We start from the raw sequence: 57671 nt of genomic DNA on the forward strand, positions 1-57671 counted from the left end.
TTCACTCCCATACTCTACAAACACATTCATATATTCAGGAAAAATTCGATATTGCTTCTCCCACTGATTTAATAATGAAATATCATCCACACAGTAAATCAAAATACCTTTTTCATATTCTGTTCTTAACTTCTTTATATGTCGTCCATATAAAGAAGTAATACAGCTCGTTTCTTTAAAAAAAGATATCTCTTCATCGTAGTTGCTGGAGGATGTTAATTTTAATACCTCTAGACTACTTATATTCTCTTTTCTTTTTAGAAAACTTACTCGGATATCTCTTATAATTGGCATTTACTCTCTCCTTTTTAACACTACGACTATATAATTGATTCTCTAGCTTCAACTAATCAATTTCAACCCATCCCATTCCCATAGAGAGAAATAAAAGCCCCACTACAAAAAAGAGCGCACCAATTAAAAAGTAGAACGGCGCTCCGTGCAGCGGATCGCTAAATAGCTCTAGAAAATCCCGCGCCACTATTATCCATTTGTCTTTCTTTGAATCTGTTTCTTTTATTTCTTTTACAAACCTATAAATACTTAGACCAATAAAAATGATGCCTGTTAATAGGCATCCTACTACGATGAGAATTCCCAAATATAACACTCCACTTAAAATATCCTTGTTATGTACACCCCATTTTAACTAAAAGGGCGAAAGAGAACATCATTTTCTCTTTCATTTTTCTGAAATCGTGCTGTGATTTTTCAACATAAAAAATCCAAAACCATACAAAGTGATTTTGGACTTAATATAGTTAAAATGTTACATTGCATTTCGAACAAAAAGGAGCGGAATTACCTCTCCTAATTTTCGCATTACATTTTGGACAATATACATATCGCTCTTCTATCTTTTCTCGTTCTATCATATGTAAGGATACTATTCTCATACTACACATAAATCCAATTAAAATAAGACTAACAATGAGTAGCATCATTCTTGCCCCCTCCTACTACATTTTACCATAAAATAGCAAAACCGATTCCTTTATTAAGAATCGGTTTTATACTTACAGTCCTAACTTAGCCCTCGCCCCATCAGGAATTTTGTCTATCGTTACTTGCACTTTATCATGTAAGAACTTGCCACTCGTGAGCACATGCCAGTATGAACCTTTTGGCAATTCATCTACTCCGTTAATTGTAACTTCTTTTTCCTTCCCATCCTGATCGTAAGCTTTCACCGTATATTCACGACTTTTATTTCCGCCTAACTCTTTTCCATCTGTATCAATAATTGCATAATGATTCTCTATATCAAGAAAGGGATTCATTTGATCTAACAGCTTACTCCCATTTAATAAATATGCGGCTCCTGCCACAATAACAAGTAACGATCCAAAAATAAATCTTTTCATCTATACTCCGCCTTTCATTATATTTTTCTGTAAGACGTTTCTCAGTATATAGCGTATTTCTTAATAAAAACTCATATAGCTTCTTAACATTTTCTTAAACTAAAAGTGAAATAGTAATTAGCAATATCAAAATAAACAAAAGTAACCCTTTACACTATCATTGACAAAATTATACCTTTAGTGTAATTTTACACCATATTAAAAAAGGAGCTGTATTATGAATAAACAAGAATTTATTGAACTCGTTAATTCAAAATTAAAACTCATCCGTGTTGAAAGTGATTTATCACAAGATAAAATGTCAGAAATTATTGGTCTATCGAAGAAAACATTAGTGGAAATTGAAAAAGGAAGACGCACGCTAACATGGACAGGAGCAGTTTGTGTCGTAACACTCTTTGAACAGAGCGATACAGTCCAGATGACATTCGGAGATGATGTGAATGAAATTATAAAAACGATTGCTTTTACACATTACAATACGAACTTCCCGAAGACTTTAGGAGGAAAAGTATGGTGGCGACAAATAAAAGAATTAAACGGTTATAAAATACAACAAAATATGCTATCTCAACACTATAGAATTTTAGATACAGAAGACCGCAGAATATGCCATTCATTCGAATTGGATGAAATTGAACAAAGATTTATGGAAATGGCAAAAACATCTCAATAAAATAAATTTCGGAGTTTAATTCAAATGAAGGAACAGACAAATATCACGATTTTAAATACGCTAATCATTAGCACGTTAGTATTCAATTTATTTATTTTCACATCGAGAATGAGCTTTTTACCTTGGTATATTGAATATGGATGGAGATATTTAGGATTATTATTTACATCCTTTATTTTCTTACTTTGCTTCTTTAAATCTTCGAAGCTTCATAAAGATGGAAAGTTAACTACGCTACAAAAGTTCATTCCACTTGCTTCTGCCGCACTTTCAATCTTTGTTCCTGTCACTCCATCAAGTGATTTTATGACTATATTAGCTAATCTAATCAATACAATCATATTAACAATTTATATAATTGTATTTCAAACAACACCTAATGTAAGTAATGAGAAGCTATTACAGTAAAAGGGAGAGTTATTCTACAAAATAACTCTCCCTTTTATACTACTCTCAATAAGCATAAACCTTTATTCTATTTATTTACTCATCACCGTACTTCTTCTTTGCTTATACAAATAAACACCACTCGCAACAACAAAAACAATCCCGCCAAAATACACGCCATACTCTATAGCAATTGCTACAATCCTGTTAATATGTTGTCCAAATAAAGAACCGAGCACAAAGTAAACGAGTATCCAAACAAATCCTGTCGTATAGGAATATAAAGCATACGTCTTAAATGACATGTTATTCATCCCAACTAAATACGGCACGATATGTCTTACAACTGGTATGAAGTAACTTGTAACTAACGCATAATGACCATATTTCTCTACCATCTCTTGCGATTTCATAACATATTTTGCTTTTTTCTTTTTCATCAACTTGTTTAGTACTTTTACACCAAAGATTTTCCCTAGTATATAACCTAAAGAAAGCCCGGATACAACACCTAAATATGTTAATAAAAACGCAGGAATAACACTTAATACGCCTAGTGAAGATACAAAACCACCGCTCATCACAATCATTTCATCTGGAATCGGCATACCGATAATGCCTAACCATAAACAGAAAAATAACGCCCAATAACCGTACTGCTCAATATATGATAATAATTCATGTAATTCCATTATGCATACGCTCTCCTTAGCTCTTTTTTACAGCTAAAGACGTAAGCTGGCGGGAAATTGAGCCACACTTTTTCTAGTGTAATTTCCGGAAAGAAATGCTGTATAAATCCTTTTTTCACAAGTGAATATTGAAATGTAATGAATTCCCCATTCTCATGTATCGCTTCCATTACATTGTTTAAAATGCGTTTTGAAACTTCTTCTGGTAAAGAAGTAAAAGGCAATCCTGATAAGACGTAATCAATGCATTCTATATTGAACTCTTCCATATACTTCTTTATATTTTCAGCTGAACCGTGCACAACAATGACGTTCTTCTCATCTTTAAACTTTCTCTTTAGCTCTTTGCAAAACACTTCATTAATTTCAATAAGAAGAAATATTGTTTCCTTCTTCTTTCTCTTCATAATTTCTTTCGTAAAGACTCCTGTACCAGGACCTAACTCTACGATGCACTTTGCTTTATTAAAATCAATTACATTTACCATTTTCTTTGCTAATATTTTTGAACTGGGCGCAATTGCACCAGTATGTTTCGGATGTTTAATAAATTCGTGTAAGAATGTTATGAGCTGCATATAAACCTCCCTCCATTCGTTCAATAGTTTTTAACTTGTTTCTAAGTATAACTATCGTTTCTTAACAAAAATTGAGGAGATTTCTTAAGATTTTATGAAGAATTAAAAAGCAGTATCTAGCATTCATTCTTATACATGAAACATTTCGTATTCCATATATAAATACCTCTTTTACATTTATTAATTTGGTATAATGGATATAAAAAGAAATTTTATGGAAGGTACCATCACTACGTCTATTTTCATACAACATGTGCGGAAATGAATCTGTAACTCACCTTTCATCATTATCCAATATATGTAATCCTTTTCGTGTAAGCGAAAAAATTCAAATAACAAGAAATTTATATCTTATAGAAATGCATGTAGATTTAAGTATACATATTTAGTACTTCAAAACTATTTAAAAGGAGAAGACAATGAATAATTCCATCGACCTACAGCACTTATGCGACCTTGTACACAGCACTTTTCATGTACCTGTTCAATTTTTATCTACTGATAGAAAAATTGTGTATGAATCTACTTCTCATACGATTGGCAGTCCGTTTTATTCTTCTAAAGAAGAACATCTGAATGAACTTTATCAAGAAAATACTCCTTGTAATTTTCCAATTTTCAAAGGGAATAAGTATCTTGAGAATTTCATTAGCATCCATATAACTGATCATGAACAGATAAAAGGAACGATTATAATCGGCCCTACTACCTATCCAAAAGTATCAGATGAAATGGCTATTAAACTTATGAAATATTTCAACTGTAATAATAAAATGCAACAAGGAGTAGACTACTATCAATTTCTACCCGAGATAAAAAAAAGTACGCTAATTGATATAAGTATTTGGTTACATTACGTAATTTTCAATAAAAAATTAGATCGCGATATTGTTTGGGAAAAAAATAAATTGCTCGAGGATGTTTCTTATAAAATCGTAAATCCTGATCTATATATTTCAAAACGTCGCCGGCATGATCCGCAAAATTATGACATATCATTGGAACGTAAATTTTTTTCAGCAATTAAAGAAGGCAATAAAGAAAAGGTCATACAATATGCGTATTCCTTCCCTCAAGAAGATGCGGCAATTTCATCCAAAGGAGATCAACTGAGAAATCAAAAAAATAACGGTATTATCGCAATTACACTAGCTATTCGATATGCGATAGATGGTAATCTTCCGTCAGATATTGCTTTTTCACTCGGTACTTTATATATCCAGACCATTGAAAAGCTAGATAACATGTATTCCGTAAATAGGTTAATTGAAGATGCATTATGTACTTTTGCAGAACGTGTGAAAGAATATAGTAATCAAGCATATTCTAATTCCATTACTACGTGCCTAAATCATATTCACAAACATATTTACGATGAAATAACTCTCAATGACCTTGCTAACCTTTTACATATTTCCCCTACTTATTTATCAAAATTGTTAAAAAAAGAAGTGGGGATTCCTTTAATTGAATGCATCCAGAGAGAACGGGTAGAAGAAGCTAAAAAGTTATTAACATTAACGACCTATCCATTATCAGATATTTGTGCCTGGCTTAATTTTAATGATCAAAGTTATTTCACAAGAGTCTTCAAAAAAATCACTAGTATGACTCCTAGACAATATCGTGAAAATCATACAGTTATATAAAAACGCTTTCTTGATAGAAGGTGAGATAGTTGTCATACTAGCTCGCCTTCCTCAAGCCGATTTATTCTCCTTCATCCAAACTCAACTTAATAAAGTTTTAATCCTCTTCAAAAAAGTACAAGAATGACAAATAAATTACTATAAATAAGTTAATAACTTTGGTAATTTTTTATTACTAAGCAAATTAGTCTTTCAATCATCCATAATTTCTTCGTTCTATACATAATAAAACTAACATAAGTTGCTTACGCAATTATAAGTAACAGCTACTTCCATAGTGATTAACCTTTCTATATAGAAAATATATTATTAGGAGCATAGAAAGCATGAGTAGTACAAATATATCAAAATCGGCTCAAATAACTATTATGTCTAAACAATCTGCTGACATGAAAGAATCGCGAAAAGCATCACCATATGATGATAGAGAAAAAATTGAAGACAATTTATTACGCTCATTCATTTCAGAAAAAGAAATATTGATCACTTATTATAAAGATGGTTATTTCCCTACACGTTATATGACTGTAATTGAATTAAACCCATTGAAACGTTCTTTAATATGCATAGATACCTTTGACCGGAAACATACTTTTAGTTTCATCGACATAATCGATGCGCGTTAATTATTTCTATAAAACTAAAAGTAGCCATTCACCTCATAAAAAATGAGGTGAATGGCTACTTTATTTTCTTACAGCTTCACTTATTATTTCGCACTCACAATCTTATAATAAGAACGAACTGTTAAGAAGTAATATCCAATATAAATGACACCGTATACTCCAATACTAATTAGAAGCGGGATCATAATTTCAAATGGTAATATATTTGCTAATCCTTTTAGTGCAAATAAGCTGTGTAAAATACCGATTACTAACGGAATAGCGAAGATAAAGCTCACTTGTTTTGCGATAGCTTTCTTCATCTCTTGCTTCGTTACACCAACTTTATGAAGGACAACGTAACGATCACGATCAGCACTAGCTTCTGTTAACTGCTTGAAGTAAATAATTGAGCCTGTCGCTAATAGGAAGACTAATCCTAAAAATAGTCCGATGAACATCATTAAACCTGTCGTTTCCAGTCCCATTTGGAATCCTGTATAGAAATCGTTAAATGGTTTTAAAACTTCTGATTCACCAGCTGGCATAATGCTTGTTAATTTCGCTGTTAACTCTTTACTATTTCGCTCACCTTTTACATCAATATTTTTTACAATGCGCGTTTCGTTTACTTGTTTCGCTTGCTCATATGTTTGATCCGGAACGATTACAAATAGTTCATTTAAGTTTGTAACACTTCTACTATTTACGCCTTTAATCTTTAACTCTTTTGATTCATTTCCAACAGGGAATACAGCTGTATTTCCTGTGTAAAGAGGACCAAAATCAAGCTTTTCAATATATAAGCTATCGTATACAAAAGCTTCATTCGTACTTAAATTTACAGGTTCTACATCTAAATGTTTCGCAAGTGCATTGAAGTTTGATTGAGAAATAAGCTCGTACTGATTCGTAATATTATAGTGTGTGTTCAGAACTTGATCCGCTCTTTCACCTTTAAATGTTCCTTTCACAGGAATCATTTCAACTTCTGCTTCATATGTCACTGGATGATTATTCTTCTCTCCAGCAAGTATTTCATTTACTTTTTTATCTAATGATTCATCTTTTTTCTCATAAGAATAACTATATGGTGCAGCTACTTTTGATTGCGTGAATGTATTGTAATACATCGTAACTGACGTACCAACCGCCGTTAATGTTACTGCACTTAAAATAGCAATTGTCGCAAGTGATTTCGCGTTTCCTTTAATACGATATAGTAACTGTGATGTCGTTACCATATTCATACCGTTATAAAACGCTGACTTATTATTTCTTGCACGTTTCAATACAAATACTGTGAAGAACATGAATAATAAATAAGTCCCTGCTACTGTCGCCAATAAAATGTATAATGCAACGACCATAAAGTCTGCATACATAACTGCTTTCATGTACATTAACGCTAAGAAATAACCTGAACCGATTAAGAACACTGAAATTAATGCCATAATAACTGAGCCTTTTGGCATTGCTTCTCCTTCGCGCTCTGCACGGAAAAGTTCAATTAACTTAAAGCGATAAATTAAACGATATCCTTGAAGTGATGTATATAAAATAATCACAAAGAAAATAATTGCTGTATCAATAATCGCAGCCATCGGTACTTCAAAATGAACATTTAAGTTTAGTCCCATCATACTTACTAATAACTCAAGGAATAATTTTGAAAGAACGCTACCGATTGCAATCCCGATAATTAAAGACATTAATCCCATTAACATATTTTCATAAAAGAGCATTTTACCAATTTGTCTTTTACGAATACCTAGTAAAGAATATAATCCAACTTCTTTTTTACGTTTACGTGTAAAGAATCCGTTCGAATATATAATAAACACTGCCACGAAAATGATAAGCATCACACTAGAAACTTGGAATGCTCCACTAATTTTTTTAGAAGCTTCCGCTGCTTTTTCCATTTGTGAATTATATTGCAGTGCTTTAAATGTAAAGTAAATAACGATACTAAAAATCATAGATGCAAAATATACAAAGTAGTCTTTAAAGTTCCGCTGTATGTTGCGGAGGGCAATGCTAGATAAGGTCATCAGCCATACCTCCAGAAATGGAAGACATTACGTCAACGACTTGTTGGAAGAACTGTTTACGTGTTAATTCACCACGATGTAATTCTTTATATAACTCACCATCTTTAATGAAAACAACTCGTTTACAATAACTTGCCGCAAATGCATCGTGCGTTACCATTAAAATTGTTGAGTTATCATATTCATTTAACGACTTCATACTTTCAAGTAAATCTGTTGCAGATTTAGAATCAAGCGCTCCAGTTGGCTCGTCCCCGAAAATCATACTCGGATTTGTAACAATTGCACGTGATGCCGCACAGCGCTGCTTCTGTCCACCAGATACTTGATATGGGAACTGACTTAAAATATGATCAATACCAAACTTCTTTGAGATTTCAAGAACGCGTCGATCAATTTCACTTGCCTTCACTTTTGATAACGCAAGAGGTAACGCGATATTCTCTTTCACCGTTAACGTATCTAATAAGTTATAATCTTGGAAGATGAAACCTAAATGATCGCGGCGGAATAAAGCCAACTTATCATCATTCATCTTCACAATGTCTTTTCCATCAATTAAAATTTCACCGTTCGTCGCATTATCAATTGTAGAAAGAACATTTAAAAGCGTCGTCTTACCAGAACCAGAAGGTCCCATAATTCCAACGAACTCACCTTCTTTTACTTGTAAGTTAATACCTTTTAACGCTTCAAATTTATTTCCACCCGTGTCATACACTTTTGTAATATTTTTTGCTTCTAACACTGTTTTCATCTCGACATCCCTCATTTCTTCTATTCTCTATTTTCAACTATATACATTCCCTACTCTTGCCACTATCGATGTTTCTTACACAAACATGACAGTTATGTAAGGCATATGAGTAAAGACACCATAATTTAACCTAATGAACGAAAGTACTTTGTTACTATAACATTGGGATATCATACCATCCATTCATTCTCCTTACAGGAACATTACATTTTTGTAAGGTGAAAAAGCTACCTACAAAGTTGTGCACGAAATGTCGGATGGAGCTATTTCGTTCCTGCTATTCTATGTACAGAGGAGGTCATAATATGGATTCACTTAAAAATATGAATGCAGCAATGCACTATATTGAAGATAACCTTACTAATGAAATTGATTTTAAAGAAGTTGTGAGGCTAGCACTCTGCTCCGAGTATCACTTTAAAAGGATGTTTTCATTTCTAGCTGGCATATCACTGTCAGATTATATTCGCTGTAGACGTCTTACTCTCGCTGCCTTTGAACTAAAAAACAGCAATATAAAAGTCATTGATGTTGCTATAAAATATGGCTACAATTCACCAGATTCATTTGCACGTGCATTTCAAAATTTGCATGGCATAACGCCTTCAGAAGCTCGAAGTACTAGTCATTTTTTGAAAGCTTATTCACCAATGACCTTCCAATTATCTATTCAAGGAGGAAATGAAATGCACTATCGAATTGAAGAAAAAGACTCATTTCGAATTATAGGTATTACAAAACGAGTACCAATCGTTTTCAATGGTGTAAATGAAGAAATTGCTTCTATGTGGAAAAGTTTAAACCCACAGTCCATTCAAACATTAAAGATGCTTTCAAATGTGGAACCCGATGGAATCATTAGTGCATCTACTAACTTTTCTGAAGGAAGAATGGAGGAAAAAGGCGAACTCGATTATTATATTGGAGTAGCCACAACGAAAGATTGTCCAGAGCAATTCGCGCAACTTGAAGTCACAGCTTCAACATGGGCTATATTTGAAGCTGTCGGTCCATTTCCTGATGCATTACAAAATGTATGGGGACGTATTTATTCTGAATGGTTCCCCTCTTCAAACTACGAACTAGCGGAAGGACCGGAAATATTGTGGAATGAAAGTAAAGAGGTGTCCTCACCGAATTTCAGAAGCGAAATATGGATACCTGTTTTAAAAAGTAATATAAAGGTCTAAACTTTTTGAAAATAAAGAAGCTGCTCTTCCTCTTTAAAGGAAAAGCAGCTTTTTATTTTATCCCGCTATTTGCGGGCAGTAAAACTCCCACCTCAAAATTCAGATGGAGCAAAGAAGTTAGGTGGGAGTCGGGCTGATAATCAGTGGAGGATGAACCCCCCCCACTGATTAAAGTTTCACTTTATACTTCTTCTCGACTCGTTCTTATACAAGAAAATAGTAATAATCGCAAGCACTATAATAACTCCCAAAGTAAATACTCTGTAGTTCGAGATAGTAGCAGTACCGATTAAAAAGGCAGGTATAACAGCCGTAATTAAGCCACCAAACATACCGACAAACGATCCTACACTTTGTTTTACTATTTGAGTTTCTGATACCCAATCATAATAACCAAATCGATTATTAATAAAAATCCCCCATACTGCCGAAAAGAATGAATATGTTATTGGTGTTAGTACGATTAAAAGAGAACTCCAAACATCTAGTTTTAACCCTATTATCAGTAATACAGCACTAATAAGTGATGCAGGTATACTTAATGAAAGATTCATAAGAATTTTACTGTCATAAATCATCTTTGGCGCTATAGGCAACGACTTAATAATCCATATATTTTTTCCTTCTAATGACAATGACACACTTGTTGTACACGTCATCGAAATCGCTGCTGCAATAGCAAATGGCGCAAACTTTTGCAAAATCTCCTCAATTCCAGGATACGCTATCAATTGACTTGGCCCTACTACAACTATAGCCAGCGAGAAAGCTATCGCCATCACGACTCCCATTCCACTATTTATGACATACACTGTAGAAGAAAAGAAACGCTTCCTCTCTTTTTTATACAATGCAACCAATACACTTTCTTTTCTCATACTATTAATCTCATAATTTGAAAGCATGTGATAAGTGGAGATCCTTGTGTTTATTTGCTTATATTTTAGCGAAAGTATTTTTACAAAAAGATAATACCAAATAACTGATATCCCAACAAACAGGATAAAAGCTACAATATCAGCATGAACAATTGCCTTTTGAAACATGTTAGCTAATGGATACACTTTCGTTAATTGCTCTGAAACAATTGCACCAATCCCGTTCATATCATTAAGGCTATATTGAGCATTTCCGTTTTTTATCATAAAGAAACCGAATGTAATAATTACTATAAAACTTAAAATCGTAGTTATTTTATTCGTATTTTTAAATTTAGAAGCGATTGCCGTAATCCCAGCTCCAAAAATCGCTGCTATTGTTGTTGGGATTAAAGATGCTACAAACATACTGATGAACCACATAAAGTAAAAAGAAACTGATGGATTCTCATGTATGCAATACACAACTCCCATTGGTAGCATGATTATGATTGAAAAAATCGTATTCAGCAAGTATAAATACAAAAATCTACTTGCAATAACAGTACTTACACGAATCGGTAATGACATTAAAAAATCATAGTCCTTAAAAGCAAAAATTTCTCCATTTGCCTTAAATATAGTGAAAAACAACGTTAATATACTGCTAATAACTAGTGCATAAACTGGAATAATTTCGCTCATTCCTAGTTTCACCAATCCATATGCCGAGGTTCCGCAATATAACATTAGCATGACACCAACTAGGGCAATAGATGCTGTCAGCAAAATCTTATTCTGCCTCTTTTTCTTATCTTTTTCGTATTTAAAAGTGTTTAAACCGAGCTGCGTTATCAAACGGATTTTCAAAAGACCTAAACTATTAGTATTCATTAGCAAGCTCCTTCATAAAGAGCTCTTCCAATGAGCCTTCCTTTATTAAAGAATTCACTTCCCCTGAAAGTGCTAATTTCCCTCTATTAATCATCGCTATTTTATTACATAACTTCTCCGCCACATCTAAAACGTGCGTAGAAAAGAAAATCGCACTTCCCTTTTCACAAAGCTCCTTCATAATACCTTTCAATACTACAGCAGCCTTTGGATCAAGACCAACGAAAGGTTCATCTAAAACTAATAATTTCGGTTTATGCAAAACCGCTGATATAATCGCCACTTTTTGTTTCATACCATGTGAATACGAAGATATTAAATCTCCCAAGTGCGGTGTAATCTCAAAAGCATCTCCGTACTTTTGTATCTGCTTTTCCCGATCTTTTGCAGACACCTTAAAAACATCCGCAACAAAGTTTAAATATTGAATTCCTGTTAATTGCTCATATAAGTCTGGATTATCAGGAATATACGCCATTACTCTCTTACATGCAATCGGATCCTTTTTTACTGAATGTCCATCAACAAAAATTTCACCCTCTTCAAAATCTATAACTCCTACTAACGACTTAATTGTTGTACTTTTCCCCGCACCGTTATGTCCAATAAATCCAAAGATATCTCCTGCTTGAACAGTAATATTTAAATGATCTACTGCTTTCTTGCCACCTTTGTATGTCTTGCTAAAATTCACAATTTCTAACATGCGACTTCCCCCAAACTGTCTTTTTAACTGAATTTTCAGACTCGAAAACGAAAAATTTACTCAGGGAGCCTTTGTTATCTCCACTGAGTATTAAAATAATTTCTTAACATATAAAAACTAGAACTATAAAATTTGATTAGTGTAATTCAATCGCTTATTACTCACAATTGCATTTCTTTTTTATATAAAACGTAAGAATATAAATTCGTTATGATAACAGCGACTACTATAATCCCGAGCATCATATAAGATCTCCAATCAGCCGGAGCAAAAACACTTATAATCATAATAATTCCTAGCGCCACAAATACTTTTCCGCTAAATCGATGTGTCTTTCTCCATACTTCTTCATTACTTAATGTCCAAGGATTACGCATCCCAACGAAAAAGTTAGGCTTACACTGTGGTAAATAATTACCCATCACTAAAAATAAAACACCAACTAATAATTCAGGAACCCGATTAATGAATAAGTTATATCCTAATCCACTTGTAATAATATCCATATTCCCTACAAATAGTAGCAATAGTATTCCGTTATTCATCATCATAAAAGCTTTAGAAAATTTCTCATAATTTGCTTTCCTTGGATCAATCTTTGGTATCACATTTAGAAATACATATAACGCAATCATAATTCCAACCATAGAAATCATTCCGTAAAGTTTAGAAGAATAGCCATCTACCTTACCACCACTCCAATGTGTCGCGATTGTATCCGGCAAATGAGGCCAAGCAAATGCCCACGCTACACAAGTTGTAAAAATTAATATAATTGCAAAAAGATGCTTCTTCATCTTTCCTGCACTCCCCTGTTTTTAATTCACTCGTTCTATGCTAGTTCTTTGTTATAAATAACATATGCTTTTATTGCTGATATGAAGGTATATATTAATATCACTCCACCCACCATAAATTTTATATTTTTCTATTAAGCGCCTATCTCTTTCTTATAAGCAACATAAGAATACCCCATCGTTAGTCCTACTGCCCCAATAATAATTCCAATCACCAAGAAAGATTTCCATGCTGCCGGTGCAAAAATACTTAAAATCATAATAACCCCTAATACAACAAACACCTTTCCGCTAAAACGGTGCGTCTTTCTCCACACTTCTTCGTTACTTAACGTCCACGGTGTTTTTATACCTACAAAGTAATTTGGTTTACATTGTGGTAAATAGTTGCCGATGACTATAAATAAAAGGCCAACAAGAATATACGGTGTACTATTCATCGGAATTTCGTAACCTACTCCTACCCCAATTACGAGCATGTTTACTAAAAATAATACTACTAATACGCTATAATTCATTATCGTATAACTTCTAGAAAATTTATCGTAATTCTTTTTCTTAGGATCAATTTTAGGAGTAACTGTTAATAAAACATAGGTGAAAATCATAATTCCAAGTAGCAACAGCATTGCATGAAACTTGGAAGCAAAACCATTCACACCTTCAGTGCCCCAATGAACTGCCATTGTATCTGGTAAATTTGGCCATGCATAAGCCCAAGCTAGACCAGTTATAAAAATTAAAATAATTGCGACAAGATGCTTCCTCATTTCCCCTCTCCTCCTTTATTCGTAAACGTAAACACCCAGGTCAATAAATCTTGAAAGACAGTTGTGTTTAAAGAGTACACAACAAATTGCCCTTTCTTTTCATCTTGAATAAGTTCAGCATTTTTAAGTGCATTTAAGTGATGTGAAATACTTGGCTTTGTCATATTGAAATGTTCAGCAATCTCCCCAGCGGTTAAATCGCCTTCTTTTAATAAATCTAAAATTTTTCGCCTTGTTGGATCTGCTAATGCTTTGAATGCTTGATTCAATGTCTTTCTTCCTTTCGATAATTAGACATTTAGATATTTATCTAAATGTTAAAATGATTTTAGTTAATTGTCAATTATATATGCAGCCCTTTTTACTTTTTCCACTTTTGACCTATACTGTTTACTAGCTTATATTTCAACATAATGAAAAGACTTGAAACACATGATACACTATAGCTACAATTGTTTTTTTAGGAGGAATATACATATGTATAAAATTTTAATCGTTGAAGACGATCCAAATATTTCATCATTACTGCAATCTCACATTCAAAAGTACGGTTACGACGCTGTTGTTACTGAAAACTTTGATGATATTATGGAATCGTTTAACGCAGTGAAACCACATCTTGTTTTACTTGATGTAAACTTACCGAAATTCGATGGTTTCTACTGGTGCCGCCAAATTCGTCATGAATCTACTTGTCCGATTATTTTCATTTCGGCACGTGCTGGTGAAATGGAACAAATTATGGCGATTGAAAGTGGCGCGGATGATTACATTACGAAACCGTTCCACTATGACGTTGTTATGGCGAAAATTAAAGGTCAATTACGCCGTATTTATGGTGATTATGCACCAAATATTTCTGAACGTATCGTTGAAGTAGAAGGGCTAAAATTATTCCCTGAGCGTCCAGAAATTCATTTTGGATCTGAGCAAGTTCTTTTAACAAAGAAAGAGGCAATTTTAGCGGAAATGTTATTATCTAAATTCCCTCGTACCGCAAGTCGTGAAGATTTACTAGCGGCTCTTTGGGACGATGAAAGCTTCGTTGAGGAAAATACATTAAACGTAAACATCACGCGTCTTCGTAAAAAGTTCAATGAGCTTGGTATTGAAAATGCTATTGAAACAGTACGTGGACTTGGGTATCGTTTTAACGCAACTTGGAGTGAATAAGCATGAAGCTATTTTTACGTGATCATTTTGCATTTTTTCTACTGTACATACTAAACTTCGGTATTATTTTCGTTCTCTATGATGCAGTAGATGGATTTCAAAATAATAAATTTTATTTCGTCGTTTTAAGCTTATACTTATTCATTTGTTTCCTCGCTTACCGTTACGTTCGTAACCGTAGAATGTATCATAGATTAAGTGAGCAACCAGAGAAAATGGAAGATGCGTTTATTGAAAGAGCGACCGCTCCGATGCCTCACGGTGTCAATGAACTCGTGCGTACGCAATACCGTCTCTTCCAAAAAGAACTACAATCATATGAAGTAAAACAACAGGAACATCAATTGTTCATTAATCACTGGGTGCATCAAATGAAAACACCCGTTTCTGTTATGCAACTTATGGTGCTGGAAATGGAAGATGAGCATTTAATTCCTAAGTTTAAAAAAGAATTAGAACGACTCAATCAAGGACTTGATATGGCTTTATACATGGCAAGATTAAATAACTTCCATGAAGATTTCCACGTTGAGACGATTTCATTAAAAGATACTGTAACAAAAAATATTAACGGATTAAAAGAACTATTCATTCGTAATGGTGTCTTCCCTGTTTTAGAAGTTCATTCTGATTTAAAAGTTGCTTCTGATGCAAAATGGCTAAAATTCATTATCTATCAGTTAATGACAAATGCTGTTCGTTATTCGGGTGAACGCGGAAAGAAAGTATTTCTATCAGCTTATCGAAACGGAAAAGATATTATTTTAGAAGTTCGTGATGAAGGCGTTGGTATTCCGCAAGAAGATGTTCGAAGAGTATTTGAACCGTTTTACACTGGAAAAAATGGTCGTATATTCGGAGAGTCTACTGGTATGGGACTTTATATTGTAAGTAAAATTTGTGATTATTTAGGTCACTCTGTCAAACTAGATTCTGAAGTTGGAAAAGGAACGACGATTAAAATCATCTTCCATAATGCTGCAAATAATCAAGCAGAAAATACGGAGAAGGTGACCGAAGCATGATCGTAACATATGCTAGCAGAATGTATGAGAACTTACTCTCATACATTTTTTGCAATAAAACTACATATTGGCCTTCTATCGGGAGGTACTTATTATGACATTTTGGCAATTCGCATTCAAAAATGTAACGCGCAACTCAAGGGCTTATTTTGCCTACTTTTTAAGCAGTGCCTTTTCAATTGCTGTTTTCTTTTCGTTTGCCGTTTATTTATTCCATCCGAAATTACAAAATTTCAGTATGATCTCTGAAATTTCAGGATTAATGATTTTTTCAGAAGTTGTCATTGTATTGTTCTCTTTCTTCTTTTTACTATATTCAATCGGATCATTTTTAAAAGTTCGAAAAAAACAATTTGGGATTTTAACCATTTTAGGTATATCGAAAAAGCAATTACATCGTCTCGTTTTTACAGAAAATATGTTAATTGGTATTTTATCTATCTTTTTCGGCATGCAGTTTGGATTTGTTTTTTCGCAATTTTTCTTATTAGTGACAGCGAAAATTTCGCACGTACCAGGGATATATTTATATATCCCTACGAATGCTTTCATTTTAACAACGATTGTGTTTCTTGGTCTCTTTATCGCTGTATCTGCATTCACACCAATGCTTATTCGAACAAAAAAAGCAGTGCACCTTTTAAATACAAACAATGTAAAACAAAAAGAAAGAAAACCATCCATATCCATTTCTCTATTTGGTGCTATCTGTTTATTAGGTGGTTATATTTTAGCTGCAAACCCTAAATATTTCTTCTCAATAAACCCGCAAGTAGGCGTTATATATATGGTTTCAAGTATTTTTGTGATTCCAGCACTTGTTACAATTGGGACATATTTTTTCTTTTCTCAAATTAGTTTCTTACTTATTTATATTTTAAAGAAAAGAAGAAATTTTTATATGAAACGGATTAATATGCTTTGGATTTCGGATTTAGCAAGTCGTATTCGAACGAATATCAATATGCTTTTTATTGTAGCAATGCTATCTACTGTAGCTTTTACAATGATTACGTTTTTATATAGTTTTGGAAAGTTTACAAAGCTAGATGTTACGAGAAGTTCACCTTTTCCATTTTCTTATTTTTCATATGACGCAAATCCTTTTGCTAACAAGCATTTAACTTGGCTTGAACAGCAGTTACAAAAAGAAAATTTCTCTTATAAAAAGATAGAAGCTGATTTATATGAAACACCACTGAAAGAAGATGAAGGTATAACGACTTACAATGACATCTATGCAATAAAACAAAGTGACTATAATAAACTTGCAGCTTCCCTGCGAATGAAACAACTATTCATGAGCGATAACGAAGCATATGTCTTAAGCGATAGCGCTTATTTCACCTTATTCAGCCAATTTGAGCCAAGCTTCAATAGAAAATCCATTACACTTTCTAGCACAAATACGATATTACAAGTAAAGGGCTATGAACAAGCAGGGGCCATTCCATCTAACTTTTCATATCAAACTTTAATTTTACCCGATGTTGTTGTAAACAACTTACCAAGTACAACAAAGCATGTATCAGCGTACAATTATAACGTACAAAACTGGGAAAAGACGTATGAAATTGCTAGTGATTTTATGAAAAAAATACAAAAAGATCGACAGGAATTCCAATACGAAGGCCCTCTTATACGCTCCTATGAATCAGCAGACTCATTATATAGAATAACATCAGGTAGTGCTTCATACTTCCTGATTGGGACATTCTTAGGAATCATTTTCTTTATTGGAGCAGGCAGCGTTCTTTACTTCAGAATGTATACCGATTTAACGAACGAACAAGAAAAATATGTAGCGATTTCAAAAATTGGCGTAACGGATGCTGAAATGAAACGCTCTGCAACAATTCAACTTAGTATTTTATTTTTCGTTCCGTATATTATGGCATCCATTCATACAATATTCGCAACAAAAATGCTTCAAGATGTAATTGCTTTATCGCTTTTCAAAGAAATTTCAGCCGTCCTTATTATTTTTGGCGTAGTTGAAATCATCTTTTTCTTATTCATTCGTTCCTTTTACATGCGAAAGTTATCAGAGTATACGAATGGTTAGACTATAAAAGTTATTACAGGAAAAGGGTATCTCTTGTATCCTTTTCCTCTTCACGCTACTAGGAGGCTTAGAATGACATTTTGGCAGTTTGCATTTAAAAACGTGACGCGGAACGCCAGAGCTTATTTCGCCTATTTTGTAAGCAGCGCGTTTTCTATCGCCATCTTTTTCTCATTTGCAGTTTACTTATTCCATCCTAAATTGCATATGACAAACGTTAATTTTTTTCTAAACATATTAATGACAATTTCAGAAGTTGTCATCGCGTTCTTTTCATTTTTCTTTTTACTATATTCGATTGGGACGTTTTTAAAAGTACGAAAAAAACAGTTTGGAATTTTAACAGTACTTGGCATATCCCAACAACAATTAAAAAGACTCGTCTTTTTAGAAAATATGTTAATCGGTGTTCTTTCCATATTTTTTGGCATTCAACTCGGACTTGTCTTTTCACAGTTCTTTTTATTAGTTACCGCCAAAATTACACATGTACCTGGTTTATATTTATATTGGCCGACAGCTGCTATTATTTTAACAACGGTAATCTTTCTCGGACTCTTTATTCTCGTATCGTCCTTTACGCCGATGCTGATCCGTACGAGAAAAGCTGTACGACTTTTAAAAGAAGGAAAACAGCAAAAAGAAAGAAAAGCATCCGTGCTTATTTCTTTATTTGGTGCGCTATGTTTAATATCCGGATACGTATTAGCAGCAAATCCGCTATATTTTATGTCGCTAGGTGACATCATTGGGCCTTTATATATCATCTCTAGCATACTTGTCATTCCGTCTCTCATTGCAGCCGGAACATACTTCTTCTTCTCACAAATTAGCTTCTTGCTCATTCGTATATTGAAAACACGAAGAAAGTTTTATATGAAACGGATTAATATGCTTTGGATTTCTGATTTAGCAACTCGTATTCGAACGAATATTAACATGCTCTTTATTGTAGCGATGCTATCGACGCTCGCTTTTACAATGATTACATTCTTATATGGATTCGGGAAATTTACAAAGTTTGATGAAATTAGGCAAAATCCTTTCCCGTTTACTTATTTATCACATACTGAAAATACGTTAGCTGATGAGCATTTAAACTGGTTAGAGCAAAAATTTAATAAAGAGCACTTTACTTATAAAAAATATAAAACAGATATATATGAAGTATCTTCAGCTGAAGATAACACGCAGCTCTATTATGCCATTAAACAAAGTGACTATAATATACTGGCTAAGGCGTTAAATTGGGAAACTCTCACAGTGAATAAAGACGAGTCTTATATATTAATTAAAGATTTAGATGCTCAAGTCATTGGAACGCTTCATAATAAGGAAAAGAAAAACACTCTTACACTTACTCAAAACTCTTTACCATTGCAGGTGAAAGACTATACAAGTTATAGCCCGTTCCCAATTGGTTTAGTACCTCAATTAATCGTACTATCTGATGAAAATGTAGAAGCATTATCATCTATTTCGAAACAAATGAGTGTATATAGCTTCAAAGTTCCAGATTGGGAAAAAGCATATAGTATTGGTTCAGCATTTATAACAAAAATCGCTAGCGACAATGCGGCGATTCAAGCAGAACATCCACCGTTCCACGCAAGTGAAGCAAGTCGCTCTTTATACAACAAGAAACTAAATGTTGCTTCCGTTTTCTTAATCGGAACTTTCCTTGGCGTTATTTTCTTTATTGGTGCTGGCAGTGTTCTTTACTTCCGAATGTATACAGATTTAACAAATGAGCAAGAAAAGTATATAACGATTACGAAAATCGGCTTAACAGAAGCCGAGATGAAGCGTTCAGCGACAATTCAGCTCGCTATTTTATTCTTCGTCCCTTACATTATGGCATCCATCCATACGATGTTTGCGACAAAGATGCTACAAGATATATTAAATCTCTCGTTCTTCGCTGAAATTACAGTCGTACTTATGATTTTCGGAACTGTTGAAATTCTATTTTTCCTTTTAATTCGTTCCTTTTATATGCAAAAATTATCACAACATATTAAGTTTTAAAGAATAGAAAGGTGATTATTATGGAAGAAGTATTACACATTAAAAACGTCTCAAAAGTGTATGAGGGAAAAGTCCCTCATACTGCTTTAAAAAATATAAATTTACACGTAGATAAAGGTGAGTTCGTTGCGATTATGGGGCCGTCTGGGAGCGGGAAATCTACGTTTTTAAACGTTATTTCCACAATTGATTCTCCTACTTCTGGTGATGTCGTTATTAGCGGAAAAAAACCGCATACATTTCGTAGAGAGAAGTTAGCTATTTTCCGCCGACAAGAGTTAGGATTTGTTTTCCAAAACTTTAACCTACTAGATACACTAACAATCGGTGAAAATATCGTACTACCTTTAACATTAGATAATGTTCCATTAAAAGAAATGGATGAAAAGCTTGATAACATTTCAAAAAAGCTTGGAATTGATCATATTTTGGATAAACGTATTTTTGAAGTTTCTGGCGGACAAGCACAGCGTACCGCAGTAGCACGTGCCGTTATTCATCACCCGTCTCTTTTACTAGCTGATGAACCGACAGGAAACCTGGACTCAAAAGCAGCTATCGATGTAATGGAACTATTTACGAAGTTAAATAAAGAAGAAGATGCAACGATTTTAATGGTTACGCACGATCCGTTTGCAGCTAGTTATTGTAACCGCGTCATTTTCATTAAAGACGGCGAGCTTTACAATGAACTACACCGCGGATTGTACCGTGAAAAATTCTATCAAGAAATATTAGATGTTTTAGCATTATTAGGAGGAAGACGTGGATGACATTTTGGCAATTTGCATTTAAAAATGTCTCGCGTAATTCGAAAGCATATTTCGCTTACTTTGTAAGTAGTGCATTTTCTATTATGGTTTTCTTTTCATTTACTGTATACGCGTATCATCCGCGGTTACAAATTATGAATACATTGCAGGAACGAGATCCACTCATGAACTTAGCTGGCATGGCACAGTTTGTTATCGTTTTGTTCTCGTTCTTCTTTCTCTTATATTCTATCGGAACATTTTTAAATGTACGGAAACAACAATTTGGCATTTTAACTGTTCTCGGTATATCTCAAAAACAATTAAAGCGGCTTTTGTTTACTGAAAACATGATAATTGGAATGCTCGCTATCTTTGCAGGTATTCAAGGCGGTCTTGTATTTTCTAACTTTTTCTTACTCGTTACTTCTAAATTAACAAGTGCAAAAGGCCTCTATTTATATTGGCCAACAGAAGCAATTATCGTTACAACAGTAACTTTTATTATTTTATTTTTCATCGTTTCTACATTTACACCGATGTTCATTCGTACTCGGAAAACAACTCGATTAATTAAAAATAATAAAAATGAAAAAGACGAAAAAAGGCCGTCTATACTCATTTCATTATTTGCCTTAATTTGTTTAGGGCTATGCTATTATATTGCCGGTTACCCGCAAAGCTATATAACAGAAAAAAATTTACAAAACGGCTCTGTATACCTTATTATATTATCTATTTTACCGCTCGTAATAGTCGGAACATATTTATTCTTTTCACAGACGTTTCTCCTCTTTATCTTTATCTTTATCTTAAAAAAGTGGAGAAAGTTTTATATGAAACAAATAAACATGTTATGGATTTCAGATTTAGCTAGCCGTACGCGTAGTAATATTAATGTGCTCTTTATCGTTTCTATGTTGTCAGCACTTGCATTCACAATTATTACCGGGTTATTCGCTGCTAATAATAATACGAAAGCATCGATATTAGAACGATATCCTTTCCCCTTCACATATACGTCCAAAGGTGAAAATTCATTTGAACAAAAGCACATTGCTACAATTGAAACAGAGCTTACAAACGCTAATTTTCAATACGATAAGCATAAGTTTACAGTGTTAAAAGACACAGCTTTAAAAGAAGACATTACGCTTATGAAAATGAGTGACTATAACACACTTGCGAAACAGTTAAAACGGCCGGAAATAATCCTTGATTCTACACAAGTTTATATTATTTCTCGGTACTCGCCAGAACTCTTAAATCTTGTATCAAATCCATTTGCAAAACAAAATACAATTACACTCGGATCCAATAAAAAGGAATTTCATATTAAAGGATTTATTAATAAAGGGATTGAACCATCCTTTCTCTTCCCACATTTAATTGTTGTACAAGATTATGTATTTGATAATATGATTCCTCATATTGAAACGACTATAGTTTATAACTACTTCGTTGAGAACTGGGAAGATGCAATTGTTCCGACGAAAAATATGTTAAAACATATTAGGAATGATACGGATAGCTTCTATAAGGCATATAAAGATCCAGAATCGGCTCCTAACGCCCCATTTGATATTTATACAGCTGCTGATGATCTAAACTACAGTAAAGGAAATTCAATTGCTACTTTCTTTATTTGGACATTTCTCGGCTTTATTTTCTTTATCGGGGCAGCCAGTGTTTTATACTTCCGTATGTATAATGACTTAACGACTGAAAAACAAAAGTACATTACAATTACAAAACTCGGCTTAACAGAATCAGAAATGTTTCGTTCTGCAACGATTCAATTAGGGATTTTATTTTTCATTCCTTATATCGTTGCTGGTATTCATACAATATTTGCGATTAAGTTTTTACAAAGCATGTTTTCTTTCTCTTTATTAAAAGAATTAGTGATTATACTTACTTTGTTCGGGATTATCGAGATTATTTTCTTCTTCTTAATCCGTTCTCTTTACACCAATAAATTATCACAGCATATTAAAACATGAATAAAATGGCCTTGTGCAATACGCACAAGGCCATTTTCAATAGTTTTTAATAATTAGCAGCAATATCCACCATAGCCGCCGCCATAACCGCCGTAACCACAAGAACCGCCGTAGCCACCATAACCGCCTCCGCCGAAGCAGCTAGCACCGATGATAATTAATAAAATAAACAATACGATTAGAAGCGCAAAACCGCCTCCGCAACCACGTCTGCGGTCGCAATCATCATGTCTGTGTTCACAATGTTCGCCCATTATTCTATTCCTCCTTTAGTATCATTCATAACAAGTTCTTCTTGTTCTAAATGAGGGGATTCCATTTATATTATGTTTTCAGGGCGAATAGGAAGCTTGGCTTTCCTAAAAACGGGCTTGTTTCGTGAAAAGGGCTGCAAAAAAAGATACCTGTTAAGGTATCTTTTAAAGAAGCATATTTAATAAAAGAGCAAAGCCGAATGCAATAAATGATAATAATGTCTCAAGTACAGTCCACGTTTTAAACGTTTCCTTCACTGTTAATCCTAAATACTCTTTTACAAGCCAAAAGCCTGCATCATTTACATGAGAAAACATTAATGATCCTGCCCCTGTTGCTATAACGAGCAATTCTAAATTCACACCAGACATGTGCTGAATAACCGGTGAAACAATTCCTGCTGCTGTCGTTAATGCTACTGTAGCTGAACCTGTTGCAATTCGGATTAATCCCGCTACCATGAACGCTAAGACGATTGGTGATAATGAAATATGTTCTGCCATTTGAGCGATGGCTGTTCCAACACCACTTTCAATTAATATTTGCTTAAATCCACCACCTGCACCGATAATTAAAATAATTGAACCGACTGGTAATAAACTTTCATCTGTTAATTTTTTTATCATCTTTTTATTGATTCCTTGTTTTATGCCAAGCAAATAAAATGCTGCGAAACATGAAATTAGTAAAGCGATTACTGGGCTTCCAATAAAGATTAAAAATTCCGTCATTTCTTTCGGTAATGAAATATATGGTGCGACTACCGATAAAATCATTAAAACTACTGGTAATAAAATGATAAAGAATGAAACTTTACGACTTGGCAAATCAGTAGATACTGTTGTAACACGAACAAGTTCTGGTTCATTTTCAGGTATAACTCGCTTATGTACCCACTTTGCAAATACAGGCCCTGCGATAATGGCTGTTGGTAATGCGATAATTAATGAATACAATAGTACCTTTCCTAAGTTCGCATTATAAATACCAATTGCTGTCATCGCACCTGGATGCGGAGGCACTAAGCCATGTACAATCGATAATCCGGCAATAACAGGTAACGCAATTAACAATATATTTTGTTTCGTTGTTTTTCGAATTGAAATAACAAGTGGTAATAAAATGACGATTCCCACTTCAAAAAAAACTGGAATCCCTATAACAAATCCGGCGAATAACATTGCCCAAGGTAATTTTTTCACCCCGAAGAATCGAATGAAGAAATCTGCTACTTGCATGCCAGCTCCTGAATCAGACATCATTTTCCCTAAAATTGTTCCGAGAGCCAAAATACCAACTAAATGCCCTAGTACACTACCAACACCAGTTTCATAGGCAGTAACAATTTTGGTCAAGTTCAACCCAGACATAATAGCTAAAAATAGACTAGCAACTGTTAAACTAATAAACGCATGCCATTTCCACCATGATACCCCTAAAATAACAATTGCGATCGCAATTAACGTGACGATTAATAAGTATATATCCATATCCCATTCCCCTTCGATATGAAATTTTTTTACAAAAAAAGAGGGAATTGGTCCCTCTTCACTTTTTACACATCATAATTTACAACGTAATGCTGCATTTCCGTATTATAGTAGCCTTCGCTATATTCAATTACTTCGCCAACTTCATCGTAAGAATAGCGCATACGTTTTAATAACGCTGTCCCTTCTGTTTCATCTAACGCTTCTGCAACGAAATTAGGCGCAAGTCCAACAGCGAATTCATCTCTAAAGTTTTCTAAATGTATACCTCGGTCCTCGACTAAATCGTAAAGCGATTGTAGGTCGAAGTCCGATAAATCTGTACTTGCCATTCGTGCTGAGAAATAGTGCGTATAATGAATGTACGGCGCATCATTTAACGTATATAAGCGCTCAATACGAAAACTCTCCTTACCGAATAATCGAAATGGCACTGTTCCTTCTTCATTATGAACTACCTCTGCCTTTAGCAATTTCTTTTGTACTTTATATCCTTCTTCCACTAACACTTCAGTAAATTTCTTACCCTTTGACAGTTTTGTCGCAGAAGTATTACGGATGACTTTCGTTCCTTTACCGCTTTTCTTCTCTAAATACCCTTCTTGAACGAGCTCTTTAATTGCATTTCGCACTGTAATTTTACTCACTTTGAACTCTTCTTCTAACTGCGGTTCAGAAGGGATATTCGTATGAATCGCATATACACCATGCAATATTCGATCACGAATAATATTTTTTATTTGTAAATATAATGGTCCTCTTCTTCTCGTTACGTTCACCGTTACACCCACTACCTTTCTACATCACCTACTGATGCCGTCATTGCTCGAAGTATATCCTTCTCTGATGACATTGGCGTATCACCGACGATTGTATGTGCAAGCATTCCAGCTGCTGACGCAAATGAAACAGCTTTCTCTGGTGCAAACTCTTCTATCTCGCCATGAATAATCCCGCTCGTATAAGCATCTCCAGCACCTATTCTATCATATACAGAAAACGTAAGTGTTTTAGCAAAAGTGAACGCACCATCTTTACATATGAATCCGCGAAGTGAGTGTGTGTTATCACTATTAATAGATCGATGAGTACCAGCAATTGTAGCGATATGATATATTTCAGCCACTTTTGGAATAAGGTCAACAAGTTTTGCCTCTCGCTCTGTCTCTTCTGTTTTCATTCCAAGAACGAACATTGCATCTTTTTCGTTCATCATTACAATATCAGCTAGCTCTAGCATTTCTTCATAATGCGGTTTTGCCTGTTTATATCCATCTTCTCCCCAAAGCGATGGACGATAGTTACAATCGAAAACGACAGTGCCTCCATTTTCTTTAACTGCCTTCGCCAAAGATTTCATATGATGACGCACAGTATCATTCATCGCAAGGGTAATCCCGCAAAAATGAACGATATCAATTTCTTTTGCGATTTCTTCAAATTGGTACATCTCTTCACATGCCGTATTGAAACTACTTTCTAATCGGTTCGAATATGTAACGCGGCTTGCGCGTGCTCCAAATCCATTTTCTAAAAAATACATTCCAACATATTTACCGCCTCTTGAAATAAACGGTGCTTGAATCCCTAGTTTTTGAATGTGCGATACCGCTGCATCTCCAACTGAGTTTTCAGGTAAAGTTGAAATAAGAAAACCTTCATGCCCTAGATGAGAAAGTGCGGCTGCAACGTTCACACCTGTGCCTGAAAATGAGTAATTTAATGTGTTTGCTTGCGACAGCAATTCATACCCTGACACTTGCAGGCGCATCATTACTTCACCAAATGCTGCAATTTTCTTACGCATATTGATCAACTAACTTCTTCACGACTGCTAATAATTCACGAACATCTTCTGTTTTCGTATTACCAGTTTCTTTATCAATAATAGAAGAGTACACATGCGGGATAACTTGCTCTACGTTTGCTTCTAATGCAATACGTACAATTGTTTCAAAGTTCTCTTTATCAATTCCGCCCGTTGGCTCTAATGCGAATCCTTCTTCCGCACAAGCTTTCGCAACTGCGCGATATTCTTCTTCATGAGCTAAACCTTTCATTGGGAAGTACTTCAATGAATTTCCGCCCATATCACGTACAAGTGCGATTGCTGTTTTAATTGGAACGATTGCTTTTTCCTCTCCAGCCGCACTAATTGGACCAGTAGAAATATTTACGTAACCTACTTTTCCTGTTGGTGATACTAAACTATTAATCCAGCTATCTTTTCCGCCAAGATTTGCGCGCGTTGCTCCAACTGAAGGGAACACTTGGTTAATATGACTACCAGGATAATGCTTCGCAATTTCAGCTACAACTGCTGCTTGACGATTATCTCCAGCTCCTAGTCCAATTGATACAGCGTCTTCAATTTCTTTTCCGTATGCTTTCATCGCTGTAACTGCTTCTTCTACTGTTGGATAATCTTTTGATAACACACCAACTACTACATAACCTTCTGCTGCTTCAAAAATATCTTTCGCATTTCGGGTATTGTTCGCTAATACATTTAATGCTACGCGGCCTTTATAAAAACGTTTTTGAATGTTTGTCATTTTAGTTTCCCCCTACAATTTCTCTCATTTTTTCTTCAATTACATGTATGTCATCACCTTGAAGCGGACGTGGATCGATATCAAAGAATCCTTGTCTTACTCCGTAATCACGTGTGTAAATTGCAATTTCCCCGCCGCGTAATTCAGTCACAACGTCTTTTGCCGATTTATTTAACTCTTTCTCGTTAATATGAATACGTGCTCTAAAGATTGCTCTTCCCGCTTCATCTTGAACGATCGTTACATTTACACCATTTAACTCTTTCAGTGGCATAAGTACTTGTAGCAATTCTTTTTCTTGTTCACTCTTATCTACTTTTACTCCGTACTCATCAAGAGCTTGAAGTAAACCGAAAGTCGTCTCTTTCCCAACTTTCATACTTCGTCCGATGCAATGTAACTGCACTTTCAGCCATTCAATATATTTTCGTTTACCGCCGACAATACCGGAAGTAGGTCCTTCAATTGCCTTTGAACCGCTATAAATGGCCAGGTCTGAATACTTCACATATTTTTGAATATCTTCTTCAGCTGCCGCATCGACGATAAGTGGGATGTTATTTCGCTGCGCTACTTCCCACGCTTCTTCAACAGAAATCATATTTTTTTGCACTGCATGATGGGATTTCACATAAAGAATCGCTGCTGTATTTTCACCGATTGCATCTTCAATATGCTCTGCTTTCCCTTCATTTGCGTAACCGACTTCAACTAACTTACCTCCGCCTAAATACACCATCGTTTCAACAGGAGCACCGTATTGAACGTTATGACCTTTCAGCATAATTACTTCGTTTTTCGCGATTACTTCTTGATGAAGTCTTTCACTTTTACGACGATTTCCTTCTGTCACAATTGCTGCGATAGAAAGTGCGATTCCGCTCGACGCTGAATTTACAACGACTGCTGCCTCTGAATCTAAAATGCTAGCAATATGGTCTCCTGCTTTATCTACTAAATCTGCAATTTCTACATAATTTTGTCCACCATACTTCATCGCATCCATTACCGTATCTGTAGGAGCAGATACACCTAGAATACTCATTCTACCGCTCGCATTAATAACTCTTTTTAATCCATACTTAGCATTCAATGAATGACCCATTAATTACAACCCCTTTTGTATCAATTCTTCTTTCAGCAATGCGCTGATCCCCTTCTGAATCAATTAACGTAACCTTCTCATCTTTAACCGTAAACAAAGTTAAGTTTGCCATATCTCCTTCTTGAATGCGGCCAAGCTCTGGTTTCTTAAGCCATTTTGCTGCATTTTTCGTAACCGCATCAATTACTTCTTCTAGCGGATAACCTAAGTAAAGGAATTTCGAAAGAACGTTAGCCATACTGTAAACTGGACCATGTATACGATTCTTCCGGTAAATATCTGTACTAATAGTATTAAGCGCAATACCATAACGCTTCGCTGCTTCTGCTACTTTAAAAGAAAAACTAGCATTACCATGCCCAACATCTAAATGAATACCACGTTCCACTGCATCTAACAACACAGGTAGCGGTTTGCCTTCTTCATCAAATAAATTATTTTCTTTCCCGTTTAAGTAATGTGTAATTACATCATCTTTTTCTAAAAGAGGTACAACTTCCTCTATACGTGGAGGCGCTGAACCGATATGTACCATAATCGGCAATGATGTTTCGCGAGATAAAGAGCGCGCCACATGTAGCGGTTCAATTCCGCTGTCACACACGACACTTTTACTCATTCTCGCTTTTAACCCAACGATTACATCTTTATACTTTTCTACTGCTTCTATTACTTTCTCTTTATCGATCCATTCCATATTGGATAATTCATCAATTCGTTTCAAACCGATGCGAGAAATATTTAAAAAGGCAAATAAATTCGTTTTCGCCTGCTCTCTACTTAATACTAAATCTGCAATACGATCAGCTCCGCAGCTACCCGCATCAACAATTGTCGTTACCCCTTGCTTAACGCCAATTTCATCCACCTCATCGCCATACGGATCAAACTCTGGAAAAGCATGAACGTGCAAATCAATCCAACCACTCGATACGTAAGTACCAGAGTAATCAAGAACCTTTCCACCCTCGCCAGCACCAGCTTTCGTCACCTGTGCGATTTTATTATTTTCAATTACAATGTCAATCTCTTCCCCGTTCACACGTCTCACATTACGTAGTACGAATCGTTCTGTCATTGTATTTCCACCCTTTTCTATAAGAAGCCATAAGAATACGCTTACATTAAAGTTTCATTTTATACCTCTTTCACACGTTTAGCGTAACATAAAAAAAGGGAGAAGTAAATATAACGTTATAATGTTTAATTGTAAATAAAAAAGGGCTCCCAAAAATATTGATAGTACGGCAAAGAACGGCAATTCCCTCTTTATATAATAAAAGACTGTCCCAAATGGCACAGCCTTTTTCCCTATTCCTGAACCGTCACAATAACCCCATCCATATTGTTCCCAGAAATTTCATACTGCTTATTTGCTGGGACGTTCACTTTCATATTCCCAGAAACTTTATAATAAGAAACAGTATATTTCTTACCTTCTACTTCAGTCGAAATCTCTTTTTCCTCTTTTAAGAAATCTAAATATTCCTCTAGCGTGAAATTCTTTTTTTGCATAATTGCGCTATGAGGTAGGCCGACATAACGGATGTGCCATGGCTCATATTGAATTCCAGTAATGTTACTTTTATTTTTCGGATAACGTAATACAAAGCCATGCTTCCATACGTTCTCTTCAATCCATTTTCCTTCAGCGGCTTTCTCCATTTTCTTTTGAGTAGACCCAACGTCCAGTGATAAGCCTAAATTATGCTCACTGTATCCTGCTGGAAGCGCATAATCAGATCCCATTTTTTCATATAGCTGTTTTTGCTCTTGGAAATCTCTATAACCACTACTAATCAAAAAATGGTTAACACTTTCTTTTCCAGCCGCATCGACAACGTTCAAAAACTTTTTCACAACATCCTTTGATAAACGAAGATTTCTATCAAATATTACATAGCCTCTCACTAATTCACTATTATGATTTAAATTTATAATATCAGACCTAATACTATCTTTTTTAACTGGGTAATCTTTGTTAACTAATAATAAATCGCCCTTATAAATTTGTTCCTTTGTAATCTCTTTCCTCTCGGTGTTTGCCGCCTTTACTAGCTCATCTTTTCCGACAATTTTAACGTCGATTTCCTTTTGAAATAACGGTGATATATAAAAGCCTACACATACTGTGCATGCTATAAAAAGAGAAATAAATACCCACTTTTTCATTTCTAGTTCCTCCTCAACGTAACTTACGTATAGAATAGAAAAAACTATTAAAATAAAAAGTGGGGTAAAGTTTAAATTTTTATTAAATTGTTACATTCTCGTCTTTTGGCAATCGCACTTCAAATATTGTTCTAACTACATTACTTTCAGCCGAAATCTTCCCATCATGCTGTTCAACAATATTTTTCGCAATAAATAGCCCAAGGCCTGTACCACCTTGCTGCTCTGATCTTGCCTTATCACCTGTATAAAACATATCAAAAAGATACGGTAAATCTTCTTCTGGAATGCTATCTCCGTAATTAATAACTTGTACAACTACCTCTTCACTCTCAATATATCCGTTCACATCAACAAACTTTCCATCATACCCATAGCGAATCGCATTCGTTAAAAGATTTTCAAATACTCGAGCTAATAATTTCCCGTCACCGTTAATAGGTAAATGAGGATCCATATTCAATCTCGCCTCCAAATCCTTTTTTTCTAATAACGGATACAACTCCTCATCTAACTGTATGATCAATTCACTTATATCAATTGGTCTTTTTTCAAGCTGCAACATCCCATAATTCATTCTCGTAATTTCAAATAATTCATCAATCAAACTTTCCAGTCTTTCGGATTTCGTAAAAGCAATTGTGGAAAAATGTTTAATTTGTTCCTTCGTCAAATTCTCATCTTTAAGAATTAAATCTAAATAACCTAAAACGGATGTTAACGGCGTTCTTAAATCGTGAGCTAAGTTAACAATAAGCTGGTCCTTACTACTTTCCGCGAAGTCTCCTCGCTCCACTGCTTCCTTTAATTTCTCACTCGCTACATTCATTTCGCTTGCGATATATCCAAACTCATCATTTGATGAAACGCGCACTTGATTTGTAAAATCGCCGTTCGCCAAATGATGAATTCCATTTGAAATCTCATCAAAATATTTTACATAAGGCCTAGTAAGAAAGAAGAAAAACATAATGGACAGAGGGATGAAAATAATTAAAAAGAAATTAACATCTCCAATTTGTCTTACCATGGAACGAAATTGAGCTAACGGATCCTCATAGCGAACGACTAATTTATAATAAATCCTTAATCCTTCATAAATGAAATACGTTATGCCAGCAGCTAATATCATACTTAACGAAAATAGCATAACCATCTTCGAGCGAAAACTTCTCATCTTTTTAGCCATTGAAAGTATACCCTACTCCCCACACTGTTTTTATTAACTTATCCTTTCTTTTATCTTCCCCAAGTTTTTTCCGCAATGTGCGAATATGTACCATAACTGTATTTCCGCTTTCATAATAATCATCTGCCCATACTTGCTGAAAAATATTTTCCACATTGTACACTTTCTTCGGATGACTCGCTAATAAATATAAAATATCAAACTCTTTCGGTGTTAACTCAATTTGCTCTCCATACACGTTCACTGTTCTTCGCTCAGGATCAATAACGACTCCCCCTACCTCTAAAGCAGATTTATTCTCTGCTACTTTCGGCTGATTTAACGTAAGAAATCGGCGTAATTGTGCATTTACACGTGCGACTAATTCAATCGGTGTAAAAGGTTTCGTCATATAATCATCTGCACCTAATACAAGACCTGTCACCTTATCAAAATCAGATGTTTTCGCGCTTAAAAAAATGATTGGCATATGATGCTTCACGCGAATTTGACGCGTCACTTCATACCCATCCATTTTTGGCATCATAATATCTAAAACCACTAAGTCGATTGGCTGCGTTTCAATAATATGAACGGCCTCTTCCCCATCCGCTGCCTTCACAACGTGGTACCCTTCTTTTTCTAAATGTATCTCAATTAAATCAGCAATTTCTGCCTCATCATCCACTATTAAAATTGAAATGCGCTTCATTTTACTCCCCCTTTTTATACGATCGATTGTAAACTAGTCTATCCAATTTGTACAATACGAAAAGGTTACCCGTTAGAGTAACCTTGGTAAATAAAATTATATCGGCGATTTTCTAAATATATCGACCGCAACTTGAATTATATCGGCGATTTCTCAATTATATCGACCGTAACTCGAATTATATCAGCGATTATTGAAATATATCGACTTACCGACAATCAACGACGAAATTCGCCCGCTATTTTAAAGACTCAGCCTACCGCTCCAAAACAATCCGCTGTTTCGTGATTTCTGCTAGTCTCCCGCGATCCACCTCATACTCAGCATCAACGCTTTGCGGAACCATTACTTTCCCGCCTTCAAGCATCACTTCCGGTGAAATAATATCGTTCTCCCAATGTCTACTAGAGGCAGATATATCGCCAGGAATCGTAAAGTTCGGCAATGAGGCGAGAGCAACATTTTGCGCTCGTGAAATCCCCATCTCTACCATACCGCCGCACCACACGGGTATATTATGCTCCATGCAGTAATCATGAATTTGAATGGATTCTGTTAATCCGCCCACTCGCCCTGGTTTAATGTTAACGATTTGGCAACTGCCAAGTGTAATCGCAACACGCGCGTCTTCTAAACTATGGATGCTTTCGTCTAAACAAATCGGTGTCTCAATTTTCTTTTGTAGTTGTGCATGATCAAGAAAATCGTAATCCGCTAACGGTTGCTCAATCATCATTAATTGAAATTCATCTAATCGTTTCAATTTCTCTGTATCCGCTAATGTATAAGCTGAATTCGCATCAGCCATTAATGGGATGTTCGGAAACTCTTTGCGAATTTCTTTCAGTAATTCGTAATCATGATCTGGCTTTATTTTCACTTTAAAACGCTCGTATCCTTCTTCCGCATACTTCTCGATTTGTTTTAGCATAACCGGAATCTTATTGATCCCGATCACAACGCCGACCTCAATTTCAGACTTCGTTCCACCAAGCAATGTCGCTAATGACTTCTTTTGTCGCTTCGCATATAAATCCCAAACAGCACCTTCAATTCCGGCCTTTGCCATTCGGTTTCTCTTTATATGCTGGAACAAACCAGGTATTTCATTCGGATGAGAAATCTCCACCTTTAATAAATCCGGTATTAAAAAATCCTGTAGCACATGCAGCGCTGTCTTCACTGTTTCTTCCGTATACCATGGCTCAGAGAATGCAACGACTTCGCCAAATCCAATGTGCCCGTCTGTATCTTCTAATTCAATGACGATACTCTCACGCTTTTCGTAAGTCCCGTAGCTCGCAGCAAACGGGATTACGAGTGGCATTTCCGTTATATGAAGTGTCGCTTTTTTTATCTCCACTTACATCTCCTCCACTAATTGTCTTAACTCTCGTCTTAACAATTTTTTCGAAGCATTTCGTGGTAATTCCTCTAAGAAGCACGCTTTCTTCGGTACTTTATATTTCGCTAATTTCTCCTCGCAAAAATGAAGAATTTCTTCTTCTGTTACCTCTCCACTTTTCACAACAAAAGCAGCTGGTACTTGCCCCCAACGTTTGTCCTTCATACCGACAACACCAGCCTCTGCTACCGCCGGATGAGAGAGCAACACTTCTTCAATTTGAGCCGGATATATATTCTCTCCGCCAGAAATAATTAAATCACTGCGGCGATCTAATACGTATAAAAATCCTTCTTCATCTAAATAACCGAGGTCACCAGTATGAAGCCATCCGTTTTGAATTGTTTCGCGCGTCGCATCTTCACGGTTAAAGTAACCGCCTGTTACGTTTGGTCCTTTTACTACGATTTCGCCTTCCCCAAACGGCGGCACTATGACGCCATCTTTTTCAATACGAAGTTGACATTGAAATAGTGGTTTTCCAGCTGATCCTACTTTCGTTAACATGTAATCTGCGGATAACGTACAAATTTGTGATGATGTTTCTGTCATACCGTACGTTTGATACACAGGGATTCCTTTATCTACACACGTTTCTAATAACGGTTTCGGCGCTGGTCCTCCGCCAAGTAACATGCATCGTAAAGAAGATGGATATGTTCCTTCTCCAAGTCTCTCTAATAAATCAGTTAACATTTTTGATACGACTGAAATAATCGTTACGCCTCTCGTTTGAAGTGCTTTATGAATAAAATCGGCATCATATTTCGGAACGAGTAAAATGCGCATTCCGTACATAATATTTTTCATTAAAAGAGATAGCCCGCCAACGTGGAACATCGGCATACAAGCTAACCAACAATCATCATCGCGAAGCCCTAAGTTAAGCGAAGAACCGACTGCACTTGCCCAGTGATTGCCGTACGTTAAAATAACGCCTTTCGGTTTCCCTGTCGTCCCAGACGTATAAATAATTGTCATCGCTTCTTCTAAAGAGAATTCTTCTTGTATAGAGGCTTCTGCCTTTGGCCCATTCATCACTTCAGTGAACGAATAGACAGGAACACCCTTAGCCTCAAAATCTTGATCCGTCACTAAACAAACAACTTCAGCATCATCCATTTGCCAAAGTAGCTCTTCTCTTGAAAGACGCGTATTTAAAAGCACAGCTACTGCACCTACGTAAGATAGGGCGTGAATAACTGAAATCATCTCCATACCATTTTTCATCAGAACAGCCACCTTTTGCCCCTGCTTCACTCCAACGTGTGAAAGCTGTTCACAAACAGATACTACTTTTTCATGCAGCTGCACGAAAGTAACCTTCTCCTCTTCAATTTCAATTGCAGTACGATCAGGTGTTAAAAATGCACGTTGCATTAACCAATTAGGCATCGTCTCCATCATTCATTCTCCTTTCATGAAAGAAAGAGACTTGATATGACATCAAGTCTCTTAGTTGTTTTGTTTCCGGTTTGATCTCATCTAACTGCGCCTCTACGTCAGGAGTTCCAACGCCCTCTTGTTCTAAGCAAGCCGCTTCCGCTTTTGATCAAGGGAAACGAGGGAATTGACCGAAGTCGGGACTGCGTTTTTCTTTGAACGCGTCGCGGCCTTCTTTTGCTTCGTCAGTTGTGTAGTACAATAACGTTGCGTCTCCAGCTAGTTGTTGAATACCAGCTAGACCGTCTGTGTCTGCGTTGAATGCAGCTTTTAGGAAACGAAGTGCCATTGGGCTGTTTGCTAAAATTTCTTGTGCCCATTGTACTGTTTCTGCTTCAAGTTCTTCTAATGGTACTACTGTGTTTACTAAGCCCATGTCAAGCGCTTCCTGTGCATTGTATTGACGGCATAGGTACCAAATTTCGCGAGCTTTCTTGTGACCTACCATACGAGCTAAGTAACCAGCTCCGTATCCACCGTCAAAGCTTCCTACTTTAGGACCTGTTTGTCCGAATACAGCGTTGTCTGCAGCGATTGTTAAGTCACATACGATATGAAGTACGTGTCCACCACCGATTGCATAACCTGCTACCATTGCGATAACTGGTTTAGGAATTGCGCGAATTAGACGTTGTAAGTCTAATACGTTTAAACGAGGGATTTGGTCATCACCTACATATCCACCATGACCGCGAACTTTTTGGTCGCCGCCAGAACAGAATGCACGTCCACCTTCACCTGTTAAAATGATAACGCCAACATTTGCATCATCACGAGCGTGTGCAAAAGCATTGATTAACTCCATTACCGTTTTTGGACGGAATGCGTTATGTACTTCAGGGCGGTTAATCGAAATCTTTGCGATACCATTGTATGTTGAATAAATAATATCTTCGTAATCGCCTTCTGTTACCCATTCAATAGCCATTACTATTACCTCCTTGTATATTTCTGATCTCCTCTATAAGTGCAACTTCCTTCTTAGATGAAAAAAGCATCACTGCATAGTTTTTAGAAATCCCTTTACTATTGTATCAAACTTTTCCGGTTGTTCCACATGAATTGCATGACCAGCGCCATCAATTTTGACAAATTTCGCATGAGGGATGCATTTTTCAATGTTTTTTAATATGCAAAAGAACTTTTTATCATGCTCTCCATTCATTAAAAGAACAGGCATTTTTAAGTTTTGCAGCTCGTTCCACCATGAAGGCTGAGTCCCTGTTCCCATGCCGCGTAAGCTATTTGCAAGCCCTTTTGGCTTATTAGCAAGTCGTTCTTTTCGCACTGCTTCTTGTACGTTTTTTGCTAAACTTTTTTGCGTTTCAAACAGCAGAATATTTTCCCACATTGATACAAAGCTTTTAATGCCTTCTCGCTCAATTTTATGAGCTAGTCGCTCATCTTTTTCACAACGTTCTTCCCGCTCATCTTCACTTTTGAGCCCAGCTGTACAATTTTCTAATAAAAGAGAATGTACATACTCTGGATATAGGCATGCCATCGTAATCGCCAGCCTACCGCCCATTGAATAGCCAAGTATGTGCGCTTTTTCAATATGAAGATGACTCAGTAGTTCCTTCATTTGCAGTGCCACATTTTGAATATCGTAATGCGTCACATCTTCAGGACTTTCCGTTTTCCCGTGTCCAACAATGTCTACTAGAATGACTTGAAACTGCTCACTCCAAGAAGGAATAAAAGATCGCCACGTTTCCATGCTTCCCGTAAAACCATGAAGAAGTAGAAGTGGTTCCCCGCTTCCGACTACTTCATATTCATACGATACACCTTGCAGCGTTACGTTCATTTTGATTCACCTTGCAAAGATGTAGTGATAACGTCCTGCGTTTTTGCCCATAATGTACGGTGTAATGTTAAGTTTTCATCACGGTTCGTACAAATTTCTACAACGTGTAAACCTGCCGTCGTTGTTCCCTTTTGTACCTCTTCTCGGAATTGCTCCCAACCATTTACACGGCTAAATGAACCGCCGTACATTTTGACAACATGCTCGTAATCAAGTCCAATTGGCGTTCCAAATAATGATTCGAAATGTTCTTTTTTCTCATATTGTGGTAAGAATGAGAAAATACCGCCACCATCATTGTTTACAACGACAATCGTTATATTTAATTCATGTAATTTTGCAGCTAATAATCCGTTTAAATCGTGATAAAATGATAAATCACCAATAACTAATACGAGCGGATCGCAAATAATACTCGCTCCTAAAGCTGTTGAAATGATTCCATCAATCCCGTTTACACCACGGTTTGCCATCACTTGAATATTTTTATCCGATGTGAAGAAGAATGAATCTGTATCACGAATTGGCATACTATTACTCGCAAATAATGTTGCCCCTTCTGGTAATACGTGGACGATATCCGTAATAACTTTCCCTTCAAATGCAGTTTCATATGTTTCCATTTCACGAAGCGTTTCCTTCGTTTTTTCGTTTATATGTTGCCACATTCCGAACCAATCATTCTTTTTCATAGCTGGTATTTTTTCTATTAGTGCCCTGCAAAATGCAATATCACTTGCCTGTACAACTTCTGTCGCAACGAGAGCTGGGTCTCTCCATTGGCCAGATTCTTCAACAACGATATGAACGGCTTTCGTCTGTTTTTTAATGAACTGTGTTAATGCTTTCGAAACAGGCATACCACCAAAGCGAATCATAACTTCTGGCTTCCACGTTTCTTTTAACAATTCATTTCGTAAAAATGTATCGTAACAGTCGATTACCATCGCTTTATCGTGGTGTCCGCTACGAATGTTAGAAAGTGGATCCGCTAATATTGGATATCCCGTTTTTTCAGCTAGTTCTGCCGCAAACGCTGCGATTTCCGAATGACTATCATCTCCACAAATAATAAGCCCCTTTTCCATATGTGAAAGGCGCCCTACAAGAGAATCTACATATTCACTCGGCATCATCACGTTCCCTTGCTGAACTACTCCTGTATATTCCCCGCGTCCTTTATCCCATAAACTTTCTAATGAGAAATCTGGAATAAGCGGCTCACGAACTGGAAAATTAAGATGAACAGGTCCTTGCGGCGCTAGAAGTGCACTTGCTATCGTGCGCTGCGTCGTCATGCGGGCATAATGATACATCGCTTCACTCGCTTCTGGAAGTGCCATCTCTGTAAATTGCTTCACAAATGTACCGTATAAATTGAATTGATTCATCGCTTGTGGTGCACCAACATCTCTTAATTCATGCGGTCTATCTGCCGTTAAGACGATAAGCGGCACTCTTGAATGAAAAGCTTCACATACAGCTGGATAATAGTTCGCCGCTGCCGTTCCTGACGTACATAATAGTGCAACAGGTCGTTTTTTTGCTTTTGCAATACCAAGCGCAAAAAATCCTGCTGATCTTTCGTCTACATGTAAATATGTTTTCATTCCTTCATGTTGTTCCATTAGTAAGGCAATCGGCGTTGACCGTGAGCCAGGACTAATGACAACATCACATACATTTAGACGCGTCAGTTCATCCACGAACGCGCCTAAATAATATGATAATGCTTCTATATGATTGTTCATTTCATTAATTCCTCCAAAGCACCAAGCATCGGTCTAAACTTCAAACTTGTTTCTTCATATTCAAGCTGCGCTACTGAATCAATTACGATACCGCAGCCGGCAAATAAGGATGCTTTCTCGCCATTTAATAATCCGCAGCGAAGTGCAACCGCAAATTCACCATTTCCTTCATCATCTATAAAGCCAATTGGTGCACCATACAATCCTCTATCCAAAAGCTCTACATCACGGATCAATTTCAATGCCTCATGACGAGGTGTACCACCAAGAGCTGGCGTTGGATGCAATTCTTCTACCATCGCTAAAAGACTTGTATCACCTTTCGCTTCTACTGGTGTATATAAATGGATTAAGTTTTTCGTTGTTAATAAGCCTGGGCTCTCCGGAATATTAACAGATTCACAATGCTCACTTAGCACACCTCGAATCATATTAACTACATAACCGTGTTCAGCCAAATTCTTTTCATCATGAAGAAGCGTCTCACCATTTTGTTTACTTTCTTCTATAGAATTACCATGACCAATTGAACCCGCAAGGCACATCGATGTAAACTTCTCGCCTTCTTTTCGAATCAATCGCTCAGGTGTCGCCCCTAAGAAGCATGCTCCTTTATAATCAAAAGAAAATACGTAACAATCCGGTTGCCCAATGCGAAGCGCTTCTAAAACAAGAGCGGAATCAATATGCTGATCCATCGTCAATTTTAGCTCCCTTGCTAATACAACCTTCTGCACGTTCCCTTGCTTCATTTCATCCTGCACTTTTCCAATCGCATTCATCCAGCCCTTCGGATCAACTTCTACTTTCGAAGTAGTTGTTAGTTTGTCTCCTTCTAGTGCACATTTACTCTCTTGTAAAATTCTCTCTTCTAAAGAAATAATTTCGTTAGAAAGAGTTTCTGCACAATCTTCAGCTGAAACGAACTTATTAATGGTTAACCACGCTTTTTCATTTTTTACAGTTAATAAAAATGCTGGTAGTGAAAATGTGGTATCCTCAAATTCTTTCCAAAGATCTGTTTTTTCTTTTTCTTGGTCAAATGAAAATCCACCAAATAAAAGAGGGCCTGTTCCAAATTCGTATCCTTCTCTTTGTACAAATGCTTTCTCTTTTACTTTATCCCACTCGTCACCAGCAGTTTGAAAGCGTTTGTGAGAAGAGTTTGCTATAGTGAAAACAGAGCCAATTCCAGCAAATATTACATGCTGAGCTGGGTCTGCAAAATAACATCTATTTTCGAATGCAATCCTTTTTCCTGCTGCATAAAACAGAAGTGGATCCATCCATTCTATTTGTTTTGCAAAACTAACTAATATTTTTTCATCAGTCGCACGCTTAATGGCTGCAACAAAAACTTCTTGTAAGCCTTTTTGTTTCGTTTGAATCACAATTGTCTCCCCCCTATGGGCGAAAAATAGTCATAATTACGCTTGATTTTAAGATACACCTCAAACGAAAGGCCTGTCAACGTTTAGCATTTCTGAGAAATTCACCTTCTCTTCCTAGAAAATAAACGTTGACACTAAATGATGCTTTTTCTACACTTAATTGTGTACAATATGTGACCTAAGGAGGATTCAACATGGAAATGAACGTCGAAACGAATTCCTCTCCTACGGCGCCAAAGCCAAGTAAACAAACAGGCTGGCGCATTTGGTGGAGTTTATTACGTCCCCATACATTAACAGCAGCTTTCGTTCCTGTTTTCATCGGAACAGCGTATGCGATGCAGGTCGGAGGTATAAATCAAATACATCTCCCTCTTTTCCTTATAATGCTTCTTGCTTGTCTTCTCATTCAAGCAGCAACAAACATGTTTAATGAATACTTTGATTATAAAAGAGGACTCGATCACGAAGGTTCAGTTGGTATCGGCGGCGCTATCGTTCGCGATGGCATTCAGCCTAAAACAGTACTTAACTTAGCATTTGGATTTTTCGGCATCGCAATACTATTAGGCGTTTATATTTGTATGAATTCTAGCTGGTGGCTTGCTGCAATCGGTCTTGTTTGTATGGCCGTTGCTTACCTTTATACAGGTGGCCCACTTCCAATTGCATATACACCATTTGGAGAATTAACAGCCGGATTATTTATGGGTGTCATTATTATTGGGATTTCATTCTTTATTCAAACTGGAACTGTAACATCAGAAGTCATTTTACTATCTATTCCTAGCTCCATTTTAATTGGTGCCATTTTACTAGCTAATAACATTCGTGACTTGGATGGCGATAAAGAAAACGGTCGTAAAACGTTAGCAATTCTCGTTGGACGTGAAAGAGCCGTTGGTGTACTTGCTTCTATGTTCATCGTTTCCTATATTTGGACAATTGCTTTAATTATCGTGGGCATCGTATCACCATGGATGCTTATCGTATTTTTAAGTGCACCGAAAGCATTTAAAGCGACGAAAGGCTTTATCGGCAAAAGCATTCCAATGGAAATGGTACCTGCTATGATTGCAACAGCAAAAACAAATACAATTTTCGGTCTCCTAATGGGAATCGGATTATTACTTGGATATTTCCTTTAGAAAGGAGCTGCTGACGCGGCTCCTTTTTCATATACCAATTTCAGCTCATAATTCCTACTCTCAACGCTCATACTATGTAAAGAAACTGAATTGTAGGAAGGTGGACGACTATGTTAACTCCACAGCAAATAAATCAATTTAAATCTATTTTAGAAAAACAACAGCAAGAAGTTGAACAAACAATACAAACTCATGAGAATACAGATCGTGCTTCTGAACGTGATTCAGTGGGAGAATTGTCTAGCTATGACAACCATCCAGGTGATATGGCTACAGAATTGTACGAACGTGAGAAAGATTTCGGGCTCATCGAATTTTGGCATAAACAACTAGAAGATACGAAACATGCCCTACAAAAAATTGAGGCTGGTACGTACGGTATTTGCGAAGTGTCTGGTGAGGAAATTCCGTTCGAAAGATTAGAAGCGATGCCGACTGCTACAACGTGTATACAGCACACTACAAATAAATTGGATATGAACACGCGACCAGTTGAAGAAGAGGTGTTGGCTCCTTCGTTTCATAAGCACGACGAAGATCATTCTGTAGAGTACGATGCTGAAGATGCATGGCAAGACGTCGCAAATTACGGAACGTCTGAAACTCCATCTGATTTAGAAAGACAGGATTCCAAAAACTATAATGGCATGTACGTAAATAGTGAAGAGAATGTAGGCTTCGTTGAGGATTTTGAAAACTTTATTGGTACGGATATGTATGGTAAAAATCCACAAGTTTTCGCTACAGAGGAACATGAAGAATATGAGCAAATGCTTGATGACTTTGAAGAACGTACTTTTAAAGGTGAATTATCTTCAAATGAATCTAGCTCCAAAGAATAAAAAAAGCATTCCGAAATTCGGAATGCTTTTTATCATTAGCTAATTAGTTTTTTGTAACGTTAGCTGCTTGTGGTCCGCGGTTGCCTTCAACGATTTCGAAAGAAACTTCTTGACCTTCTTCTAAAGTTTTGAATCCTTCGCCTTGAATAGCTGAGAAATGTACGAATACGTCTTCTCCGCCTTCAACTTCGATGAAACCGAAACCTTTTTCGCCGTTAAACCATTTAACTTTACCTGTTTGCATGTCATGTACCTCCTAAATAAAAATGAAACTATGAATCCACATGAAAAGGTGGATATAAAGGACATGAATGTATAACAAGCTTACAGCCTTTAATTCAACGTGCTTTATTTCCGTACCACATTATGTAGCTCAATAGTGACTTCACTATATCACGCTCAATCCAAAACGTCAAATGAGAACACTTTCACTCCAGCGTTTTTTATAATCCTAGTATAACCATAAATTCCTATTCTATTTTACTTTTATTTGAAAATTAACAAAACTGCAGTTTTCTAATCTCGTTAAATTCTGTACAATAATGATTATCTATTACATTGAGGTGAAGAAAATGAAGGCACATGAAATCGAATATAAATTATATGGCGATGATATGCAGTTCGTTGAAATTGAATTGGACCCAGAAGAAAGTGTTATTGCTGAAGCTGGCGCAATGATGATGATGGAAGATCATATTGAAATGGAAACAATCTTCGGCGATGGTTCAGGACCATCTGGCGGCTTATTTGGAAAATTAATGGGCGCTGGTAAACGTCTCGTTACAGGTGAAAGCATGTTTATGACTGTATTCACAAATACAGGTCATGGCAAACGCCACGTATCATTCGCCGCTCCGTATCCAGGAAAAATTATTCCTGTTGATTTAACAGAGTATCAAGGAAAAGTCGTTTGTCAAAAAGACGCCTTTCTTTGTGCTGCAAAAGGTGTTTCTATCGGAATCGAGTTTACAAAGAAAATTGGAACTGGTTTCTTCGGTGGTGAAGGTTTCATCATGCAGAAACTTGAAGGTGACGGACTTGCTTTCATGCACGCAGGTGGAACAGTATATAAACGTGAATTGAAACCTGGTGAAAAACTTCGCATTGATACAGGTTGTCTCGTTGCAATGACAAAAGACGTTAACTATGATGTTGAATTCGTTGGAAAAGTAAAAACAGCTCTATTTGGCGGTGAAGGTTTATTCTTCGCAACATTAGAAGGTCCTGGAACTGTTTGGATTCAGTCTTTAACACTTAGTCGCTTAGCAGCACGCCTTACAAGCCCAGCAGCTCAAAGTAGCGGTGAAGGCAGCGTTTTAGGCGGACTTGGTCGCCTTTTAGATGGGAAAGAATAGATAGTGTCCTTCTAGGGCCATAGCCATCAACTTAAGAGAACGAATAAAATTAAAGCGCCCTTTCATAGTACTGCATGAAAGGGTGTTTTAATTTTCGTGTACAAACAACAACAACAACAACAACACGTTGGTTGAGAAGTTACGCATACTAGGTGAAGAATTCCGAAATAAATTTTCCGAATCATCAGTCCATGAGATTAGATAATATCTCCAGACATAATACTGTCCTCGTTTTTTCTCCATTTTGGTTCACCCCGCATTATTTAGATGAAATCTGCCTTAAACTAACGGGGCAGGGTAGTTTGATAAGGTAATATTTGGATCAAGATAGATATAAGTAGAAAAATTAATAACAAGGGGGATTTTTTTGAAAAAAATATTGGGGATGTAGATTTTTTTTAAAAAGTAGTAAAAAGACTTTGCAACAAATAAATTAATAAGGTTTACTTCAGTAAAATAAGGTATATTATATTTGTTGAATAGATTCTCTTTAAAGACAAGAAAAGTAGGTGAACAAAGTGGGAAAATATCAATTGGATTACAAAAGTCAGGTAGCTGTGGCAAAGTTTCATGAAAAACAGACGCCTGCCAAATTTGATAAAAAGCAGCAACTTGAAAAATTGCGTGCGGAGTATTTGAAAAAGAAGCAAAAACAAACAGATAAATAACATGTTACATTTCCCCTAATTTTCTGTATATGATGCAAACAAACACAAGAAAATAGGTAAGTTATTCATTGTTCAAATATATACAGGCTATTTTTTCAAACCTCTTACTTAATGAACTAAAAAAGTCGATTCCTTGAGATAGAAATCGGCTTTTTTATTTAGGTGGACTATACAAACCATTTTTAACCATATAACATTCCATTGCTTCATTAAGCCATAACTCTTCTTCCTCTGTATAAGGAGAGGGCATCATCTTATTATATTGTTCTTCTATATCATCTACTTCTTCACTTAAAGAATACATCGTTTCTTCTCCGACATACTTAAGGGTTGCCTTCATATGCTGATCGACAAGCGTTTGTACTTCTGGATCATCAACATGTTTTCCAAATAGCCTTTTTACTTCTTTTGATAAGCGCACAAACTCTTTATCTAGCGCTACCATCTCTTCTTCAGGCTTATTATATAATCCATCAACCAGTTCCTTCGGTATATATTCTTCCAGCCATAAGCGTTGTTCGTTTTCTTTTTGGATACTGTTAATTAGACTCATTAATATGCTACTATCTACCTGCTCTTCTTCTTCAAGACATATTATCGTTCTTTCAATCGCTTTTATCGAAACTTCAATTTGTTTTTTCTTTTCTTCAAAAGCTTCTCTTTGGTTTTGCAATGTTTCTTTTAAACTTATATTCAAATTTTTCACATTGAGCATGACACGAATTTCTTCTAAACTATATCCTAATACTTTAAGACTCACTATTTTTTGGAATGCTAATATATCTCTATCTTTATATACACGGTGTCCTGAACTCATATTTTTTTCAGGTTTAAGCAATCCAATTTCATCGTAATATTGTAGTGTCCGTATTGATGTGCCTGTTCTCTTTGAAAACTCACCAATTGAATAACCTTTCTTTTTGCTCATCCTACACTCCTCCTAACAATATGTTTACAAAAATCATACTCCCTCACGTAACTGTAGGTTCAAGCCTTTTTTCAAAAAGAATGAATCAAGTCCCTCACTGCATATATTGAACTATACCTTTTCTTAAGGAGGGCTTTCTTGATGCGTACTCCTTTATCCTTTGATAAAGATACTGCCATACTGTTAGCATCTTGCTGCGATCTAACGTATGAACAATATAAACAAAATGGAATTTTTGAAATACCTGATGGATTCCAATATGTACAAGGCTTTCAAGGAAAAGTGATTCAAACAATGGAATGGTTTGGATTCATATTAGAATCTGAAGATACAATTATTGTAGCTTTTAGGGGTACACAAACAGATACAGACTGGATTATCGATTCACTCGTCAACCAAAGACCATACCCATACGCTTTAAATAGTGGAAATGTCCATAACGGCTTCCTTTCCATTTATGAATCTTGCCGAGATTCTATTATGGATATGCTCGTATCATTACCAGCCCATAAAAAACTTCTTGCAACAGGTCATAGCTTAGGAGGGGCACTCGCTACATTACACATACTAGATGCACGTATAAATACTGCCTTCTCACAGTACGGTCTTTATACATTTGCCTCTCCAAAAGTTGGAGATATCACCTTTCGAAATTATTATAAACTGCAAGTAGCTAGTAGCTTTCGTTTCGTCAACTTATTCGATGTCGTTCCACTTCTCCCTCCCCGAAACATAAATTTTAATGATCGTGATTGGGAATATGCACACGTTCATCACAACATGACATTTACGAAAAATACAAAATCCATTATAAATAATCATTCCATTACAACATACAAAACATGTCTGACTTCTCATTTTTAACCAGTAAACAATTGGAAATTAAATATCCTCATACTATAATAATATATGAAATTACTTTTGGATGAGGGGACCTTACATGTTAAAATTTATCTTTGCACTTTTTCTTATTGCACTTTTTACGGTTACAGGTTTCTTTACATTTTCATACTTTGCGACAGGAGAATATGATGGAACGGGTATAATATATACCGCTATCCCATTTCTTTCTTAAGCAAAATAAGTAAAACGAGCTTAATCTCATTAAGCTCGTTTTACTTTTCTAAGCAATCATATTCCTGTTTTAAAAGTGAATAAATAAAGGCCCCTTCAAAAGAGGCTTTTATCTAAAACAGTTTAACAGTATTACCAATTCCCCAAATTTCATTACTGTACTGCAAAATTGTTCGATCACTCGCAAAATGCCCAGATTGTGCAATGTTCAAAATTGACATTTCCAGCCATTTCCGCCTATTTTCATAGGCCCTACCGACAGCTTCTTGTCTTTCAGCATATGGGCTAAAATCTCGAAGAACGAAGTATTCATCGTTTTGAATAACGAGAGAATCATAAATCGCTTCAAATTCAGCTCCCGACTGTGCAAAGAAACCATTCGTTAACTGATCTACTACTTTTTTAATGTGCATATTATGGTGATAATAATCACTTGCACGATATCCACCATTTTGATAATAATGAAGAACCTCATCTGCCGTTAAGCCAAAAATAAAGCAGGCATCATCACCGACCCGGTCTTTTATTTCAATATTAGCTCCATCTAACGTTCCGAGTGTGATTGCACCATTCATCATGAATTTCATGTTACCTGTTCCCGATGCTTCTTTACTCGCAGTTGAAATTTGTTCACTTACATCTGCCGCCGGGAATATATCTTCAGCTAAAGAAACTCGGTAGTTTTCTAGAAAGATAACTTTCATAAACTGACTTACGTACGGATCGTTATTTACTTTTTTTGCAAGCTCATTTATTAATTTAATAATTTTTTTCGCATAATAATAGCCAGGTGATGCTTTCGCTCCAAAAATAAAAGTACGTGGGTAAAATGAAAAACTAGTATCCTCTTTTAAACGGTTATACAAGTATAAAATATGAAGAACATTTAATAATTGTCGTTTATAGGCATGTAGTCTTTTCACTTGCACATCAAAAATAGAATTTGGACCAATCATGATCCCCATTTTATTATGAATGCGCTCCGCTAAAATAATCTTACGCTCTTGTTTTACCCCTGCAAGCTTTTCTTGGAAACTAGCATCGTGTTGAAATGTTTGCAGCGCTTGAAGCTTAATCGGTTCCTTCTTCCACTCTGTTCCAATCGCTTCCGAAATAAGATCCGTCAGTTGCGGATTCGCCTTCATTAGCCAGCGCCTATGAGCAATTCCATTCGTTTTATTATTAAACTTATCTGGATAAAATTCATAGAACAATCGCATTTCACGCTGCTTTAAAATTTCTGTATGGATTTTCGCTACACCATTAACGCTATGGCTACCAACAATCGCTAAATGAGCCATTTTCACAAGGTCATGCGCAATAATGGCCATGTCCTCAATACGCTTCCAATCGTACGGATAACGGTCCCAAAGCTCATGACAGAAACGTTCATTAATTTCTTCAATAATCATATAAATTCTCGGTAATAACGGTTTAAAAATGTGAATTGGCCATTTCTCAAGCGCTTCTGATAACGTCGTATGATTCGTATAGGAAATCGTCTGCGTTGTTACGTGCCAAGCTTCTTCCCATGTCAATTTTTCTTCGTCTAATAAAATACGCATAAGTTCTGGAATTGCTAGAACCGGATGTGTATCGTTTATATGAATCGCGATTTTTTCATGTAACTGACGAAGACTACCGTGTCTCTCCTTATGCATACGAACGATATTTTGCAAACTTGCTGATACGAGGAAATACTGTTGTTTCAAACGAAGTATTTTCCCCTCATCATGCGTATCATCTGGATATAAAAACTCCGATACAGCCTCTGTTTCACGCTTATATTTCAAAATATCTTTACAATTTTGCGGGAAAGGAACTGGCTCCGCATTCCAAAGTCTAAGCGTATTTACAGTACTTGTTTCATACCCTACAACTGGTACGTCGTATGGTACTGCCATAATAACTTCTGCATTTGTATGCCTGAACTCTAAACGTCCATCAATTTCTAGCGGTTCAACGTTTCCAAAATAACTTACTTCTACAGCTTGATCATACCTTCTTACTTCCCAAACATTTTCATGAAGAAGCCACTGTTCTGGAAATTCTACTTGATAGCCATCAACAATTTTTTGATCAAACAGGCCATGCTTATAACGAATACCACAGCCATGTCCTGGTAAGTTTAAAGAAGCAAGCGAGTCGAGAAAACAGGCTGCTAATCGTCCAAGTCCACCATTTCCAAGTCCTGCATCTGCTTCAACCTCTTCTAACTCGTGCAAAGAAATCCCAAGTTCAGAAAGCCCCTTTTCACATACATCCCTGATACCTAAGTTTAATATGTTACTTCCAAGCAAACGCCCAAGTAAAAATTCAATGGATAAGTAATACATTTGCTTTTGGTCTCCAGACCGATAACTTTCATTCGTTGCAATCCATTGACTATTCATATACTCACGTACCATATGACCGAGCGTATTATACTGATCACGAGTTGTAGAATCTTTGAAACTTTTCCCATACATCGTTTCTAATTTTTCTAGAAAAGCGGATTTGAAGCTTTCAACATGAGTAAACATTTATTCACCACCTCAATGTTATTCCATGAGACTTTTATACAATTTCTTGTACGCAAGAGCCGATTTCCCCCAGCTATAATCTTCAGTCATCGCTTGCTTTACAAGCCTATCCCATACCGGTTTATCTTGATAAAACTCAATTGCACGAAGAACCGTATGTAACATGTCATGTGCATTAAAGTTCGTAAAGCTAAAGCCATTTCCAATTCCAGTTTCTTCATCATAAGAATGTACAGTATCATTTAATCCACCTGTTTCTCTTACAATTGGAATCGTGCCATATGCTAGTGCAATAAGTTGTCCAAGGCCACACGGTTCAAACAGCGATGGCATTAAAAACAAATCGCTTCCCGCATATACTTGGTGCGCTAACTCTTCATTAAATCCGATATATACTTTTACCTTTTCTGGATATTCGTATGCCATCCATTCAAAGAACTGCTCGTATTCAGAATCGCCTGACCCTAAAATAATACATTGTACATCTTCTTCCATTATTTCGCGGAATACAGTACGTACTAGATCAAGCCCCTTTTGCTTCGTTAATCGTGTTACCATCGAAATAACTGGCGTATCTTCTTTTTCTGGCAAACCAAAATAACGCTGCAATGCACGTTTATTTTCATTCTTTCCATCTAATGACTCTGCACTATACTGAGCAGTAATATACGAATCTGTTTCTGGATTATATACGCTCGTATCAATTCCATTTACAATGCCACTAAGCTTATCGTTATTCTTTCGTAACAATCCATCTAACTTCTCACCGAAAAACTCATATTGAATCTCTTCTTTATATGTCGGGCTAACCGCTGTAATTTGGTCAGATGCGATAATACCGCCTTTCATAAAGTTCACGTTTCCATAAAACTCAAGCTGTTCACTATGAAAATATTCATGACCAAGCTCCAGTAAGTCGTACATCACTTCAGGAGGAAATACACCTTGGAACTGCAAGTTATGAATCGTATATACCGTTTTAATATGCTCATATAACGGGTTATCTTGATACTTTTCACGAAGCAAGAAATTAACCATAGCTGTATGCCAATCATGGCTATGAAGAACATCTACTTCGAAATCAAGATGCGGAATACACTCTAAAACTGCTTTTGAAAAATAAGAAAAACGCTCCCCATCATCATAATGACCATATAGAGAATCTCTCTTAAAATAATATTCATTATCTATTAAGTAATACGTAATCCCATCCTGCTCACCTTTTAAAATCCCGCAATATTGGTTTCTCCATCCAAGAGGGACGTTAATTACTTTATGTAGCGTACATCCTTCTCTTAGCTCTTTCGGGATAAGACTGTAGTTCGGAAGTATAATGCGAACATTTACTCCTAATTTTTTTAATTCTTTTGGGAGCGCTCCTGCTACATCAGCTAGACCTCCCGATTTCACAAACGGTACACATTCTGATACTGCAAATAAAATATTCACTTGTTGTCCCACTGCACGAAAAGTTTTTATTACTCCTCTTGCAGCTTCCTCCCTTCGAGTTTTCGTTTAAATTAAAACTTTAATCAGTGGAGGGTATCCCTCCACTGATTTTAAGAATAACTATTAATCGTACTGTTTTGTACGCTTCCTTTTTCTACAACATATGGCTCATCAGCACTTCCTTTTAACACTACGCCATCGCCAAGTTTCACATCTTTATCAATAATAACACCGTCTATTATACAATTATCTCCAATTTGGCTCTTTTGCATAATAATACTATTACGAACAATTGAACCCTTTCCAATTTTAACAGAACGGGAGACAACACTATTTTCCACTTCACCTTCAATAATACTGCCGTTTGCAATCATCGTATTTTTCACTACTGCACCCTTCATGTAACGAGTTGGTGGCTCATCTTTTACTTTCGTAAAGATTGGTGCTTCTTTCTTAAATAATTGCTTCCAAATAGAAGGTTGCAAAATTTCTAAGCTATGTTTATAGTAACTTTCAATCGAATCAATAATAGCTACATATCCTGTATGCTCGTACGTAGCGATATGTAGTGATTTTCCGCGCTTTTCTCTCACTACATCAAATAAACTGTATTGCTCCACATCTTTATATGTCTCAAATAAATCTAACAATAATTGTTTCTTTAACACATATGTTTGAAGCGAAATGCCTTCATGACAAACCTCGGTAATATCAGCTGACGTATGTATATGTCGCTCTAACACTGCTTGAAAATTTAATGCCGTTACGAGATGGCTATTCGTAATAACAACGTATTCTTCTCTGCTTCTTAGAAAATAATCAATATGCCTTCTAAAATGTGCAAAAGACCCAAACTCATCTTGGTCACATTGGCAATTTGGTGGGAATAAAAACAGTCCGTCTCGTTTTCTATCTAAATCCCACTGTTTCCCTGAACCTACATGATCCATTAAAGAACGATTTTTATGACTTGTAAAAACCGCTACGCTATGAATATTAGAATTCACCATATTTGAAAGCATGAAATCAATGAGTCGGTAACGGCCCCCAAACGGTAACGCCGCTAATGAACGATGCCCTGTTACTTTCTTTAAGGAAGGAAAACTTCCCGTTGCATTAATAATTCCTAACATTTTTTCTCCCATTCATTTCATCCCCCTTTTCTATTTCCCTTCAGCAATTAATACTACATCGTCAACATTTTTTTCTGGACGAATGATTGTTCCATCTTCAATAACCATTTCCGATCCAACGATCGCTCTTTCAATCACAACATTTTTTCCAATCTTTGCCCCTGGCATAACGACGGAATCAATAACCATACTACCTTCTTCCACCGTTACTCCTTGGAATAACACAGAATGCTTCACGTCCCCTTCAATGATGCATCCTTCATTAATAAGCGATTCTTCTACTTTTGCCTGTTCTGCAATATATTGAGGTGGCTCATTTGGATTCACAGAATAAATGCGCCAATTACGATCGTTCAAGTTCAACGATGTTTCATCACGAAGTAAATCCATATTCGCTTCCCATAAGCTTTTCACCGTTCCAACATCTTTCCAATATCCTTCAAACGGATACGCCATCAACTTTTTCCCTTCATCTAATAAAAGCGGAAGTACATCTTTTCCGAAATCATTACTAGATTCAGGATTTCTTGCATCCATTTCTAAATACTCTTTCAAAATTGCCCAGTTAAAAATATAGATTCCCATTGATGCAAGATTACTTCTTGGAAATTGCGGTTTCTCTTCAAACTCAACAATCTCCATCTCTTCATTTGTATTCATAATGCCAAAGCGACTCGCTTCATCCCAAGGCACTTCAATAACAGAAATTGAAACGTCCGCTTCTTTTTCAACATGGTAATCTAGCATTTTACTGTAATCCATTTTATAAATATGATCTCCTGATAAAATAAGGACATACTCTGGTTCATACTGACTTAAATAGTTTAAGTTTTGATAAATGGCACTTGCCGTACCTGTGTACCACTTCACACCTGAAGACTCCGCATAAGGAGGTAATACTGTGACTCCACCGTTTACTCGGTCTAAATCCCAAGCATTGCCGATTCCGATATAATTATGAAGTTCGAGTGGTTGATATTGTGTTAAAATCCCCACCGTTTCAATACCGGAGTTTGCGCAGTTACTTAACGTAAAATCAATAATGCGATATTTACCACCAAATGGAACAGCTGGCTTAGCTAAATTTTTTGTTAATGCACTTAAACGACTACCTTTTCCCCCTGCTAGTAACATTGCTACGCACTTTTGTTTTTGAGCCATCTTGTTTTTTGCTCCCCTTTCTCGTCTTCACTGGTCGTAATATGGATACGCCAAATGGTGGAATTGTAATTTCTACATGTGCTGCTTGATTATGATATGGCTCTAGAATCGTCTTGAGACGTTTCTTATTCACTTGCCCCGATCCGCCATATTGCTCAGCATCACTGTTTAAAATCTCGTTATAATACTCGAAATCTGGTACACCTACTTTATAGTTTTCATATGTAGCTTTCGTAAAATTACATACGACAACTAACGCATCTTCCTGCTTATCCCCTTGGCGGATAAACGAGAAAATACTTTGCTCTTTATTATTAGCATCAATCCACTGAAATCCTTCAGGCGAGTGATCTAACTGCCAAAGTGGTTTTGAGCGCTTATACAATGCTATGAGCTCTTTAAAGTAATCATGCATATTACGATGCATTTCAAAATCATGTAAATTCCAATCTAAATCTTCAAGATCTTTCCACTCATCAAATTGGCCAAATTCTCCACCCATAAAGAGTAATTTTTTACCTGGATGAGTAAAGAAATATCCATATAATAAACGAAGCTGAGCAAACTTATCCCAGTAATCTCCCGGCATTTTATTTAATAACGACTTTTTCCCATGAACGACTTCATCATGAGAAAGCGGCAATATGAAGTTTTCAGAGTGAGCATATAATAAAGAGAATGTCATTTTCTCATGAATGTATTTCCGGTACTCTGGTGCACATTCCATATATTTCAGCACGTCATTCATCCAACCCATATTCCATTTATAATTGAATCCAAGTCCACCCTCGTATGTTGGAGCTGTTACAAGCGGCCAAGCTGTTGAATCTTCTGCTGTCATAAGAAATTCTTCATCTTCTGCAAACACAGCTTCATTTAACTCTCGTAAGAAAGAAACAGCGTGTTCATTGCTTTGCTCTTTTCCTTCTTTATTCCAGTACAGCATATTCGCAACTGCATCTACCCTGAAACCATCAATATGGAAATACCTCATCCAAAATAATGCATTTGAAATTAAGAAATTACGTACTTCTCTCTTCCCTAAATCAAAATTAACAGTTCCCCATACCAGGTTTTCTTGTACATCTATATCTTTATATTCATAAGTCGGTGTCCCATCAAACAAATATAAACCGTGAGCATCTTTACAAAAATGCCCCGGCACCCAATCTAAAATGACACCGATTCCATATTTATGACATTCATCGACAAAATACATCAAATCATGTGGCGTGCCGAATCTACTTGTCGCTGCATAATATCCTGTTCCTTGATATCCCCAAGAACGATCATATGGATGCTCAACAAGCGGCATAATTTCAATATGTGTAAATTGATGTTCCACCACATAAGGAATAAGCTCCTCGGCCATTTCTCTGTAAGAATACAGAGCGCCATCTTCTTTCTTTTTCCAAGAACCGAAATGTAATTCATAAACTGTCATCGCTTCTTTATAAATCGATTTTTTCTTTCTCTTACGAATCCAGTTTTTATCATTCCATTCATATCCCTCTATATCAAAAACTACAGATGCCGTATTTGGTCTTACTTCTGCATATACTGCGTAAGGATCTGCTTTTAAAATAACGGCACCGTCCATCGTTTCAATCGCATACTTGTATATCTCATTCTCTGCAATATGCGGTACAAACAAGGACCAAATCCCATCTTCTGTCACTTGTAGCATCTTATGTTGCTCATAATCCCATTCATTAAAATCTCCAACAACACTCATTGCTTTCTCATGAGGAGCCCATACTGTGAATCGTACACCTCGCATGCCATCTTCCGTCACAATATGTGCCCCAAAGATGTTATAACTGTCATAGTACTTTTCTGTATGAAACTCATCTCGTTTCACTTCTTCACAATTTATTACATCCAATATGTTCACCTCACTAAGATGACAGAATTTTTTTACTCTTTATCATTTCTGCGAAAAACTGAAATATCCTTGTTATTTTTTTAAAAATATACGTATTTTTCTTAAATTTGGCTTAAAATATTCATATTTACCATATAAAATATCGAATTTTGACGAATATTCATTGCAAACGCTTCATTTCCTCTTACTATTTCTCGCCTTTCATTGTTGCTCAATATTTATTTTATTAGTTTCTCCCTGTTTTTCACGCTATTTTCCACATAAATTACAACCAAAATAATCTGTCATAAAATAACGTTTCTCAACATTTTTTGTCACAAAGTTTCTTGAAATGTAAAATTCATAAGCATATACTTGTTCTCAATAAAGAACATCGAACTTTCGTAAATATAATTCATACTAGAATACTGTGTTTACTTTGCGAAAGTTTAATAAAAAATCAAACTAGGGGGCTTTCTTATGTCATTGAAACAAAAAGTAGGAATGGGAGTTGTCACCGCTTCCCTTGGCTTATCACTTACATTTGGTGGTGTATTCGCCTATTTCAGCGACTCCGAAACATCGAGTAATTCATTTCAAGCTGGTACGTTAGACCTTTCTATTAACCCAAGTGTAATTGTTAATGTGAAAGATTTAAAACCAGGCGATTTTATTGAAAGAAATTTCAAGCTTGAAAACAAAGGAACATTGGATATTGCAAAAGTAGCACTTGAAACATCCTATGAAGTTACAGATGCAAAGAAAAATAATGATGGTGAAGATTTAGGTGATCACATTATCGTCAAATTTTTAGTGAATGATGGAAAGCCATCTAATCCAAACGATGATCATGAAATTTTGTGGGAAACAAAACTATCCGAATTAAAAACTATGAAACCTGAAGATGTCGCTACTTCTCTAGAACGTTATAATTTAATAGACGGTATTAAATCTGGTGAAACGGATTACTTACACGTTCTCTTCTCATTTGAAGACAACGACCAAGATCAAAATAAATTCCAGGGTGATTCCTTACAGCTAAACTGGACATTCCATGCAGAGCAAACACCAGGCGTGGAGAAATAATTTTTAAAATACAAATTACCGGAGGCCTATAAATGAAAAAGAAAAATCGTATTGTTACGGGAATTGTAACGGCTGGCGTTCTATTTTCAACTGCCCTTCCGTTCAATGTACTTGCTGAAAATCCTATTAACCAAATTGACTCATCAAACGCTCAGTCTTTACTATCAAAGCTCTCTAAAGAACAGCGTCAGGCATTACAAACGTTAGATGCCAATCCTGCTTTTACGATTTCGCCAGATATTAATACGAGTAGTTCTGAGCCCGTAAATATTATTGTAGAATTTCAAACTGCTCCAGTAAAGATTAATGAATTAAAACAAAAAGAAAAAGGGCTACAAGCTGCCCCTGAAAATATAAAAGCACGTATTGATCAAGAGCATGAGGAATTCCAAAAAGGATTAAAACGTCTTCATCAATTCAGCCCATCAGTAAAATCAGGCAATTTTCAGTCTGTACAAATTAAACGTTCTTATAAGCATGCGATAAATGGCGTTGCTATGACATTACCAGCTAATACAGTTGAAGAATTGTTACGGATTGGTGTTGTAAAACGTATTTGGAAAGATTACGAAGTGAAATTAAATTTACCGAAACAAGCGGAGCAGAAAGCACCTCAAAAACTAACAGATAGCATCCCGCAAATTGGAGTAGATAAGTTACATAGCGAAGGCATTACTGGAAAAGGAATTAAAGTTGGTGTATTAGACACAGGTATTGATTACAATCACCCTGACTTAAAGGACGTGTATAAAGGTTACCGTGCAAAACCCGGCGAAGATTCTAGTAAGATAGATCCAAACTCCGTAAAAGGTTGGGACTTTATTAATAATGATGCAGATCCGATGGAGACTACTTATTCAGAATGGCAACAATCTGGTGCTCCTGAATTTGATGATCGTGGTTCTTCCTTCTACACCGCTCATGGTACTCACGTAGCAGGTATCGTTTCTGCTCAAAAGAAAAGCAAATCAGATTCAGCAGTAAAAGGTGTTGCACCTGACATTGAACTGTATAACTATCGTGTGCTAGGCCCGTACGGAAGTGGAGCTAGTTCAGGTATTATTGCTGCAATTGATAAATCTATTTCTGACGGTATGAACGTTATTAACTTATCGTTAGGTGACGATAGCAATAATCCACTTGATCCAACGTCTATAGCTGTCAATAACGCGATGCTTTCCGGTGTTGTTACAGTCGTTGCTGCTGGGAACTCTGGTCCAAATCCAGCGACACTCGGATCACCAGGTGCTTCTCCCTTTGCTATTACAGTTGGAGCAAGTGACAGCTCTATTTCCTTACCGAAACTATCAGGTCATGCTGGACAATTACAATTCCCTAACCTAATTTTATTCGGAAAAAACTTCACTGATAAAATAGAGGATTTCAAAGGACAATCTTTACCTATTGAATCTGTAGGAATCGGTACTCCTGACGAGTTTAGTAAAAAAGATGTAAAAGGAAAAATCGCTCTCGTTGCACGTGGTACACTCTCATTTGATGAAAAAATTGCTAACGCAAAACAAGCAGGTGCAAAGGCCGTTATTATTTATAACAATGTGGATGGAGAAATTCCTTTCTACGTTGGCGAAAGCACAAAATACATTCCAGCATTCCGCCTAACGAAAGAAGACGGGGAAAAACTAAAAGCTCAAATCGAACAAGGTAACACATCCTTTACTTTTGACGAACTTAGTTACGTTCAAACAGAAGGCGATCATCTTGCAGACTTTAGCTCACGCGGCCCTGTTACATCAAATGATGATATTAAACCTGATATTACAGCGCCTGGTGTTGCTGTACTTTCAACAGTTCCTGAATATATTAACGACCCACAAGAGGGCGAAAACTACGATGTTTCCTATGAACGTATGCAAGGAACATCCATGGCATCTCCTCATATCGCTGGCGTTGCTGCTCTTATTTTACAAGAACACCCAGAATACTCTCCATTCGATGTAAAAGCGTCTCTTATGAACACTGCTGACGATTTAAAAGAAAAATATTCCGTATATGAAGTTGGAGCTGGGCGAGTAGATGCGTACAACGCTGTTCATACGGAAACAAGTTTTAAAGTGTTAGATACAACAAAAACAGTTGTGAATGATGAAGTAATTGAAGTACCAGAAGAAACTGGTTCTATTGCATTCGGTAAATTTTATCAA

At 36.2% G+C, this 57671-nt stretch carries 55 protein-coding genes (2 of these 55 running past the window's edge); 19 read left to right on the forward strand and 36 right to left on the reverse strand.

Going from position 1 to position 57671, the window contains the following annotated elements:
• The 4 genes from ACP6L7_RS21005 to ACP6L7_RS21020 all read right to left on the reverse strand — a co-directional run.
• A protein-coding gene (locus tag ACP6L7_RS21005; RefSeq protein WP_097829553.1) for a hypothetical protein crosses the window boundary here: on the reverse strand, nucleotides 1–294 show its start. Its footprint begins 471 nt before the window's first position; 294 of the gene's 765 nt are visible here — the first part of the coding sequence; it begins with the start codon at nucleotides 292–294; its stop codon lies off the left edge, out of view.
• A 52-nt stretch (nucleotides 295–346) separates the two neighbouring features.
• Nucleotides 347–601 carry a hypothetical protein gene (locus ACP6L7_RS21010; RefSeq protein WP_097829552.1) on the reverse strand — a complete coding sequence of 85 codons (255 nt, stop codon included), beginning with the start codon at nucleotides 599–601 and terminating at the stop codon, nucleotides 347–349.
• A 160-nt stretch (nucleotides 602–761) separates the two neighbouring features.
• Nucleotides 762–941 carry a hypothetical protein gene (locus ACP6L7_RS21015; protein WP_097829627.1) on the reverse strand — a complete coding sequence of 60 codons (180 nt, stop codon included), beginning with the start codon at nucleotides 939–941 and terminating at the stop codon, nucleotides 762–764.
• 75 nt (nucleotides 942–1016) lie between these two features.
• Complete coding sequence (locus tag ACP6L7_RS21020) at nucleotides 1017–1364, reverse strand: YxeA family protein (RefSeq protein WP_097829551.1); 348 nt, start codon at nucleotides 1362–1364, stop codon at nucleotides 1017–1019.
• A 217-nt stretch (nucleotides 1365–1581) separates the two neighbouring features.
• Between ACP6L7_RS21020 and ACP6L7_RS21025 the strand changes: the two genes are divergently transcribed.
• A complete protein-coding gene (locus ACP6L7_RS21025; protein ID WP_097829550.1) occupies nucleotides 1582–2040 on the forward strand; it encodes a helix-turn-helix transcriptional regulator in 459 nt (152 codons plus the stop codon).
• Between the two features lie 24 nt (nucleotides 2041–2064).
• Nucleotides 2065–2448, forward strand: coding sequence for a hypothetical protein (locus tag ACP6L7_RS21030; RefSeq protein WP_097829549.1), 384 nt, complete (start codon nucleotides 2065–2067; stop codon nucleotides 2446–2448).
• Nucleotides 2449–2519: 71 nt separating this feature from the next.
• Here the strand turns inward: ACP6L7_RS21030 and ACP6L7_RS21035 are convergent, their stop codons facing one another.
• Together ACP6L7_RS21035 and ACP6L7_RS21040 are read right to left on the reverse strand one after the other, a co-directional pair.
• Nucleotides 2520–3119 carry a DedA family protein gene (locus ACP6L7_RS21035; protein WP_097829548.1) on the reverse strand — a complete coding sequence of 200 codons (600 nt, stop codon included), beginning with the start codon at nucleotides 3117–3119 and terminating at the stop codon, nucleotides 2520–2522.
• Nucleotides 3119–3697: a class I SAM-dependent methyltransferase gene (locus ACP6L7_RS21040; RefSeq protein WP_097829547.1), complete on the reverse strand. Its 579-nt coding sequence runs from the start codon at nucleotides 3695–3697 to the stop codon at nucleotides 3119–3121. Before ACP6L7_RS21040 ends, ACP6L7_RS21035 begins: the two co-directional genes overlap by 1 nt.
• A 419-nt stretch (nucleotides 3698–4116) precedes the next feature.
• Between ACP6L7_RS21040 and ACP6L7_RS21045 the strand changes: the two genes are divergently transcribed.
• On the forward strand, nucleotides 4117–5346 hold the full coding sequence (locus ACP6L7_RS21045) for a helix-turn-helix domain-containing protein (protein WP_097829546.1): 1230 nt from the start codon (nucleotides 4117–4119) through the stop codon (nucleotides 5344–5346).
• A gap of 326 nt (nucleotides 5347–5672) precedes the next feature.
• A complete protein-coding gene (locus ACP6L7_RS21050) occupies nucleotides 5673–5972 on the forward strand; it encodes a YolD-like family protein (RefSeq protein ID WP_097829545.1) in 300 nt (99 codons plus the stop codon).
• 83 nt (nucleotides 5973–6055) lie between these two features.
• Here the strand turns inward: ACP6L7_RS21050 and ACP6L7_RS21055 are convergent, their stop codons facing one another.
• Together ACP6L7_RS21055 and ACP6L7_RS21060 are read right to left on the reverse strand one after the other, a co-directional pair.
• Nucleotides 6056–8005: an ABC transporter permease gene (locus ACP6L7_RS21055; protein ID WP_097829544.1), complete on the reverse strand. Its 1950-nt coding sequence runs from the start codon at nucleotides 8003–8005 to the stop codon at nucleotides 6056–6058.
• Nucleotides 7992–8762, reverse strand: coding sequence for an ABC transporter ATP-binding protein (locus tag ACP6L7_RS21060; protein WP_097829543.1), 771 nt, complete (start codon nucleotides 8760–8762; stop codon nucleotides 7992–7994). The genes ACP6L7_RS21055 and ACP6L7_RS21060 overlap by 14 nt, the downstream gene beginning before the upstream one ends.
• A gap of 305 nt (nucleotides 8763–9067) precedes the next feature.
• On the opposite strand from ACP6L7_RS21060, the gene ACP6L7_RS21065 reads away from it, so the two are divergent.
• On the forward strand, nucleotides 9068–9952 hold the full coding sequence (locus ACP6L7_RS21065) for an AraC family transcriptional regulator (protein WP_097829542.1): 885 nt from the start codon (nucleotides 9068–9070) through the stop codon (nucleotides 9950–9952).
• Nucleotides 9953–10128: 176 nt separating this feature from the next.
• Here the strand turns inward: ACP6L7_RS21065 and ACP6L7_RS21070 are convergent, their stop codons facing one another.
• The 5 genes from ACP6L7_RS21070 to ACP6L7_RS21090 all read right to left on the reverse strand — a co-directional run bounded on the left by ACP6L7_RS21070 (nucleotide 10129) and on the right by ACP6L7_RS21090 (nucleotide 14245).
• Nucleotides 10129–11703, reverse strand: a complete 1575-nt coding sequence (locus ACP6L7_RS21070; RefSeq protein ID WP_097829541.1) for a permease — start codon at nucleotides 11701–11703, stop codon at nucleotides 10129–10131.
• On the reverse strand, nucleotides 11693–12409 hold the full coding sequence (locus ACP6L7_RS21075; RefSeq protein WP_097829540.1) for an ABC transporter ATP-binding protein: 717 nt from the start codon (nucleotides 12407–12409) through the stop codon (nucleotides 11693–11695). Before ACP6L7_RS21075 ends, ACP6L7_RS21070 begins: the two co-directional genes overlap by 11 nt.
• Nucleotides 12410–12570: 161 nt before the next feature.
• On the reverse strand, nucleotides 12571–13206 hold the full coding sequence (locus ACP6L7_RS21080; protein WP_097829539.1) for an SdpI family protein: 636 nt from the start codon (nucleotides 13204–13206) through the stop codon (nucleotides 12571–12573).
• A gap of 134 nt (nucleotides 13207–13340) precedes the next feature.
• Nucleotides 13341–13976, reverse strand: a complete 636-nt coding sequence (locus ACP6L7_RS21085) for an SdpI family protein (RefSeq protein WP_097829538.1) — start codon at nucleotides 13974–13976, stop codon at nucleotides 13341–13343.
• Nucleotides 13973–14245, reverse strand: a complete 273-nt coding sequence (locus ACP6L7_RS21090; protein ID WP_097829537.1) for an autorepressor SdpR family transcription factor — start codon at nucleotides 14243–14245, stop codon at nucleotides 13973–13975. Before ACP6L7_RS21090 ends, ACP6L7_RS21085 begins: the two co-directional genes overlap by 4 nt.
• Nucleotides 14246–14453: 208 nt before the next feature.
• Here ACP6L7_RS21090 and ACP6L7_RS21095 point away from each other — a divergent pair, with 208 nt between their 5' ends.
• The 6 genes from ACP6L7_RS21095 to ACP6L7_RS21120 all read left to right on the forward strand — a co-directional run bounded on the left by ACP6L7_RS21095 (nucleotide 14454) and on the right by ACP6L7_RS21120 (nucleotide 23022).
• On the forward strand, nucleotides 14454–15149 hold the full coding sequence (locus ACP6L7_RS21095) for a response regulator transcription factor (protein WP_000276732.1): 696 nt from the start codon (nucleotides 14454–14456) through the stop codon (nucleotides 15147–15149).
• A gap of 2 nt (nucleotides 15150–15151) precedes the next feature.
• Entirely contained in the window at nucleotides 15152–16174 is a 1023-nt protein-coding gene (locus tag ACP6L7_RS21100) for a sensor histidine kinase (protein ID WP_097829536.1), read from the forward strand.
• Between the two features lie 94 nt (nucleotides 16175–16268).
• A complete protein-coding gene (locus tag ACP6L7_RS21105) occupies nucleotides 16269–18239 on the forward strand; it encodes an FtsX-like permease family protein (protein WP_097829535.1) in 1971 nt (656 codons plus the stop codon).
• A gap of 72 nt (nucleotides 18240–18311) precedes the next feature.
• Nucleotides 18312–20267: an FtsX-like permease family protein gene (locus tag ACP6L7_RS21110; protein WP_097829534.1), complete on the forward strand. Its 1956-nt coding sequence runs from the start codon at nucleotides 18312–18314 to the stop codon at nucleotides 20265–20267.
• A gap of 20 nt (nucleotides 20268–20287) precedes the next feature.
• The gene (locus tag ACP6L7_RS21115) at nucleotides 20288–21040 is read left to right on the forward strand and encodes an ABC transporter ATP-binding protein (protein WP_097829533.1); all 753 of its coding nucleotides are present in this window, start codon (nucleotides 20288–20290) and stop codon (nucleotides 21038–21040) included.
• Nucleotides 21037–23022, forward strand: coding sequence for an FtsX-like permease family protein (locus ACP6L7_RS21120; RefSeq protein WP_430529367.1), 1986 nt, complete (start codon nucleotides 21037–21039; stop codon nucleotides 23020–23022). The genes ACP6L7_RS21115 and ACP6L7_RS21120 overlap by 4 nt, the downstream gene beginning before the upstream one ends.
• A 53-nt stretch (nucleotides 23023–23075) precedes the next feature.
• On the opposite strand, the gene ACP6L7_RS21125 is transcribed toward ACP6L7_RS21120, so the two are convergent.
• The 16 genes from ACP6L7_RS21125 to ACP6L7_RS21200 form a co-directional block, all read right to left on the reverse strand.
• A complete protein-coding gene (locus ACP6L7_RS21125) occupies nucleotides 23076–23276 on the reverse strand; it encodes a YjcZ family sporulation protein (protein WP_097829531.1) in 201 nt (66 codons plus the stop codon).
• A 165-nt stretch (nucleotides 23277–23441) separates the two neighbouring features.
• Nucleotides 23442–24767, reverse strand: coding sequence for a gluconate permease GntP (gene gntP, locus ACP6L7_RS21130; RefSeq protein ID WP_097829530.1), 1326 nt, complete (start codon nucleotides 24765–24767; stop codon nucleotides 23442–23444).
• Between the two features lie 65 nt (nucleotides 24768–24832).
• On the reverse strand, nucleotides 24833–25558 hold the full coding sequence (locus ACP6L7_RS21135; RefSeq protein WP_097829529.1) for a GntR family transcriptional regulator: 726 nt from the start codon (nucleotides 25556–25558) through the stop codon (nucleotides 24833–24835).
• The gene (locus ACP6L7_RS21140; protein WP_430529368.1) at nucleotides 25558–26574 is read right to left on the reverse strand and encodes a sugar kinase; all 1017 of its coding nucleotides are present in this window, start codon (nucleotides 26572–26574) and stop codon (nucleotides 25558–25560) included. Before ACP6L7_RS21140 ends, ACP6L7_RS21135 begins: the two co-directional genes overlap by 1 nt.
• A complete protein-coding gene (dagF, locus tag ACP6L7_RS21145; protein WP_097829527.1) occupies nucleotides 26567–27322 on the reverse strand; it encodes a 2-dehydro-3-deoxy-phosphogluconate aldolase in 756 nt (251 codons plus the stop codon). Before dagF ends, ACP6L7_RS21140 begins: the two co-directional genes overlap by 8 nt.
• A 1-nt stretch (nucleotide 27323) precedes the next feature.
• Nucleotides 27324–28427: a DgaE family pyridoxal phosphate-dependent ammonia lyase gene (locus tag ACP6L7_RS21150; RefSeq protein ID WP_430529369.1), complete on the reverse strand. Its 1104-nt coding sequence runs from the start codon at nucleotides 28425–28427 to the stop codon at nucleotides 27324–27326.
• Nucleotides 28405–29505, reverse strand: a complete 1101-nt coding sequence (locus ACP6L7_RS21155; RefSeq protein ID WP_430529370.1) for an amidohydrolase/deacetylase family metallohydrolase — start codon at nucleotides 29503–29505, stop codon at nucleotides 28405–28407. The genes ACP6L7_RS21150 and ACP6L7_RS21155 overlap by 23 nt, the downstream gene beginning before the upstream one ends.
• A gap of 233 nt (nucleotides 29506–29738) precedes the next feature.
• Entirely contained in the window at nucleotides 29739–30599 is an 861-nt protein-coding gene (locus ACP6L7_RS21160; protein ID WP_097829524.1) for a M15 family metallopeptidase, read from the reverse strand.
• Between the two features lie 82 nt (nucleotides 30600–30681).
• Entirely contained in the window at nucleotides 30682–31788 is a 1107-nt protein-coding gene (locus tag ACP6L7_RS21165) for a sensor histidine kinase (protein WP_097829523.1), read from the reverse strand.
• Nucleotides 31781–32479, reverse strand: a complete 699-nt coding sequence (locus ACP6L7_RS21170) for a response regulator transcription factor (RefSeq protein WP_097829522.1) — start codon at nucleotides 32477–32479, stop codon at nucleotides 31781–31783. Before ACP6L7_RS21170 ends, ACP6L7_RS21165 begins: the two co-directional genes overlap by 8 nt.
• Before the next feature lie 256 nt (nucleotides 32480–32735).
• Nucleotides 32736–33842, reverse strand: a complete 1107-nt coding sequence (menC, locus tag ACP6L7_RS21175) for an o-succinylbenzoate synthase (RefSeq protein ID WP_430529371.1) — start codon at nucleotides 33840–33842, stop codon at nucleotides 32736–32738.
• Nucleotides 33843–35288, reverse strand: coding sequence for an o-succinylbenzoate--CoA ligase (locus ACP6L7_RS21180; protein ID WP_430529372.1), 1446 nt, complete (start codon nucleotides 35286–35288; stop codon nucleotides 33843–33845).
• 148 nt (nucleotides 35289–35436) lie between these two features.
• On the reverse strand, nucleotides 35437–36255 hold the full coding sequence (menB, locus tag ACP6L7_RS21185; protein ID WP_097829519.1) for a 1,4-dihydroxy-2-naphthoyl-CoA synthase: 819 nt from the start codon (nucleotides 36253–36255) through the stop codon (nucleotides 35437–35439).
• 69 nt (nucleotides 36256–36324) lie between these two features.
• Nucleotides 36325–37137 carry a 2-succinyl-6-hydroxy-2,4-cyclohexadiene-1-carboxylate synthase gene (gene menH / locus ACP6L7_RS21190; RefSeq protein ID WP_430529373.1) on the reverse strand — a complete coding sequence of 271 codons (813 nt, stop codon included), beginning with the start codon at nucleotides 37135–37137 and terminating at the stop codon, nucleotides 36325–36327.
• A complete protein-coding gene (gene menD / locus ACP6L7_RS21195; RefSeq protein WP_097829517.1) occupies nucleotides 37134–38888 on the reverse strand; it encodes a 2-succinyl-5-enolpyruvyl-6-hydroxy-3-cyclohexene-1-carboxylic-acid synthase in 1755 nt (584 codons plus the stop codon). Before menD ends, menH begins: the two co-directional genes overlap by 4 nt.
• A complete protein-coding gene (locus ACP6L7_RS21200; RefSeq protein ID WP_097829516.1) occupies nucleotides 38885–40279 on the reverse strand; it encodes an isochorismate synthase in 1395 nt (464 codons plus the stop codon). The genes menD and ACP6L7_RS21200 overlap by 4 nt, the downstream gene beginning before the upstream one ends.
• 194 nt (nucleotides 40280–40473) lie before the next feature.
• Here ACP6L7_RS21200 and ACP6L7_RS21205 point away from each other — a divergent pair, with 194 nt between their 5' ends.
• Together ACP6L7_RS21205 and ACP6L7_RS21210 are read left to right on the forward strand one after the other, a co-directional pair.
• Entirely contained in the window at nucleotides 40474–41427 is a 954-nt protein-coding gene (locus tag ACP6L7_RS21205) for a 1,4-dihydroxy-2-naphthoate polyprenyltransferase (RefSeq protein WP_000425740.1), read from the forward strand.
• 110 nt (nucleotides 41428–41537) lie between these two features.
• Complete coding sequence (locus ACP6L7_RS21210) at nucleotides 41538–42269, forward strand: yteA family sporulation protein (protein WP_000957359.1); 732 nt, start codon at nucleotides 41538–41540, stop codon at nucleotides 42267–42269.
• Between the two features lie 43 nt (nucleotides 42270–42312).
• Here ACP6L7_RS21210 and cspD read toward each other — a convergent pair whose 3' ends face one another.
• Nucleotides 42313–42513, reverse strand: coding sequence for a cold-shock protein CspD (gene cspD, locus ACP6L7_RS21215; protein ID WP_001193053.1), 201 nt, complete (start codon nucleotides 42511–42513; stop codon nucleotides 42313–42315).
• A 328-nt stretch (nucleotides 42514–42841) separates the two neighbouring features.
• Here cspD and ACP6L7_RS21220 point away from each other — a divergent pair, with 328 nt between their 5' ends.
• Entirely contained in the window at nucleotides 42842–43624 is a 783-nt protein-coding gene (locus tag ACP6L7_RS21220; protein WP_071770416.1) for a TIGR00266 family protein, read from the forward strand.
• 518 nt (nucleotides 43625–44142) lie between these two features.
• Entirely contained in the window at nucleotides 44143–44292 is a 150-nt protein-coding gene (locus tag ACP6L7_RS21225) for a hypothetical protein (protein ID WP_000521653.1), read from the forward strand.
• A 154-nt stretch (nucleotides 44293–44446) separates the two neighbouring features.
• On the opposite strand, the gene ACP6L7_RS21230 is transcribed toward ACP6L7_RS21225, so the two are convergent.
• On the reverse strand, nucleotides 44447–45220 hold the full coding sequence (locus ACP6L7_RS21230; RefSeq protein WP_098361807.1) for a MerR family transcriptional regulator: 774 nt from the start codon (nucleotides 45218–45220) through the stop codon (nucleotides 44447–44449).
• 141 nt (nucleotides 45221–45361) lie between these two features.
• On the opposite strand from ACP6L7_RS21230, the gene ACP6L7_RS21235 reads away from it, so the two are divergent.
• Complete coding sequence (locus ACP6L7_RS21235; protein WP_097829514.1) at nucleotides 45362–46084, forward strand: lipase family protein; 723 nt, start codon at nucleotides 45362–45364, stop codon at nucleotides 46082–46084.
• Nucleotides 46085–46160: 76 nt separating this feature from the next.
• Nucleotides 46161–46295: a hypothetical protein gene (locus ACP6L7_RS21240; protein ID WP_097829513.1), complete on the forward strand. Its 135-nt coding sequence runs from the start codon at nucleotides 46161–46163 to the stop codon at nucleotides 46293–46295.
• Nucleotides 46296–46407: 112 nt separating this feature from the next.
• On the opposite strand, the gene glgP is transcribed toward ACP6L7_RS21240, so the two are convergent.
• The 5 genes from glgP to glgB form a co-directional block, all read right to left on the reverse strand.
• Nucleotides 46408–48816 (reverse strand): glycogen phosphorylase, encoded by a 2409-nt coding sequence (gene glgP, locus ACP6L7_RS21245; RefSeq protein ID WP_430529374.1) that lies wholly within the window; start codon nucleotides 48814–48816, stop codon nucleotides 46408–46410.
• An 18-nt stretch (nucleotides 48817–48834) separates the two neighbouring features.
• On the reverse strand, nucleotides 48835–50265 hold the full coding sequence (gene glgA / locus ACP6L7_RS21250) for a glycogen synthase GlgA (protein WP_097829626.1): 1431 nt from the start codon (nucleotides 50263–50265) through the stop codon (nucleotides 48835–48837).
• Nucleotides 50266–50375: 110 nt separating this feature from the next.
• On the reverse strand, nucleotides 50376–51410 hold the full coding sequence (gene glgD, locus ACP6L7_RS21255) for a glucose-1-phosphate adenylyltransferase subunit GlgD (protein ID WP_097829511.1): 1035 nt from the start codon (nucleotides 51408–51410) through the stop codon (nucleotides 50376–50378).
• 18 nt (nucleotides 51411–51428) lie between these two features.
• Entirely contained in the window at nucleotides 51429–52559 is a 1131-nt protein-coding gene (gene glgC / locus ACP6L7_RS21260; RefSeq protein ID WP_050000918.1) for a glucose-1-phosphate adenylyltransferase, read from the reverse strand.
• Nucleotides 52507–54444 carry a 1,4-alpha-glucan branching protein GlgB gene (glgB, locus tag ACP6L7_RS21265; protein WP_430529375.1) on the reverse strand — a complete coding sequence of 646 codons (1938 nt, stop codon included), beginning with the start codon at nucleotides 54442–54444 and terminating at the stop codon, nucleotides 52507–52509. The genes glgC and glgB overlap by 53 nt, the downstream gene beginning before the upstream one ends.
• 459 nt (nucleotides 54445–54903) lie before the next feature.
• On the opposite strand from glgB, the gene ACP6L7_RS21270 reads away from it, so the two are divergent.
• Entirely contained in the window at nucleotides 54904–55509 is a 606-nt protein-coding gene (locus ACP6L7_RS21270) for a TasA family protein (protein ID WP_430529376.1), read from the forward strand.
• Nucleotides 55510–55541: 32 nt separating this feature from the next.
• On the forward strand, nucleotides 55542–57671 hold the 5' portion of the coding sequence (locus ACP6L7_RS21275; RefSeq protein WP_430529377.1) for a S8 family serine peptidase. 2091 nt of this gene lie beyond the right edge of the window; only the first 2130 of its 4221 coding nucleotides appear in the window; its start codon is at nucleotides 55542–55544; its stop codon lies beyond the right edge, outside the window.

The organism is Bacillus silvicola (assembly GCF_050524305.1).
Lineage (GTDB): Bacteria > Bacillota > Bacilli > Bacillales > Bacillaceae_G > Bacillus_A > Bacillus_A cereus_AT.

What these genes read in the sequence shown, in the direction of transcription:
- ACP6L7_RS21015 (WP_097829627.1), bottom strand. Translation starts at nt 941, where the DNA reads ATGCTACTCATTGTTAGTCTTATTTTAATTGGATTTATGTGTAGTATG.
- ACP6L7_RS21020 (WP_097829551.1), bottom strand. Translation starts at nt 1,364, where the DNA reads ATGAAAAGATTTATTTTTGGATCGTTACTTGTTATTGTGGCAGGAGCC.
- ACP6L7_RS21025 (WP_097829550.1), top strand. Translation starts at nt 1,582, where the DNA reads ATGAATAAACAAGAATTTATTGAACTCGTTAATTCAAAATTAAAACTC.
- ACP6L7_RS21030 (WP_097829549.1), top strand. Translation starts at nt 2,065, where the DNA reads ATGAAGGAACAGACAAATATCACGATTTTAAATACGCTAATCATTAGC.
- ACP6L7_RS21035 (WP_097829548.1), bottom strand. Translation starts at nt 3,119, where the DNA reads ATGGAATTACATGAATTATTATCATATATTGAGCAGTACGGTTATTGG.
- ACP6L7_RS21040 (WP_097829547.1), bottom strand. Translation starts at nt 3,697, where the DNA reads ATGCAGCTCATAACATTCTTACACGAATTTATTAAACATCCGAAACAT.
- ACP6L7_RS21045 (WP_097829546.1), top strand. Translation starts at nt 4,117, where the DNA reads ATGAATAATTCCATCGACCTACAGCACTTATGCGACCTTGTACACAGC.
- ACP6L7_RS21050 (WP_097829545.1), top strand. Translation starts at nt 5,673, where the DNA reads ATGAGTAGTACAAATATATCAAAATCGGCTCAAATAACTATTATGTCT.
- ACP6L7_RS21055 (WP_097829544.1), bottom strand. Translation starts at nt 8,005, where the DNA reads ATGACCTTATCTAGCATTGCCCTCCGCAACATACAGCGGAACTTTAAA.
- ACP6L7_RS21060 (WP_097829543.1), bottom strand. Translation starts at nt 8,762, where the DNA reads ATGAAAACAGTGTTAGAAGCAAAAAATATTACAAAAGTGTATGACACG.
- ACP6L7_RS21065 (WP_097829542.1), top strand. Translation starts at nt 9,068, where the DNA reads ATGGATTCACTTAAAAATATGAATGCAGCAATGCACTATATTGAAGAT.
- ACP6L7_RS21070 (WP_097829541.1), bottom strand. Translation starts at nt 11,703, where the DNA reads ATGAATACTAATAGTTTAGGTCTTTTGAAAATCCGTTTGATAACGCAG.
- ACP6L7_RS21075 (WP_097829540.1), bottom strand. Translation starts at nt 12,409, where the DNA reads ATGTTAGAAATTGTGAATTTTAGCAAGACATACAAAGGTGGCAAGAAA.
- ACP6L7_RS21080 (WP_097829539.1), bottom strand. Translation starts at nt 13,206, where the DNA reads ATGAAGAAGCATCTTTTTGCAATTATATTAATTTTTACAACTTGTGTA.
- ACP6L7_RS21085 (WP_097829538.1), bottom strand. Translation starts at nt 13,976, where the DNA reads ATGAGGAAGCATCTTGTCGCAATTATTTTAATTTTTATAACTGGTCTA.
- ACP6L7_RS21095 (WP_000276732.1), top strand. Translation starts at nt 14,454, where the DNA reads ATGTATAAAATTTTAATCGTTGAAGACGATCCAAATATTTCATCATTA.
- ACP6L7_RS21100 (WP_097829536.1), top strand. Translation starts at nt 15,152, where the DNA reads ATGAAGCTATTTTTACGTGATCATTTTGCATTTTTTCTACTGTACATA.
- ACP6L7_RS21105 (WP_097829535.1), top strand. Translation starts at nt 16,269, where the DNA reads ATGACATTTTGGCAATTCGCATTCAAAAATGTAACGCGCAACTCAAGG.
- ACP6L7_RS21110 (WP_097829534.1), top strand. Translation starts at nt 18,312, where the DNA reads ATGACATTTTGGCAGTTTGCATTTAAAAACGTGACGCGGAACGCCAGA.
- ACP6L7_RS21115 (WP_097829533.1), top strand. Translation starts at nt 20,288, where the DNA reads ATGGAAGAAGTATTACACATTAAAAACGTCTCAAAAGTGTATGAGGGA.
- ACP6L7_RS21120 (WP_430529367.1), top strand. Translation starts at nt 21,037, where the DNA reads ATGACATTTTGGCAATTTGCATTTAAAAATGTCTCGCGTAATTCGAAA.
- ACP6L7_RS21125 (WP_097829531.1), bottom strand. Translation starts at nt 23,276, where the DNA reads ATGGGCGAACATTGTGAACACAGACATGATGATTGCGACCGCAGACGT.
- gntP (WP_097829530.1), bottom strand. Translation starts at nt 24,767, where the DNA reads ATGGATATATACTTATTAATCGTCACGTTAATTGCGATCGCAATTGTT.
- ACP6L7_RS21140 (WP_430529368.1), bottom strand. Translation starts at nt 26,574, where the DNA reads ATGCGTAAGAAAATTGCAGCATTTGGTGAAGTAATGATGCGCCTGCAA.
- dagF (WP_097829527.1), bottom strand. Translation starts at nt 27,322, where the DNA reads ATGACAAACATTCAAAAACGTTTTTATAAAGGCCGCGTAGCATTAAAT.
- ACP6L7_RS21150 (WP_430529369.1), bottom strand. Translation starts at nt 28,427, where the DNA reads ATGGGTCATTCATTGAATGCTAAGTATGGATTAAAAAGAGTTATTAAT.
- ACP6L7_RS21155 (WP_430529370.1), bottom strand. Translation starts at nt 29,505, where the DNA reads ATGACAGAACGATTCGTACTACGTAATGTGAGACGTGTGAACGGGGAA.
- ACP6L7_RS21160 (WP_097829524.1), bottom strand. Translation starts at nt 30,599, where the DNA reads ATGAAAAAGTGGGTATTTATTTCTCTTTTTATAGCATGCACAGTATGT.
- ACP6L7_RS21165 (WP_097829523.1), bottom strand. Translation starts at nt 31,788, where the DNA reads ATGGCTAAAAAGATGAGAAGTTTTCGCTCGAAGATGGTTATGCTATTT.
- ACP6L7_RS21170 (WP_097829522.1), bottom strand. Translation starts at nt 32,479, where the DNA reads ATGAAGCGCATTTCAATTTTAATAGTGGATGATGAGGCAGAAATTGCT.
- ACP6L7_RS21180 (WP_430529372.1), bottom strand. Translation starts at nt 35,288, where the DNA reads ATGGAGACGATGCCTAATTGGTTAATGCAACGTGCATTTTTAACACCT.
- menB (WP_097829519.1), bottom strand. Translation starts at nt 36,255, where the DNA reads ATGGCTATTGAATGGGTAACAGAAGGCGATTACGAAGATATTATTTAT.
- menH (WP_430529373.1), bottom strand. Translation starts at nt 37,137, where the DNA reads ATGAACGTAACGCTGCAAGGTGTATCGTATGAATATGAAGTAGTCGGA.
- menD (WP_097829517.1), bottom strand. Translation starts at nt 38,888, where the DNA reads ATGAACAATCATATAGAAGCATTATCATATTATTTAGGCGCGTTCGTG.
- ACP6L7_RS21205 (WP_000425740.1), top strand. Translation starts at nt 40,474, where the DNA reads ATGGAAATGAACGTCGAAACGAATTCCTCTCCTACGGCGCCAAAGCCA.
- ACP6L7_RS21210 (WP_000957359.1), top strand. Translation starts at nt 41,538, where the DNA reads ATGTTAACTCCACAGCAAATAAATCAATTTAAATCTATTTTAGAAAAA.
- cspD (WP_001193053.1), bottom strand. Translation starts at nt 42,513, where the DNA reads ATGCAAACAGGTAAAGTTAAATGGTTTAACGGCGAAAAAGGTTTCGGT.
- ACP6L7_RS21220 (WP_071770416.1), top strand. Translation starts at nt 42,842, where the DNA reads ATGAAGGCACATGAAATCGAATATAAATTATATGGCGATGATATGCAG.
- ACP6L7_RS21230 (WP_098361807.1), bottom strand. Translation starts at nt 45,220, where the DNA reads ATGAGCAAAAAGAAAGGTTATTCAATTGGTGAGTTTTCAAAGAGAACA.
- ACP6L7_RS21235 (WP_097829514.1), top strand. Translation starts at nt 45,362, where the DNA reads ATGCGTACTCCTTTATCCTTTGATAAAGATACTGCCATACTGTTAGCA.
- ACP6L7_RS21240 (WP_097829513.1), top strand. Translation starts at nt 46,161, where the DNA reads ATGTTAAAATTTATCTTTGCACTTTTTCTTATTGCACTTTTTACGGTT.
- glgP (WP_430529374.1), bottom strand. Translation starts at nt 48,816, where the DNA reads ATGTTTACTCATGTTGAAAGCTTCAAATCCGCTTTTCTAGAAAAATTA.
- glgD (WP_097829511.1), bottom strand. Translation starts at nt 51,410, where the DNA reads ATGGGAGAAAAAATGTTAGGAATTATTAATGCAACGGGAAGTTTTCCT.
- glgC (WP_050000918.1), bottom strand. Translation starts at nt 52,559, where the DNA reads ATGGCTCAAAAACAAAAGTGCGTAGCAATGTTACTAGCAGGGGGAAAA.
- ACP6L7_RS21270 (WP_430529376.1), top strand. Translation starts at nt 54,904, where the DNA reads ATGTCATTGAAACAAAAAGTAGGAATGGGAGTTGTCACCGCTTCCCTT.